General features: G+C 64.3%; 51 protein-coding genes (1 of these 51 only partly in view). 38 read left to right on the forward strand and 13 right to left on the reverse strand.

Annotation, left to right across the window (positions count from 1 at the left end; translation table 11 throughout):
• Window positions 1-78: 78 nt before the first annotated feature.
• Entirely contained in the window at window positions 79-1,449 is a 1,371-nt protein-coding gene (locus N5C28_RS14885) for a multicopper oxidase family protein (protein WP_279823443.1), read from the forward strand.
• Between the two features lie 152 nt (window positions 1,450-1,601).
• Window positions 1,602-2,084 carry a tRNA adenosine(34) deaminase TadA gene (tadA, locus tag N5C28_RS14890; RefSeq protein ID WP_279823444.1) on the forward strand — a complete coding sequence of 161 codons (483 nt, stop codon included), beginning with the start codon at window positions 1,602-1,604 and terminating at the stop codon, window positions 2,082-2,084.
• A 9-nt stretch (window positions 2,085-2,093) separates the two neighbouring features.
• Here tadA and mltF read toward each other — a convergent pair whose 3' ends face one another.
• Window positions 2,094-3,554, reverse strand: a complete 1,461-nt coding sequence (mltF, locus tag N5C28_RS14895) for a membrane-bound lytic murein transglycosylase MltF (protein WP_279823445.1) — start codon at window positions 3,552-3,554, stop codon at window positions 2,094-2,096.
• A 166-nt stretch (window positions 3,555-3,720) separates the two neighbouring features.
• Here mltF and purL point away from each other — a divergent pair, with 166 nt between their 5' ends.
• The 3 genes from purL (at window position 3,721) to N5C28_RS14910 (ending at window position 8,376) form a co-directional block, all read left to right on the forward strand.
• Window positions 3,721-7,617: a phosphoribosylformylglycinamidine synthase gene (purL, locus tag N5C28_RS14900; RefSeq protein WP_279823447.1), complete on the forward strand. Its 3,897-nt coding sequence runs from the start codon at window positions 3,721-3,723 to the stop codon at window positions 7,615-7,617.
• A gap of 19 nt (window positions 7,618-7,636) precedes the next feature.
• Window positions 7,637-7,909, forward strand: a complete 273-nt coding sequence (locus tag N5C28_RS14905; protein WP_279823448.1) for a CDGSH iron-sulfur domain-containing protein — start codon at window positions 7,637-7,639, stop codon at window positions 7,907-7,909.
• Between the two features lie 149 nt (window positions 7,910-8,058).
• On the forward strand, window positions 8,059-8,376 hold the full coding sequence (locus N5C28_RS14910; protein ID WP_279823450.1) for a YqfO family protein: 318 nt from the start codon (window positions 8,059-8,061) through the stop codon (window positions 8,374-8,376).
• A 65-nt stretch (window positions 8,377-8,441) separates the two neighbouring features.
• Here the strand turns inward: N5C28_RS14910 and N5C28_RS14915 are convergent, their stop codons facing one another.
• Both N5C28_RS14915 and N5C28_RS14920 read right to left on the reverse strand, forming a co-directional pair.
• On the reverse strand, window positions 8,442-8,945 hold the full coding sequence (locus tag N5C28_RS14915) for a L,D-transpeptidase family protein (RefSeq protein WP_279823451.1): 504 nt from the start codon (window positions 8,943-8,945) through the stop codon (window positions 8,442-8,444).
• 19 nt (window positions 8,946-8,964) lie between these two features.
• Window positions 8,965-9,522, reverse strand: coding sequence for an NUDIX hydrolase (locus N5C28_RS14920; protein ID WP_279823452.1), 558 nt, complete (start codon window positions 9,520-9,522; stop codon window positions 8,965-8,967).
• A 159-nt stretch (window positions 9,523-9,681) separates the two neighbouring features.
• Here N5C28_RS14920 and N5C28_RS14925 point away from each other — a divergent pair, with 159 nt between their 5' ends.
• The 5 genes from N5C28_RS14925 to N5C28_RS14945 are packed head-to-tail and all read left to right on the forward strand — an operon-like array spanning window position 9,682 to window position 13,002.
• Window positions 9,682-10,284, forward strand: coding sequence for a CoA pyrophosphatase (locus N5C28_RS14925; RefSeq protein WP_279823453.1), 603 nt, complete (start codon window positions 9,682-9,684; stop codon window positions 10,282-10,284).
• Window positions 10,285-10,330: 46 nt separating this feature from the next.
• Window positions 10,331-10,858 carry a gamma carbonic anhydrase family protein gene (locus tag N5C28_RS14930; protein ID WP_279823454.1) on the forward strand — a complete coding sequence of 176 codons (528 nt, stop codon included), beginning with the start codon at window positions 10,331-10,333 and terminating at the stop codon, window positions 10,856-10,858.
• Window positions 10,855-11,043 carry a DUF1289 domain-containing protein gene (locus N5C28_RS14935; protein WP_279823455.1) on the forward strand — a complete coding sequence of 63 codons (189 nt, stop codon included), beginning with the start codon at window positions 10,855-10,857 and terminating at the stop codon, window positions 11,041-11,043. The genes N5C28_RS14930 and N5C28_RS14935 overlap by 4 nt, the downstream gene beginning before the upstream one ends.
• 49 nt (window positions 11,044-11,092) lie before the next feature.
• On the forward strand, window positions 11,093-12,274 hold the full coding sequence (gene purT / locus N5C28_RS14940) for a formate-dependent phosphoribosylglycinamide formyltransferase (protein WP_279823456.1): 1,182 nt from the start codon (window positions 11,093-11,095) through the stop codon (window positions 12,272-12,274).
• Window positions 12,274-13,002: an SGNH/GDSL hydrolase family protein gene (locus N5C28_RS14945; protein WP_279823458.1), complete on the forward strand. Its 729-nt coding sequence runs from the start codon at window positions 12,274-12,276 to the stop codon at window positions 13,000-13,002. The genes purT and N5C28_RS14945 overlap by 1 nt, the downstream gene beginning before the upstream one ends.
• Before the next feature lie 42 nt (window positions 13,003-13,044).
• Here N5C28_RS14945 and ccsA read toward each other — a convergent pair whose 3' ends face one another.
• Window positions 13,045-13,845: a cytochrome c biogenesis protein CcsA gene (ccsA, locus tag N5C28_RS14950; RefSeq protein ID WP_279823459.1), complete on the reverse strand. Its 801-nt coding sequence runs from the start codon at window positions 13,843-13,845 to the stop codon at window positions 13,045-13,047.
• Between the two features lie 198 nt (window positions 13,846-14,043).
• Here ccsA and ffh point away from each other — a divergent pair, with 198 nt between their 5' ends.
• From ffh to thrC, 10 genes are all read left to right on the forward strand, one after another.
• Window positions 14,044-15,423: a signal recognition particle protein gene (gene ffh, locus N5C28_RS14955; protein ID WP_279823462.1), complete on the forward strand. Its 1,380-nt coding sequence runs from the start codon at window positions 14,044-14,046 to the stop codon at window positions 15,421-15,423.
• A gap of 184 nt (window positions 15,424-15,607) precedes the next feature.
• A complete protein-coding gene (rpsP, locus tag N5C28_RS14960; RefSeq protein WP_009403592.1) occupies window positions 15,608-15,859 on the forward strand; it encodes a 30S ribosomal protein S16 in 252 nt (83 codons plus the stop codon).
• A 17-nt stretch (window positions 15,860-15,876) separates the two neighbouring features.
• Entirely contained in the window at window positions 15,877-16,404 is a 528-nt protein-coding gene (rimM, locus tag N5C28_RS14965; protein ID WP_279823741.1) for a ribosome maturation factor RimM, read from the forward strand.
• A gap of 5 nt (window positions 16,405-16,409) precedes the next feature.
• Window positions 16,410-17,162, forward strand: coding sequence for a tRNA (guanosine(37)-N1)-methyltransferase TrmD (gene trmD, locus N5C28_RS14970; protein WP_279823463.1), 753 nt, complete (start codon window positions 16,410-16,412; stop codon window positions 17,160-17,162).
• Window positions 17,163-17,203: 41 nt separating this feature from the next.
• Entirely contained in the window at window positions 17,204-17,554 is a 351-nt protein-coding gene (gene rplS, locus N5C28_RS14975; protein WP_279823465.1) for a 50S ribosomal protein L19, read from the forward strand.
• Window positions 17,555-17,695: 141 nt separating this feature from the next.
• Window positions 17,696-18,115, forward strand: coding sequence for an acyl-CoA thioesterase (locus tag N5C28_RS14980; protein WP_279823466.1), 420 nt, complete (start codon window positions 17,696-17,698; stop codon window positions 18,113-18,115).
• Between the two features lie 96 nt (window positions 18,116-18,211).
• The gene (xerD, locus tag N5C28_RS14985) at window positions 18,212-19,108 is read left to right on the forward strand and encodes a site-specific tyrosine recombinase XerD (protein WP_279823467.1); all 897 of its coding nucleotides are present in this window, start codon (window positions 18,212-18,214) and stop codon (window positions 19,106-19,108) included.
• A gap of 126 nt (window positions 19,109-19,234) precedes the next feature.
• A complete protein-coding gene (locus N5C28_RS14990; protein ID WP_279823468.1) occupies window positions 19,235-19,960 on the forward strand; it encodes a thioredoxin fold domain-containing protein in 726 nt (241 codons plus the stop codon).
• A 113-nt stretch (window positions 19,961-20,073) separates the two neighbouring features.
• A complete protein-coding gene (locus N5C28_RS14995) occupies window positions 20,074-21,378 on the forward strand; it encodes a homoserine dehydrogenase (RefSeq protein ID WP_279823469.1) in 1,305 nt (434 codons plus the stop codon).
• Window positions 21,379-21,388: 10 nt separating this feature from the next.
• On the forward strand, window positions 21,389-22,798 hold the full coding sequence (thrC, locus tag N5C28_RS15000) for a threonine synthase (RefSeq protein ID WP_279823470.1): 1,410 nt from the start codon (window positions 21,389-21,391) through the stop codon (window positions 22,796-22,798).
• Window positions 22,799-22,875: 77 nt separating this feature from the next.
• Here the strand turns inward: thrC and N5C28_RS15005 are convergent, their stop codons facing one another.
• Both N5C28_RS15005 and N5C28_RS15010 read right to left on the reverse strand, forming a co-directional pair.
• Complete coding sequence (locus N5C28_RS15005) at window positions 22,876-23,589, reverse strand: endonuclease I family protein (RefSeq protein ID WP_279823471.1); 714 nt, start codon at window positions 23,587-23,589, stop codon at window positions 22,876-22,878.
• 72 nt (window positions 23,590-23,661) lie between these two features.
• Window positions 23,662-24,861 (reverse strand): CaiB/BaiF CoA-transferase family protein, encoded by a 1,200-nt coding sequence (locus N5C28_RS15010; RefSeq protein ID WP_279823472.1) that lies wholly within the window; start codon window positions 24,859-24,861, stop codon window positions 23,662-23,664.
• A gap of 336 nt (window positions 24,862-25,197) precedes the next feature.
• Here N5C28_RS15010 and N5C28_RS15015 point away from each other — a divergent pair, with 336 nt between their 5' ends.
• From N5C28_RS15015 to N5C28_RS15055, 9 genes are all read left to right on the forward strand, one after another.
• Window positions 25,198-25,818, forward strand: a complete 621-nt coding sequence (locus N5C28_RS15015; RefSeq protein ID WP_279823473.1) for a YjfI family protein — start codon at window positions 25,198-25,200, stop codon at window positions 25,816-25,818.
• A gap of 14 nt (window positions 25,819-25,832) precedes the next feature.
• Complete coding sequence (locus tag N5C28_RS15020) at window positions 25,833-26,528, forward strand: PspA/IM30 family protein (protein ID WP_279823474.1); 696 nt, start codon at window positions 25,833-25,835, stop codon at window positions 26,526-26,528.
• A gap of 98 nt (window positions 26,529-26,626) precedes the next feature.
• Window positions 26,627-27,268, forward strand: coding sequence for a hypothetical protein (locus tag N5C28_RS15025; protein WP_279823476.1), 642 nt, complete (start codon window positions 26,627-26,629; stop codon window positions 27,266-27,268).
• Window positions 27,269-27,411: 143 nt separating this feature from the next.
• Entirely contained in the window at window positions 27,412-29,460 is a 2,049-nt protein-coding gene (locus N5C28_RS15030) for a flotillin family protein (protein ID WP_279823477.1), read from the forward strand.
• A gap of 55 nt (window positions 29,461-29,515) precedes the next feature.
• Window positions 29,516-29,845: a DUF4156 domain-containing protein gene (locus tag N5C28_RS15035; protein WP_279823478.1), complete on the forward strand. Its 330-nt coding sequence runs from the start codon at window positions 29,516-29,518 to the stop codon at window positions 29,843-29,845.
• A gap of 171 nt (window positions 29,846-30,016) precedes the next feature.
• Entirely contained in the window at window positions 30,017-30,256 is a 240-nt protein-coding gene (locus N5C28_RS15040) for a hypothetical protein (protein ID WP_279823479.1), read from the forward strand.
• A gap of 106 nt (window positions 30,257-30,362) precedes the next feature.
• Window positions 30,363-35,606: a DNA repair ATPase gene (locus N5C28_RS15045; RefSeq protein WP_279823481.1), complete on the forward strand. Its 5,244-nt coding sequence runs from the start codon at window positions 30,363-30,365 to the stop codon at window positions 35,604-35,606.
• A gap of 44 nt (window positions 35,607-35,650) precedes the next feature.
• A complete protein-coding gene (locus N5C28_RS15050; RefSeq protein WP_279823744.1) occupies window positions 35,651-36,145 on the forward strand; it encodes a rhomboid family intramembrane serine protease in 495 nt (164 codons plus the stop codon).
• Between the two features lie 15 nt (window positions 36,146-36,160).
• Window positions 36,161-36,841, forward strand: a complete 681-nt coding sequence (locus N5C28_RS15055) for a phospholipase D-like domain-containing protein (protein WP_279823482.1) — start codon at window positions 36,161-36,163, stop codon at window positions 36,839-36,841.
• A gap of 78 nt (window positions 36,842-36,919) precedes the next feature.
• On the opposite strand, the gene N5C28_RS15060 is transcribed toward N5C28_RS15055, so the two are convergent.
• Both N5C28_RS15060 and N5C28_RS15065 read right to left on the reverse strand, forming a co-directional pair.
• Entirely contained in the window at window positions 36,920-38,659 is a 1,740-nt protein-coding gene (locus N5C28_RS15060) for a hypothetical protein (protein WP_279823483.1), read from the reverse strand.
• 162 nt (window positions 38,660-38,821) lie between these two features.
• Window positions 38,822-40,546, reverse strand: a complete 1,725-nt coding sequence (locus N5C28_RS15065; protein ID WP_279823484.1) for a hypothetical protein — start codon at window positions 40,544-40,546, stop codon at window positions 38,822-38,824.
• A gap of 192 nt (window positions 40,547-40,738) precedes the next feature.
• Between N5C28_RS15065 and N5C28_RS15070 the strand changes: the two genes are divergently transcribed.
• The 3 genes from N5C28_RS15070 to N5C28_RS15080 all read left to right on the forward strand — a co-directional run bounded on the left by N5C28_RS15070 (window position 40,739) and on the right by N5C28_RS15080 (window position 43,993).
• A complete protein-coding gene (locus tag N5C28_RS15070) occupies window positions 40,739-41,278 on the forward strand; it encodes a YaeQ family protein (RefSeq protein ID WP_279823485.1) in 540 nt (179 codons plus the stop codon).
• A 104-nt stretch (window positions 41,279-41,382) separates the two neighbouring features.
• Window positions 41,383-43,095 carry a single-stranded-DNA-specific exonuclease RecJ gene (gene recJ, locus N5C28_RS15075; protein WP_279823486.1) on the forward strand — a complete coding sequence of 571 codons (1,713 nt, stop codon included), beginning with the start codon at window positions 41,383-41,385 and terminating at the stop codon, window positions 43,093-43,095.
• Between the two features lie 154 nt (window positions 43,096-43,249).
• Window positions 43,250-43,993 carry a tellurite resistance TerB family protein gene (locus N5C28_RS15080; protein ID WP_279823488.1) on the forward strand — a complete coding sequence of 248 codons (744 nt, stop codon included), beginning with the start codon at window positions 43,250-43,252 and terminating at the stop codon, window positions 43,991-43,993.
• 55 nt (window positions 43,994-44,048) lie between these two features.
• Here N5C28_RS15080 and N5C28_RS15085 read toward each other — a convergent pair whose 3' ends face one another.
• The 4 genes from N5C28_RS15085 to N5C28_RS15100 all read right to left on the reverse strand — a co-directional run bounded on the left by N5C28_RS15085 (window position 44,049) and on the right by N5C28_RS15100 (window position 48,225).
• Complete coding sequence (locus tag N5C28_RS15085) at window positions 44,049-44,696, reverse strand: alpha/beta hydrolase (protein ID WP_279823489.1); 648 nt, start codon at window positions 44,694-44,696, stop codon at window positions 44,049-44,051.
• A gap of 415 nt (window positions 44,697-45,111) precedes the next feature.
• Complete coding sequence (locus tag N5C28_RS15090; RefSeq protein ID WP_279823491.1) at window positions 45,112-45,876, reverse strand: hypothetical protein; 765 nt, start codon at window positions 45,874-45,876, stop codon at window positions 45,112-45,114.
• A gap of 51 nt (window positions 45,877-45,927) precedes the next feature.
• A complete protein-coding gene (locus tag N5C28_RS15095) occupies window positions 45,928-47,217 on the reverse strand; it encodes an MFS transporter (protein ID WP_279823494.1) in 1,290 nt (429 codons plus the stop codon).
• A gap of 36 nt (window positions 47,218-47,253) precedes the next feature.
• Window positions 47,254-48,225 carry a transporter gene (locus N5C28_RS15100; RefSeq protein ID WP_279823496.1) on the reverse strand — a complete coding sequence of 324 codons (972 nt, stop codon included), beginning with the start codon at window positions 48,223-48,225 and terminating at the stop codon, window positions 47,254-47,256.
• 842 nt (window positions 48,226-49,067) lie between these two features.
• Here N5C28_RS15100 and N5C28_RS15105 point away from each other — a divergent pair.
• The gene (locus N5C28_RS15105) at window positions 49,068-50,729 is read left to right on the forward strand and encodes a GMC family oxidoreductase N-terminal domain-containing protein (protein ID WP_279823497.1); all 1,662 of its coding nucleotides are present in this window, start codon (window positions 49,068-49,070) and stop codon (window positions 50,727-50,729) included.
• Here the strand turns inward: N5C28_RS15105 and N5C28_RS15110 are convergent.
• Complete coding sequence (locus N5C28_RS15110; protein WP_279823498.1) at window positions 50,722-52,383, reverse strand: GGDEF domain-containing protein; 1,662 nt, start codon at window positions 52,381-52,383, stop codon at window positions 50,722-50,724. The two genes, N5C28_RS15105 and N5C28_RS15110, sit on opposite strands and share 8 nt — an antisense overlap.
• Window positions 52,384-52,552: 169 nt before the next feature.
• On the opposite strand from N5C28_RS15110, the gene prfB reads away from it, so the two are divergent.
• From prfB to N5C28_RS15135, 5 genes are all read left to right on the forward strand, one after another.
• Window positions 52,553-53,648 (forward strand): peptide chain release factor 2 gene (prfB, locus tag N5C28_RS15115; RefSeq protein WP_279823499.1). Its coding sequence is split into 2 segments (ribosomal slippage): window positions 52,553-52,624 and window positions 52,626-53,648, totalling 1,095 coding nucleotides; the frame shifts between segments, so codons are not numbered across the junction.
• A 74-nt stretch (window positions 53,649-53,722) separates the two neighbouring features.
• The gene (lysS, locus tag N5C28_RS15120) at window positions 53,723-55,225 is read left to right on the forward strand and encodes a lysine--tRNA ligase (protein ID WP_279823501.1); all 1,503 of its coding nucleotides are present in this window, start codon (window positions 53,723-53,725) and stop codon (window positions 55,223-55,225) included.
• Window positions 55,226-55,326: 101 nt separating this feature from the next.
• Window positions 55,327-56,040, forward strand: coding sequence for a TetR family transcriptional regulator (locus tag N5C28_RS15125; RefSeq protein WP_279823503.1), 714 nt, complete (start codon window positions 55,327-55,329; stop codon window positions 56,038-56,040).
• Window positions 56,041-56,162: 122 nt separating this feature from the next.
• On the forward strand, window positions 56,163-56,714 hold the full coding sequence (locus N5C28_RS15130) for a hypothetical protein (RefSeq protein ID WP_279823504.1): 552 nt from the start codon (window positions 56,163-56,165) through the stop codon (window positions 56,712-56,714).
• 28 nt (window positions 56,715-56,742) lie between these two features.
• Window positions 56,743-56,745, forward strand: partial view of a flavohemoglobin expression-modulating QEGLA motif protein gene (locus N5C28_RS15135; RefSeq protein WP_279823505.1) — the start only. Its footprint extends 1,293 nt past the window's final position; 3 of the gene's 1,296 nt are visible here — the first part of the coding sequence; it begins with the start codon at window positions 56,743-56,745; the stop codon falls past the right edge of the window.

A 56,745-nucleotide genomic window follows, 5' to 3' on the forward strand; every position in this document is an offset into this window, starting at 1 on the left:
GCCTTATCGTTTCGCAATTGCGGGTGTATCGTATTCGCCTTTTTGGGGGCTGCGGCCCGCAGTCGTGAGAGGTGGTGCATGTCCTTTACCCGTCGACAAGTGCTGGTCGGTCTGGCCGGCTTGGGTGTGGTCGGGTTGGGCGCAGGCGGCGCGCGCTATTGGCTGGGGCGGCCGGAGAATGTGGCCACCCACGACTATGAGCTGATCGCTGCGCCACTGGACATGGAGCTGGTGCCCGGGCACGTGACGCCGGCCTGGGCCTATGGCGGTCAGGCGCCGGGTGTCGAGCTGCGCTGCCGTCAGGGCGAACGCCTGCGGGTGCGCTTCATCAACAAGCTGGAGGTGCAGACCACCATCCACTGGCATGGCATCCGCCTGCCGCTGGAAATGGACGGCGTGCCCTATGTGTCCCAGGCACCGGTGCTGCCCGGTGAATACTTCGATTACAACTTCATCTGCCACGATGCCGGCAGCTTCTGGTACCACCCGCACACCGCCAGCGCCGAACAGCTGGGGCGCGGGCTGGTCGGTCCGCTGATCGTCGAGGAGCGCGAGCCTACGGGCTTTCTGCATGAGCGCACGCTCAGCCTGAAGACCTGGCACATCGACGAGCAAGGGGCCTTCACCGACTTCCTAGTGCCGCGCCAGGCCGCGCGGGAAGGTACGCGCGGTCGGCTGAGCACCATCAATGGTGCTCCCAACCCGGTGCTGGAACTGCCGGCCGGGCAGGTGGTGCGCCTGCGTCTGATCAACGTCGACAACACCATCACCTACCGCCTCAACCTGCCGGGTGGCGATGCCCGCCTTTATGCGCTGGATGGCAACCCGGTCGAGCCGCGGCCCTTGGGCAAGGAATACTGGCTGGGGCCCGGCATGCGCATCGACCTGGCCCTGCGGGTGCCGGCCGAGGGGCAGGAACTGCCGCTGCGCAACGGCCCGCTGCGCCTGGCGACGTTCAAGAGCGTGGCCAGTGCGGCGCCCGCCGGTGACTGGCCGCCGGCCTTGCCGGCCAACCCGATCGCCGAGCCTGACCTTGAGCGCGCCGAAACCCTGCGCTTCAACTTCGAGTGGGCGGCGATGCTGTCCGGTGATGTGGAGCGGGGCGGCAGCTACAAGTACTGGCAGATCAACGGCCAGGCCTGGGACATCAACGACAAGACCTGCGCGGACCGTCCCATCGCCACCCTGAAGAAGGACGGTCATTACATCTTCGTGCTGCGCAACATGGCCCAGTACCAGCACCCGATTCACCTGCACGGCATGACCTTCAAGGTGCTGAGCTCGGACCGGCGCAGGATCATCCCGTACTTCACCGACACCTACCTGCTGGGCAAGAACGAGACCGCTCGCATCGCCTTCGTCGCCGATAATCCGGGTGTGTGGATGTTCCACTGCCACGTGATCGATCACATGGAAACCGGCCTGATGGCCGCCATCGAGGTCGTCTAGCGCGAAGGGCTGTCGGCGGCTCGATCCAGCCGTCACAATAGGCGGCCTGTGCGCGGTGTGCCGTGCCTCCTGAATCGTGCTTTCCATTCGCCCGAATCCGCCCCGTAACCGGGGTGTGGATAATCGGACGCAGTAACGCCCTGGATGAGTCAATGAGAAAACCGCAGATCGTCGATCGCAGCCTGGATCAGCACTTCATGCGCGAAGCCCTGGCCCTGGCCGCCGAAGGCGCCGCGCTGGGCGAGGTGCCGGTGGGGGCCGTGCTGGTGCACGACGGTGTGATCGTCGGCCGTGGCTTCAATTGCCCGATTTCCACCCACGACCCCAGCGCCCATGCGGAAATGGTCGCCATTCGCGCGGCGGCCCAGGCGCTGGAGAACTATCGCCTGCCCGGCAGCACGCTGTACGTGACCCTGGAGCCCTGCAGCATGTGTTCGGGGTTGATCGTGCATTCGCGCATCCAGCGCGTGGTGTACGGCGCCACCGAGCCCAAGGCCGGGGTGGCGGTGAGCCAGGGGAATTTCTTCAGCCAGGGCTTTCTCAATCACCGGGTGCTGATCGAGGGCGGGGTGCTGGGCGAGGAGTGTGGGGCAGTGCTGAGCGCGTTCTTCAAGGCGCGGCGCGAGAGCCGCTAGGCGCTTCGACTAGAGCGGTGGCGTGTCTTTCTGGGGTGGGCTCTTGTTGACCCCGGGGGTATGCAGGCCGCTTTCCGCCACCTGGCTGCCTTCCAGCTGCGGCTGCGTCACCCAGGTCAGGATGTCGTAGTAGCGACGAATGTTTCGTACGAAGTGCACCGGCTCGCCGCCACGGGCGTAGCCGTAGCGGGTCTTGCTGTACCACTGCTTCTGCGACAGGCGCGGCAGAATCTTCTGCACGTCCAGCCACTTGTCGGGGTTCAGGCCTTCGGCCTCGGTCAGCTTGCGGGCGTCTTCCAGGTGACCGCCACCGACGTTGTAGGCCGCCAGGGCGAACCAGGTACGGTCCGGTTCCTGAATGCTTTCCGGCAGCTGTTCCTTGACGTGCACGATGTACTTGGCGCCGCCCTCGATGCTCTGCTTGGGGTCGAGGCGGTTTGAGACGCCCATGGCCTGGGCCGTGCGCAGGGTCAGCATCATCAGGCCGCGGACCCCGGTCTTGGAGGTGGCGGTCGGCTGCCACAGTGACTCCTGATACCCCATGGCCGCCAGCAGGCGCCAGTCCAGGCCCTGTTCCTGGGCCGCCTGACGGAAATGTTTCTCGTAGCGGGGCAGGCGCTGCTGCAGGTGCTTGGCGAAGGTGTAGGCGCCCACGTAGCCCAGTACGTCGACATGGCCGTAGTAGCGGTCCTTCAGGCGCTTCAGGCTGCCGTTCTCGTCGGCGCGCTTGAGGAAGGCGTTGACCTCGTCCAGCAAGCTGGTGTCTTCGCCAGCCGCCACGGCCCAGGCCAGGCTGCGCGAGTCGCCGAGGTCGAAGGCGACGCGTACGTTGGGGAAGTACACTTGGTTCATCGCCAGCTCGTTGGAGTCGACCAGGGTCAGGTCGATCTGGCCTTCGTCGACCATGCGCAGCAGGTCGACCACTTCGACGGCGGACGACTCTTCGTACTCGAGGTCGGGGAATTCCTGTTTCAGCAGGGCCAGCTGTTCGGCGTGGCTGCTGCCCTTGAGCACCAGGATGCGTTTGCCGAGCAGGTCGTCCGGGCGGGTCGGGCGGCGCTGCCCGTTGCGGTAGATGACCTGGGGGGTGACATCCAGATACGGCAGCGAAAAGCGCGCGATCTGCTGCCGGCCGTCGCTTTCCACCAGACCGGCGGCAGCCAGCACGGGGCCGCCCGGACGGCCAAGGCTGGAAAACAGGTCGTCGAGGTTGTCGGCGGTCTCGATTTCCAGCTTCAGGTCCATGTCGTCGGCGAAGCGCTTCACCAGCTCGTATTCGAAGCCGGTTTCGCCGTTACGATCCTGGAAGTAGGTGGCTGGGCTATTGCGGGTGACCACGCGCAGCACACCCTCCGCCTGTACGCGCTCGAGTGTGCTGGGTTCTTCAGCACAGCCGCCGAGCAGCAGGAGGATTCCGATCGCTGACAGCCAGCTGGCGTAGCGCGTGCGGAACGCGGATTGGGCAAACATCCGCGCAGTATACGCAAAGCTTTCAGTGCGCCATATCTCGACAGCATTGCGCTTCTCTGATAGCACGCTGCGTCGCACTCGTGCTCCGCTACGGGTGCCCCGGCGAGCCGCTTTAGGCTAGAATGCACGGCCTCAAAGTACACCCCCTTCCCAGAGGCTGTCTCCGATGTTGATCCTGCGCGGCGCTCCCGCCCTTTCTGCTTTCCGCCACGGTAAATTGCTCGAGCAAGTGACCAGCAAAGTCCCCGCTGTGACTGGGCTGTATGCCGAGTTCGCGCATTTTGCCGATGTCACCGGCGTGCTCTCCGCCGACGAGGAGCAGGTATTGGCCCGTCTGTTGAAGTACGGCCCGAGCGTCCCGGTGCAGGAGCCGACCGGCCGTCTGTTCCTGACCATCCCGCGTTTCGGCACCATTTCGCCGTGGTCGAGCAAGGCCAGTGACATCGCCCGCAACTGCGGCCTGGCCAAGATCCAGCGGATCGAACGCGGGATTGCCTACTACGTGACCGGCGAGCTGAGCCAGGCTGATGCGCAGCAGGTTGCAGCCCTGCTGCACGACCGCATGACCCAGACGGTCCTGGAAAGCCTGGAAGAGGCGGCCGGCCTGTTCAGTCATGCCTCGCCCAAGCCGCTGACCTCCATCGACGTCCTCGGCGGCGGCCGCGCGGCGCTGGAAACCGCCAACGTCGAGCTGGGCCTGGCCCTGGCCGAAGACGAGATCGATTACCTGGTCGCGGCGTTCCAGGGGCTCAAGCGCAACCCGCACGACATCGAGCTGATGATGTTCGCCCAGGCCAACTCCGAGCACTGCCGTCACAAGATCTTCAACGCCAGTTGGGACATCGACGGCGAAAGCCAGGAAAAAAGCCTGTTCGGCATGATCAAGAACACCTACCAGATGCACAACGAAGGTGTGCTGTCCGCGTACAAGGACAACGCCTCGGTGATCGTTGGTAGCGTGGCCGGTCGGTTCTTCCCGAACCCTGAAACGCGCCAGTATGGTGCAGTGCAGGAGCCGGTTCACATCCTGATGAAGGTCGAGACCCACAACCACCCGACCGCCATTTCGCCGTTCTCCGGTGCGTCCACCGGTTCCGGTGGCGAGATTCGCGACGAAGGCGCCACCGGCCGCGGTGCCAAGCCGAAGGCCGGCCTGACCGGTTTCACCGTGTCCAACCTGCAGATCCCGGGCTTCGAACAGCCGTGGGAAAAGCCGTACGGCAAGCCGGACCGCATCGTCACCCCGTTGAGCATCATGATCGACGGCCCCCTGGGCGGCGCGGCGTTCAACAACGAGTTCGGTCGTCCGGCGCTGACCGGTTACTTCCGGACCTTCGAGCAGTCGATCGCCACCCCGCATGGCGAAGAAGTGCGCGGCTACCACAAGCCGATCATGCTCGCCGGCGGCATGGGCAACATCCGTGAAGACCACGTGCAGAAGGGCGAAATCACTGTCGGCGCCAAGCTGATCGTGCTCGGCGGTCCCGCCATGCTGATCGGCCTGGGCGGTGGCGCTGCGTCGTCGGTCGCCACCGGTGCCAGCTCGGCTGACCTGGACTTCGCCTCCGTGCAGCGCGAAAACCCTGAAATGGAGCGCCGTTGCCAGGAGGTCATCGACCGCTGCTGGCAGCTGGGCGACAAGAACCCGATCGCCTTCATCCACGACGTGGGTGCTGGCGGCATCTCCAACGCCTTCCCGGAGCTGGTCAACGACGGTGGCCGCGGTGGTCGCTTCGAACTGCGCAACGTGCCGAACGACGAGCCGGGCATGGCCCCGCACGAAATCTGGAGCAACGAGTCCCAGGAACGTTACGTGCTGGCCGTCAGCGCCGCCGACTTCGAGCGTTTCCAGGCCATCTGCGAGCGCGAGCGCTGCCCGTTCGCGGTGGTCGGCGAAGCCACCGAAGAGCCGCAGCTGACCGTAACCGACAGTCATTTCGGCAACACCCCGGTGGACATGCCGCTGGAAGTGCTGCTCGGCAAGCCACCGCGCATGCACCGTTCAGTCACCCGCGAAGCCGAGCTGGGCGATGACTTCGACCCGAGCGCGCTGAACCTGGACGAGTCGGTCGAGCGCGTGCTGCGTCACCCGGCCGTGGCCAGCAAGAGCTTCCTGATCACCATTGGCGACCGCACCATCACCGGCCTCGTGGCCCGCGACCAGATGGTCGGCCCCTGGCAGGTTCCGGTGGCCGACGTGGCCGTCACTGCCACCAGCTTCGACGTCTACACCGGCGAAGCCATGGCCATGGGCGAGCGCACGCCGCTGGCGCTGCTGGATGCCCCGGCCTCCGGCCGCATGGCGATTGGCGAGACCCTGACCAACCTGGCGGCCTCGTCCATCGCGAAGATTTCCGACATCAAGCTGTCGGCCAACTGGATGTCCGCTGCCGGTCACCCGGGTGAAGACGCGCGTCTGTACGACGCGGTCAAGGCGGTCGGCATGCAGCTCTGCCCGGAGCTGGGCCTGACCATCCCGGTCGGCAAGGACTCCATGTCGATGAAGACCAAGTGGAGCGAGGAGGGCACCGAGAAGAGCGTGACCTCGCCGATGTCGCTGATCGTGACCGGCTTCGCCCCCGTGACCGACGTTCGCAAGACCCTGACCCCGCAACTGCGCATGGACAAGGGCGAGACCGACCTGATCCTGATCGACCTGGGCCGTGGCCAGAACCGCATGGGCGCCTCGATCCTGGCCCAGGTGTATGGTCAGATCGGTCGCCAGGCGCCGGACGTCGACGACGCCGAAGACCTCAAGGCCTTCTTCGCCGTGATCCAGGGCCTCAATGCCGACGGTCACCTGCTGGCGTACCACGACCGTTCCGACGGCGGCCTGCTGACCACCGTGCTGGAAATGGCCTTTGCTGGTCATTGCGGCCTGAACCTGTTCCTCGATGCCCTGGCCGACAACCGCGACGAGCTGGCGGCCGTGCTGTTCAACGAAGAGCTGGGCGCGGTGATCCAGGTTCGCCAGGACGCCACCCCGGATATCCTGGCCCAGTTCAGTGCTGCCGGCCTGGATGATTGCGTCGCGGTCATCGGCCAGCCGGTCAACAACGGCGAAGTCGCCATCAGCTTCAACGGCCAGCCGGTGTTCGGCGGCCAGCGCCGCATGCTGCAGCGTCAGTGGGCCGAGACCAGCTACCAGATCCAGCGCCTGCGCGATAACGCCCAGTGTGCCGATCAGGAGTTCGACGCCCTGCTGGAAGAAGACAACCCGGGCCTGAGCGTCAAGCTCGGCTTCGACGTCAACGACGACGTCGCCGCGCCGTATATCAAGAAGGGCGTGCGTCCGCAGATTGCCGTGCTGCGCGAGCAGGGCGTCAACGGCCAGGTCGAGATGGCCGCCGCCTTCGACCGTGCCGGCTTCGATGCCATCGACGTGCACATGAGCGACATCCTCAGTGGCCGTGTCAGCCTGGACGTGTTCAAGGGCCTGGTGGCGTGCGGTGGCTTCTCCTACGGCGACGTGCTCGGCGCCGGTGAGGGCTGGGCCAAGTCGATCCTCTTCAACGCCCGTGCCCGTGACGGCTTCCAGGCCTTCTTCGAGCGCAAGGACAGCTTCGCCCTGGGTGTGTGCAACGGTTGCCAGATGATGTCCAACCTGCACGAGCTGATCCCGGGCAGCGAGTTCTGGCCGCACTTCGTGCGCAACCGCTCCGAGCAGTTCGAAGCGCGGGTGGCCATGGTGCAGGTGCAGGAATCGGCGTCGATCTTCCTGCGTGGCATGGCCGGTTCGCGCATGCCGATCGCCATCGCCCACGGCGAAGGCCATGCCGAGTTCGAAAGCGAGGAAGCGCTGCTGGAAGCGGATCTGTCCGGTTGCGTGTCGATGCGTTTCGTCGATAACCACGGCAAGGTCACCGAAACCTACCCGGCCAACCCCAACGGCTCGCCGCGCGGGATTACCGGCCTCACCAGCCGTGACGGTCGCGTGACCATCATGATGCCGCACCCGGAGCGCGTGTTCCGCGCCGTGCAGAACTCCTGGAAGCCGGATGACTGGCAGGAAGATGCAGGCTGGATGCGTATGTTCCGTAACGCCCGCGTGTGGGTGGACTGAGTGCACGGGGTGCTGACTCATGGTCGATGAGTCAGCGCCACGTCTCCCCGAGGTTCGCCAGGTTCACCCTGGCGAGACCTTGCTGCTGTGCCGCTGCGGGCGGTCTCCCGCGCTTCCCGATTGCTCTGGCGCCCCTTGCACCGACGGTGTACGGGTCGAGATCACCCGCGAGCAACGCCTGCTGCTGTGCCGTTGCGGCGCATCACGCCAACTTCCCTACTGCGATGGCAGCCACAGTCCGCCCGCGCCTGGCCTGTCGGCCAAGTGGCGGCGATTCTGGCACGGCCAGTAAGGCACCCCCTCCCTGGAACGCTTGGACGAATCATGAGTCGAATCAACGGCCTGTGATGGATTTCATGCGTCTTTGATGCGGCAAAGTGCCATTATTCTGTGGCATGATATTTCGGTCGTGATGAGGCGGTACCGCCTGCGGAGTGCTCGATGTACAAACTGTGTTTCTACGTCCCGGAAACTCATCTGGACGCTGTGAAGAAAGCGGTATTTGCCGCGGGTGGCGGGCGCGTCGGTGCCTATGACAGCTGCTGCTGGCAGACCCTAGGCCAGGGCCAGTTCCGCCCGTTGGAAGGCAGTCAGCCCTATCTGGGCCAGGTCGGCAGCGTGGAGCACGTGGCGGAGTGGAAGGTCGAGCTGGTGGTCGCCGATGAGCTCATCCACGATGCGGTCAAGGGCTTGAAGAAAAGCCACCCCTACGAGACCCCGGCCTTCGAAGTCTGGCGCCTGTCGGACATGCAGTTCTGAGCGAGTCGTGTCGCGGAATGAAAAAAGGCGCCGTTCGGGCGCCTTTTTTGTGACTGCTGGAAGGGTCAGGGACGAATTTCGATCAGCGTGCCGTCCTTGACCAGGGTCCAGATTTCGCGCATGTCGCTGTTCTTCATGGCGATGCAGCCCTCGGTCCAGTCCAGGGTATGGAAGAACCACTCCGGGTATTCCTCGTCCAGCGGGGTGCCGTGGATCATGATCATGCTGCCGGCGGACACGCCTTTCTCCCGTGCCTTGGCCACGTCCCGGGCGTTGGGGTAGGAGATGTGCAGGGACAGGTTGAACTTGTCGCTGGTCTTGCGCCAGTCGATCCAGTAGAAGCCTTCCGGCGTGCGCAGGTCGCCTTCCTGCTGCTTGGCCCCGGTGGGCTGCTTGCCCAGGGAAATGCGGTAGGTCTTGAGTGGCTCGCCACGGCTGATCAGCTGCAGTTTGCGTTCGGATTTCACCACCAGCACCTTGTCGACGGGGCGGCCGTCGAGGGTCGTGGTGGTCGTGGCCTGGGCAGAGGCCACAAGCGTCAGGCAGAGCAGGGCGAACAACCAACGCATTGGAACGGTATCCCGAAGATCAGTCGAATTTCTTGACGTGTGCGAGCAAGGCTGCGAGAGGTTCATTGCGGACCGGGTACGCATGCTGCTGCCGGTCGGCGAAGTAGCATTCTAAGGTACGGCCTATGGTCGGGAAAGCCAGCTCGGACCAAGGGATGTCGTGTTCGTGAAACAGTCGGACCTCCAGGCTCTCGTCGCCGGCGGCGAAGTCCAGGTCCACCAGTTCGGCGCGGAACATCATGTACACCTGGTTGATGTGCGGCAGGTCGAACAGGGTGTACAGCGCCAGGTTGCGCACCCGGGCGCAGGCTTCTTCGACGGTTTCCCGGGCGGCGGCCTGTTCGACGGTCTCGCCGTTCTCCATGAAGCCGGCCGGCAAGGTCCAGTAGCCGCGGCGCGGCTCGATGGCGCGGCGGCACAGCAGCACCTGCTCGCCCCAGACCGGCAGGCAGCCGGCGACGATGCGCGGGTTCTCGTAATGGATGGTGTGGCAATGCCCGCACACGTGGCGCAGGCGGTTGTCACCCTCCGGGATGCGCTGGGCGACCGGGTTGCCGCAGCTGCTGCAGAACTTCATGCCGAAATCCTCTGGAATACCGGCCTATCTTGCGTGTGGCGCGGCCTGGCGGCAAGCCGCTGACAGTGCAATCGATGGCGCCGTATGGCCGGGTGGGGGTTGGGAGCCGGCGGCTTTCGTGCCATCATCCCGGTCAGAACAAAAGACCGAGAACGCCCCATGCTCGATGAGCTACTGCACCGCGTGCGTGGCTACAGCCCTCGCCTCCTGGAGACGGACCGCAACTTCCCCGAAGCTGCGGTGCTGGTGCCGCTCACCCGCAGCGATGAACCTGAGGTGGTGCTGACCCTGCGTGCCAGTGGCTTGTCTACCCACGGGGGCGAGGTGGCGTTCCCGGGCGGGCGACGTGACCCGGAGGACCCGGACCTGATCCGCACCGCGCTGCGCGAGGCGGAGGAGGAGATCGGCCTGCCACCGGGGCTGGTCGAGGTGATCGGTCCGCTCAGCACCCTGGTGTCGCGTCATGGTATCCAGGTCACGCCCTATGTCGGCGTGGTGCCGGATTTCGTCGATTACCAGGCCAACGACGCCGAGATCGCCTCGGTATTTTCCGTGCCGCTGGCGTTCTTCCGTGAAGACCCTCGGGAGATGACCCACCGCATCGATTACCTGGGGCAGAGCTGGTACGTGCCGAGCTATCGCTACGGCGAATACAAGATCTGGGGGTTGACCGCGATCATGCTGGTCGAGCTGGTCAACCTGGTGTACGACGCCGGGATCGCCCTGCATCAGCCGCCCGAGCACTTCGTTCCCCTTACCTGAGCCGCTACTAGAGCGGACGCCTAGCCGCCGAAACGAGGAAGCCCCCATGAAGTACCGCCTGGGACCATCGCAGGTCGACGCGCATCCGGACAGCTGGACCGCCCCCACCGCCACGCTGGTCGGCAAGGTCAAGCTGGAGCCGGGGGCGAGTGTCTGGTTCGGCGCGGTGCTGCGCGGTGACAACGAGCTGATTCATATCGGCGAGAACAGCAACGTCCAGGACGGCACGGTGATGCACACCGACATGGGCTATCCGCTGAACATCGGCAAGGGCGTCACCATTGGCCATAACGCCATGTTGCATGGCTGCACGGTGGGCGACTACAGCCTGATCGGCATCAACGCCGTGGTCCTCAACGGCGCCAAGATCGGCAAGTACTGCATCATCGGCGCCAACGCGCTGATCGCCGAAGGCAAGGAAATCCCCGATGGCTCACTGGTCGTGGGCTCGCCGGGCAAGGTGGTGCGCGAGCTGACCGAGCCGCAGAAGAAAATGCTGGAAGCCAGCGCCGCACACTATGTGCACAACGCCCAGCGCTATGCGCGGGACCTGCACGAGCAAGACGATCAATGACTGACGAACGCCCCGTCGCCTCGCCCTGCGTGCATGTCTGCGCGCTGGACGAGGAAGATATCTGCATCGGTTGCCAGCGCAACGTTGCCGAAATTACACGCTGGAGCCTCATGGACAATGCCGAGCGCCGCCAGGTGCTGCAGCGTTGCCATCAGCGTGCCGAAGCCAAGGGCGTGCTGCTGTAGGCGCACGCCCCCGACCATTCATAGCCACCGTTATTCCAAGGAAATCCCTATGCCCCGTATCGGAACCCCGCTGTCGCCGAGCGCGACCCGTGTCTTGCTTTGTGGCTCTGGCGAGCTCGGCAAGGAAGTGGTGATCGAACTGCAGCGCCTCGGTGTCGAGGTGATCGCGGTGGATCGCTACGCCAATGCCCCGGCCATGCAGGTTGCCCATCGCAGTCACGTGGTCAACATGCTCGACGGTGCCGCCCTGCGTGCCGTGATCGAACTGGAGAAGCCGCACTACATCGTGCCGGAGATCGAGGCGATCGCCACCGCGACCCTGGTAGAGCTGGAAAACGAAGGCTACACCGTGATCCCCAGCGCCCGCGCTGCGCAGCTGACCATGAATCGCGAAGGCATTCGTCGCCTGGCGGCCGAGGAGCTGGGCCTGCCGACCTCGCCGTACCAGTTCGCCGACTCCTTCGAGGAGTGCCAGGCCGCCGTCGAGAAAATCGGTTTCCCGTGCCTGATCAAGCCGATCATGAGCTCCTCGGGCAAGGGCCAGTCGCTGCTCAAAGGCATCGATGACCTGCAGGCCGCGTGGGATTACGCCCAGGCTGGTGGCCGTGCCGGCAAGGGCCGGGTGATCGTCGAGGGCTTCGTCGACTTCGACTACGAAATTGCGCTGCTCACCGTGCGTCATGCCGGTGGCACCACCTTCTGTGCGCCAGTGGGGCACCGTCAGGTCAAGGGCGACTACCAGGAATCCTGGCAGCCGCAGCCCATGAGCCCGAAAGCCCAGGCTGAAGCCGAGCGCATCGCCCTGGCCGTCACCGGCTCCCTGGGTGGCCGCGGCTTGTTTGGCGTCGAGCTGTTCGTCAAAGGCGACCAGGTGTGGTTCTGCGAAATCTCGCCGCGCCCGCACGACACCGGCCTGGTGACCCTGATTTCCCAGGACCTGTCCGAGTTCGCCCTGCATGCCCGCGCCATTCTCGGTCTGCCGATTCCGGTGATTCGCCAGAACGGCCCGTCCGCCTCGGCGGTGGTGCTGGTCGAGGGCGAGTCGCAGCAGGTCAGCTTCGGCAACCTGGGCGCTGCCCTGGCTGAGCCGGACACTGCGCTGCGTCTGTTTGGCAAGCCGGAAGTCAGTGGTCAGCGCCGCATGGGCGTCGCCCTGGCCCGTGACGAATCGCTGGAAGCGGCCCGCGCCAAGGCGACCCGTGCAGCGAAGGCGGTCAACGTCGAGTTGTGATGCGCGGGCGGGCCATTGCCTGGTGGCTGGCGGCACTGTTCGTGCTGCCGCTGGCCATGCCGCTGGCGCTGCAGACAAAGCGCCGTGCCCTGAGGCTGGCACCGGCCGCCGGCCCGATCCAGGGCGTGGCGGGTAGCGAGTGGCGCGGCGAGCCGTTGCGTTTGCTGCTGGTGGGGGAGTCCACCGTGGCTGGTGTCGGCGTCAGTTGCCAGCAGCAGGCGCTGGCCGGCTGCCTGGCGCAGGAGCTGGCGGCTCGCTGTCGTCGCCCGGTGCACTGGCGCGCCTGCGGCGAAAACGGCATCACCGCTGTCGAGGCCTGCGAGCGGCTATTGCCGCAAGGGCTGGCCGAACCTGCCGATCTGGTGCTACTGGTCTTCGGCGTCAATGACACCACGCACCTGACGCCTCTGGCCCGCTGGGAAGCCTCGTTGACCTGTCTGGTCGATCGCTTTTCTGCCGAGGGTGCCCAGGTGATGCTGAGCGCGGTTCCGCCCCTGCAGCACTTTTCTGCGTTGCCGTGGCTGTTGCGGGGCGTGTTGGGTGCGCGTGCGGCGCTGCTGGATGAGTGTGTGCGGCGCGTGGCCGAGCCGCGTGGCGCGACCCATTGCCCGATGGCGCTGATGTTCTCGCCGGACTTTCTCGCGGTGGACGGTTATCACCCGTCTGCACTCGGCTACCGCCTCTGGGCGCAAGGCCTGGCCGAAACGATCATGCCGTCTGCCGGCTGAGCGCGCTGCACGGGGCGGCGGTCAGCCGCAACAAGCATCTGATTAAACGTGCAGGATGAATTCGCGGACCAACTTGCTGCCGAAGTACGCCAGCATCAGCAGGCAGAAGCCTGCCAGCGTCCAGCGGATGGCTTTGTGGCCGCGCCAGCCCAGTTGATGGCGGCCCCACAGGAGCACGGCGAACACCACCCAGGCGAAGCAGGAAAGGATGGTCTTGTGGGCCAGGTGCTGGGCGAACAGGTCGTCGATGAACAGCGCGCCCGACAGCAGCGACAGCGACAGCATCAGCCAGCCGCCCCAGAGGAAACCGAACAGCAGGCTTTCCATGGTCTGCAGGGGCGGGAAGTGCCGGATCAGGCCCGATGGATGCTTGTGCTTGAGCTGATGGTCCTGCAGCAACAGCAGCAGCGACTGGAATACCGCAATGGTCAGCAGGCCGTAGGCGAGCACGGAGAGCAGGATGTGCGCCAGTATACCCGGGCCTTCGTTGATCGGTTGCAGGGTGCCGCTGGGGGCGAATTGCGCCAGCAGCACGGTCAACGCGCCGAGCGGGAACAGCAACAACAGCAGGTTTTCCACCGGAATGCGCAGCGACGCCAGCAGGGTCAGCAGGATCACGGCGTAGGCGATCAGGCTGGAGGCATTGAAGAAGTCCAGTGCCAGGCCGGCGGTGTTGTACATCTGCAGGAACAGGCTGCCGCCGTGGAAGAACAGCGCGAGCACGCCGAACAGGGCCAGCAGGCGCTTGTCGGGTGCGCTGCGGCTGGTCAGGCGCAGGCCTTGGTACGTGGCGGCGCCGGCGTAGAGGCAGGCGGCGGCGAGGGTGGGCAGCAGAGGGTGCATAAGTCCTTGGTGGGCAAGCCCGAAAGGCGCTGAGTGTGGCATATACGACTGCTGCACGAAAGACTGTGCTGCGTGCGCCATTCGACGCTCCTGAGGGCTCGCCGATAAAGTTCCCTCAACACCCGGCGACTCTTGGTTATAATCCGCGACTTGCTGCAAGCCCACCCCTCGGCTCCATGGGGCCTGAAAGGAACGTGCATGTTCGAAAATCTAACGGATCGTCTGTCGCAGACCCTGCGTAATGTCACCGGCAAGGCCAAGCTGACGGAAGACAACATCAAAGACACGCTGCGCGAAGTGCGCATGGCCCTGCTCGAGGCGGACGTCGCGCTGCCGGTGGTCAAGGACTTCGTCAACAAGGTCAAGGACCGTGCGGTCGGCACCGAGGTGTCGAAGAGCCTGACCCCGGGCCAGGCGTTCGTGAAGATCGTCCGTGCCGAACTCGAAGCCCTGATGGGCGAAGCCAACGAAGACCTCGCGCTCGCTGTCGCGCCGCCTGCCGTGGTGCTGATGGCCGGCCTGCAGGGTGCGGGCAAGACCACCACCGCCGGCAAGCTCGCGCGCTTCCTCAAGGAGCGCAAGAAGAAGACCGTGATGGTCGTCTCCGCTGACGTTTACCGCCCGGCAGCGATCAAGCAGCTGGAAACCCTGGCCACCGACATCGGCGTGACGTTCTTCCCGTCCGATATCAGTCAGAAGCCGGTGGCGATCGCCGAGGCGGCGATCAAGGAAGCCAAGCTCAAGTTCATCGATGTGGTGATCCTCGATACCGCCGGTCGCCTGGCGGTCGATGCCGAGATGATGGCCGAGATCCAGGCCCTGCACGCTGCGGTCAAGCCGGTCGAGACGCTGTTCGTGGTCGATGCCATGACCGGCCAGGACGCGGCCAACACCGCCAAGGCCTTCGCCGACGCGCTGCCGCTGACCGGTGTGGTCCTGACCAAGGTCGACGGCGATGCCCGGGGCGGTGCGGCACTTTCCGTGCGCCACATCACCGGCAAGCCGATCAAGTTCATCGGTATGGGCGAGAAGAGCGAAGCGCTGGAGCCGTTCCACCCGGACCGCATCGCCTCGCGCATTCTCGGCATGGGTGACGTGCTCAGCCTGATCGAGCAGGCCGAGCAGACCCTCGACCGGGAAAAGGCCGAGAAACTCACCAAGAAGCTGAAGAAGGGCAAGGGTTTCGACCTGGAAGACTTCCGCGACCAGCTGCAGCAGATGAAGAACATGGGTGGCCTGGGCGGCCTGATGGACAAGCTGCCGCAGATGGGCGGGGTCAACCTCGCGCAGATGGGCAACGCCCAGGGCGCCGCCGAGAAGCAGTTCAAGCAGATGGAAGCCATCATCAATTCGATGACCCCTGCAGAGCGTCGCGACCCGGACATGATCAGTGGCTCGCGCAAGCGCCGTATCGCGCTGGGTTCGGGGACTCAGGTCCAGGACATCGGTCGCCTGATCAAGCAGCACAAACAGATGCAGAAGATGATGAAGAAATTCACCGCCAAGGGCGGCATGGCCAAGATGATGCGCGGCATGGGCGGTATGTTGCCCGGCGGCGGGGGCATGCCGAAGTTCTGACCCGGGCGTTGAGCCGTGACGGTGCCCGGCTGCCGTCACGGTGTGTCTCGAATGACCCGCCGATGGGTGGGTGAAAAAGAGATTTGCAAAAAGCTGGATAATCCTTAGAATATGCGGCCTTTCGGGCCTAGTGCCCTATGCTTGCATTTCAGTTTTGCAGCACCGACTACAGGAACGAAGTTCAATGGTAACCATCCGTCTTGCTCGTGGCGGCTCCAAAAAGCGCCCCTTCTACCACCTGACCGTGACCAACAGCCGCAATGCGCGCGACGGTCGCTTCGTAGAGCGTATCGGCTTCTTCAACCCGATCGCTTCGGGCGCTGAAGTGAAGCTGTCTGTGAATCAAGAGCGTGCTACCTACTGGCTGAGCCAGGGTGCACAGCCGTCTGAGCGCGTTGCTCAGCTGCTCAAGGAAGCTGCCAAGGCTGCTGCCTAAGCACTTCTATGAGCACGATGCCGGCCCCAGCCGAGGATCTTATCGTTCTCGGCAAGATTGTTTCGGTGCATGGCATACGAGGTGAGGTAAAGGTGTACTCCTTTACGGACCCTGTGGATAACGTGCTCGATTACCGCCGTTGGACGCTCAAGCGTGACAACGAGGTAAAGCAGGTCGAAGTAACCAGTGGCCGCCTGCAAGGCAAGGTCCTGGTGGCGAAGTTGAAGGGCCTCGATGACCGCGAAGTGGCACGTACCTTTGCGGGCTTTGAAATTTGTGTGCCCCGTGGCGAGCTGCCGGAACTGAGCGATGGCGAGTTCTACTGGTATCAGTTGGAAGGTCTCAAGGTCATTGACCAGGCAGGGCAGTTGCTCGGCAAGGTCGACCATCTGTTCGAGACCGGTGCCAACGATGTAATGGTGGTCAAACCCTGCGCCGACAGCCTGGATGATCGTGAGCGCCTGCTGCCCTATACGGAGCAGTGCGTGTTGTCGATCGACCTGAGTGCTGGCGAGATGCGGGTCGACTGGGATGCGGACTTCTAAGCGACATGGCTAGCCTGCGCGTCGAGGTCATCACGCTGTTCCCGGAAATGTTTGCCGCCATCAGCGAATACGGCATTACCAGTCGCGCGGTGAAGCAGGGGTTGATGCAACTGACCTGCTGGAATCCGCGGAGCTACACCACGGATCGTCATCACACCGTTGATGACCGGCCCTTTGGTGGTGGCCCTGGCATGGTGATGAAGATCAAGCCGCTGGAAGATGCTTTGCTCGATGCGAAGCAGGCTGCCGGTGGTGAGGCCAAGGTGATCTACCTGTCGCCTCAGGGTCGCCAGCTGACTCAGTCAGCAGTACGCGAACTGGCGAACGAGGAGCGATTGATCCTCATCGCGGGTCGCTACGAAGGCATCGATGAGCGCTTTATCGAAGCGCATGTCGATGAAGAATGGTCGATCGGGGATTACGTCCTGTCTGGCGGTGAGCTGCCAGCCATGGTGCTGATCGATGCGGTAACGCGCCTTTTGCCTGGTGCATTGGGTCATGCAGACTCGGCCGAGGAGGACTCCTTTACGGATGGCCTGCTCGACTGCCCGCACTACACCCGTCCGGAGGTGTATGCGGATAAACGTGTTCCTGACGTGTTGCTTAGTGGCAACCACGAACACATCCGGCGCTGGCGTTTGCAGCAGTCCCTTGGTCGGACCTGGGAACGCCGTGTCGATCTTCTGGATAGCCGCTCGCTTTCTGGGGAAGAGAAGAAGCTGCTGGAGGAATACATCCGCCAGCGGGACGATAGTTAACGTATCGATGACCGGCCAGAGGCCTGTCTTAGGAGCGCAGCATGACCAACAAGATTATTCAGCAGATCGAAGCTGAGCAGATGAGCAAAGAGATCCCGACTTTCGCACCGGGCGACACCGTTGTCGTTCAGGTTAAAGTGAAAGAAGGTGATCGTCAGCGTCTGCAGGCGTTCGAAGGCGTTGTTATCGCCAAGCGTAACCGTGGTCTGAACAGTGCCTTCACTGTTCGCAAGATCTCCAACGGTGTTGGCGTTGAGCGTACTTTCCAGACCTACAGCCCGCTGGTCGACAGCCTGGCTGTCAAGCGTCGCGGTGACGTTCGCAAGGCCAAGCTGTACTACCTCCGCGACCTGTCCGGCAAGGCAGCTCGCATCAAGGAGAAGCTGGTCTAAGACCGGTTTCCCTTCCCAAAAAAGCAGCCTTCGGGCTGCTTTTTTCGTTTATGGGCTCGGCTGCAGGCCTTATCGGTTGCCTGATCCGCTGCGCCTTTCCGCATTCACGGCGCCGTACGGCGCGCTATCGATCGATTGGCCATGACCCCGAGAGAGCAGGAAATCCAGCGCCGCACGGCATTGTCGGAAACCCGTGTCACCAAGGCGGTATTCCCGCCGACCACCAACCACCACAACACCCTGTTCGGTGGTACTGCACTGGCCTGGATGGACGAAGTGTCGTTCATCGCCGCGACGCGCTTCTGCCGGTTGTCGCTGGTCACGGTGTCCTCCGATCGCATCGACTTCAACCACGCGATTCCTGCCGGTTCCATCGTCGAGCTGGTCGGGCGGGTGATCAAGGTGGGCAATACCAGCCTGAAGGTCGAAGTCGAGGTGTTCGTCGAAAGCATGTACAGCGACGGCCGGGAGCGCGCCATCAATGGGGTGTTCAGTTTCGTGGCCATCGACGAAGACAAGAAGCCGATTCCGGTGCTGCCCGGGTTCCCGGCAGACGCCTGATCGCGAGCGGCTGGCGGCCCGCGCCCGTGCTGTGGAACACTACTCGTGGCGCCTGCGAGGCGCCGCTGTCCCTGTCTCCTGCATAAGTAGCTGCCGATGCCCACTCTGGAACACCCGCTGATCGACAGGTTTCTCGAGGCGATCTGGTTCGAAAAAGGCCTGTCGGCTCACACCCGTTCGGCGTATCGCAGCGACCTCGGGCATTTCAACGTATGGTTGTCCGAACGGGGTCTGCAGCTGGAAAGCGTCGGCCGTGATGCGATTCTCGATCACCTCGCCTGGCGCCTGAATGAAGGCTACAAGGTGCGCTCCACGGCGCGTTTCATTTCCGGGTTGCGCGGGTTCTACCGCTTCCTGTTGCGCGAAGGTGTGATCGACCTCGATCCGACCCTGCAGGTCGACCTGCCGCAGTTGGGGCGCCCGTTGCCCAAGTCGCTGTCTGAGGCGGACGTCGAGGCGCTGTTGGCGGCCCCCGAACTGGACGACCCCATCGGCCTGCGCGACCGCGCCATGCTTGAAGTGCTCTATGCGTGCGGCCTGCGGGTCAGCGAGCTGATCGCCCTGACCCTGGAGCAGGTAAATCTGCGCCAGGGCGTGTTGCGCGTGTTCGGCAAGGGCAGCAAGGAACGTCTGGTGCCGCTGGGGGAGGAGGCGATCGTCTGGATCGAGCGCTACATGCGCGAGGCCCGGCCGTTTCTGCTCGACGGCAAGCCCAGTGACGTGATGTTTCCCAGCCTGCGCGGCGAGCAGATGACCCGCCAGACCTTCTGGCACCGGATCAAGCACCAGGCGAAAGTCGCCGGTATCGCCAAGAACCTGTCGCCGCATACCCTGCGCCATGCCTTCGCCACGCACCTGCTCAATCATGGCGCCGACCTGCGGGTGGTGCAGATGCTGCTCGGTCACAGCGACCTGTCCACCACCCAGATCTACACCCATATCGCCCGGGCTCGGTTGCAGGAGCTGCATGCTACCCATCACCCGCGGGGCTGAGGCCGGTGGCGCTGTGATCCATTGGTGATCCTGAGACATCCGTTCAGCCTGCTGCGGTCGGCCTTGGCGGGCTTCTATGGTAGGCTTCGCCATCATCCGTGAGTCCGTCGTTCGACAGGAGTATCCATGCGCGTGACCCGCCTTTTTGCAGCCGTGGCCCTTGGCCTGGCCAGCAGCCTCAGCCTGGCAGCCGATCCGGACCAGGCTATTCGCAACAGCCTGCAATCGATCCAGCCGGACCTGCCCATCGAGGCCATCGCCGAGAGCCCGATGCCGGGTGTCTACCAGGTGCAACTCAAGGGCGGCCGCCAGCTGTACGCCAGCGGTGACGGCCAGTTCCTGATGCAGGGTTACCTCTTTCAGTTCAAGGACGGCAAGGCCATCAACCTGACCGAGAAGGAAGAAGTCCTGGGCGTGGCCAAGGAAATCAACGCCATTCCGGCAAAGGAAATGGTGGTGTTCGCTCCGGAGAAGCCGAAGACCCATATCACCGTGTTCACCGATACCGACTGCGGCTACTGCCAGAAGCTGCACAGCGAAGTGCCGGAGCTCAACCGTCTGGGCGTCGAAGTCCGTTACGTGGCGTTCCCGCGTCAGGGCCTGAACAGCCCGGCCGCCCAGGAGCTGGTCAACGTCTGGTGCGCCAAGGACCAGAAAGAAGCGATGAACCGCGCCAAGAGCCGCCGCTCGCTGGATGACGTGCATTGCGACAACCCGGTCGCCAAGCAGTACGAGCTGGGCCAGATGATCGGCGTCAACGGCACGCCTGCCGTGATCCTCGCCAATGGCAAGATGATTCCGGGCTACCAGCCGGCGCCGCAACTGGCCAAACTGGCGCTCGAAGCCCAGTAATCAGCGCCTTCGCGCTGATTGACTAATAAACAGCCGCTTCGTAAGGTGCGGCTCTTTTTCTGCGGCCGGAGCATGCTCCGGCCGTTTTACGCAGTGCAGATGGGGAGTTCAGAGTGAAACCGGTCAAAGTAGGCATCTGTGGGCTGGGTACCGTCGGTGGCGGTACGTTCAACGTGCTCAAGCGCAACGCCGAGGAAATCGCGCGTCGTGCCGGGCGTGGCATCGAGGTGGCGCACATTGCGCTGCGTTCGCCGAACCCACAGTGTGATATTACCGGTACCCCCATTACCAACGATGTCTTCGAGCTGGTCGACAACCCCGAGATCGAGATCGTTATCGAGCTGATCGGTGGCTACACCCTGGCCCGTGAACTGGTGCTGCGCGCGATCGACAACGGCAAGCACGTGGTCACCGCGAACAAGGCGCTGATCGCCGTGCACGGCAACGAAATCTTCGCCAAGGCCCGTGAGAAGGGCGTGATCGTCGCCTTCGAAGCGGCGGTGGCGGGTGGCATTCCGGTGATCAAGGCCATCCGCGAAGGCCTGGCGGCCAACCGCATCAACTGGCTGGCCGGCATCATCAACGGCACTGGCAACTTCATTCTCAGCGAAATGCGCGAAAAGGGCCGGACCTTCCCTGATGTGCTGGCTGAGGCCCAGGCGCTGGGTTACGCCGAAGCCGATCCGACCTTCGACGTCGAAGGCATCGATGCTGCCCACAAGCTGACCATCCTGGCCTCCATCGCCTTCGGTATCCCGCTGCAGTTCGACAAGGCCTACACCGAGGGCATTACCCAGCTCACCACGGCGGACGTCAACTACGCCGAGGCCCTGGGCTATCGCATCAAGCACCTGGGTGTGGCGCGCCGTACCGACAGCGGTATCGAGCTGCGCGTGCACCCGACGCTGATCCCGGCCGACCGCCTGATCGCCAACGTCAACGGTGTGATGAACGCCGTCATGGTCAATGGCGACGCTGCCGGCAGCACCCTGTTCTACGGCGCGGGCGCCGGCATGGAGCCGACCGCTTCCTCGGTGGTGGCTGATCTGGTTGACGTGGTCCGTGCGCTGACCACCGACCCGACCAACCGCGTGCCGCACCTGGCCTTCCAGCCGGACTCGCTGTCCGATCACCCGATCCTGCCGATCACCGCCTGCGAAAGCGCCTATTACCTGCGTATCCAGGCCAAGGACCGCCCGGGCGTGCTGGCCCAGGTGGCGAGCATCCTGTCGGAGCGCGGCATCAATATCGAATCGATCATGCAAAAGGAAGTCGAAGAACACGACGGCCTGGTCCCGATGATCCTGGTCACCCACCGCGTTGCCGAGCAGCGCATGAACGATGCCATCGCGGCGCTCGAAGCGCTGGATGATGTGGCGGGCCGTGTCGTCCGTATCCGCGTCGAACAACTGGTTTAAGGGGTAAGTCATGCGTTACATCAGTACCCGCGGCCAGGCACCGGCCCTCAACTTCGAAGACGTGCTGCTGGCTGGCCTGGCCAGTGATGGCGGCCTGTACGTGCCGGAAAACCTGCCACGCTTCACCCAGGAGGAAATCGCGTCCTGGGCCGGCCTGCCGTACCACGAGCTGGCTTTCCGGGTGATGCGCCCGTTCGTCGCCGGCAGCATCCCGGACGCCGACTTCAAGAGGATTCTCGAAGAAACCTACGGTGTCTTCGCCCACAGCGCCGTGGCGCCGCTGCGCCAGCTGGACAGCAATGAGTGGGTGCTTGAGCTGTTCCACGGCCCGACCCTGGCCTTCAAGGATTTCGCCCTGCAGCTGCTCGGCCGCCTGCTCGACTACGTGCTGGCCAAGCGCAACGAGCGCGTGGTGATCATGGGCGCCACCTCCGGTGACACCGGTTCGGCGGCCATCGAAGGCTGCAAGGCCTGCGAGAACGTCGACATCTTCATCATGCACCCGCACAACCGGGTGTCCGAGGTGCAGCGTCGACAGATGACCACCATCCTTGGCGACAACATCCACAACATCGCCATCGAGGGTAACTTTGATGACTGCCAGGAGATGGTCAAGGACAGCTTCGCCGACCAGGGCTTCCTCAAGGGCACTCGCCTGGTGGCGGTCAACTCGATCAACTGGGCGCGGATCATGGCCCAGATCGTCTACTACTTCCACGCGGCCCTGCAGCTGGGCGGCCCGGCGCGCTCCGTCGCGTTCTCGGTGCCGACCGGCAACTTCGGCGACATCTTCGCCGGCTACCTGGCGCGCAACATGGGCCTGCCGATCAGCCAGTTGATCGTCGCCACCAATCGCAACGACATCCTGCACCGCTTCATGAGCGGCAATCAGTACGTGAAGGACACCCTGCACCCGACGCTGTCGCCGTCGATGGACATCATGGTGTCCTCCAACTTCGAACGCCTGCTGTTCGACCTGCACGGTCGCAACGGCGCGGCGATCGCCGAACTGATGGCCAACTTCAAGAAGGGCGGCGGTTTCAGCGTCGAAGACGATCGCTGGACCGAGGCGCGCAAGCTGTTCGATTCCCTGTCGGTCAGCGATGCCGAAACCTGCGAAACCATCGCCGAGGTCTACAAGGCCTGTGGCGAGCTGCTGGACCCGCATACCGCGATTGGCGTGCGCGCGGCGCGCGAATGCCGCCGCAGCCTGGCGGTGCCGATGGTGACCCTGGGCACCGCGCACCCGGTCAAGTTCCCGGAGGCCGTGGTGACCGCCGGTATTGGCCAGGCGCCGGTGTTGCCTGCGCACCTGACGGACCTGTTCACCCGTGAAGAGCGTTGCACGGTGCTGGCCAATGACCTGAAGACCGTCCAGGACTTCGTCAGCCAGCACGGTAACCGCGGCAAGCCGCTTTAAGCATCGCCGCAGGACAAAAAAAGGCCGGTCACCGCAAGGGACCGGCCTTTTTCATGGGCGGTTGGAAGGCTGCGCGCTCAGTGGGCCAGTGCCAGCACGGCCGAGCAGGCGCGTTTGTCGTAGCTGCCCACATAAGGGTTGCTCCAGCCCATGACGCAGCTGAGCATCTGGTTGCGCTGGCGCTCCCAGGCCTTGGGCGGATAGGTCTTGTGCCACACGCCATACAGCTGGCGATCCTTCTTCGACAGGCGCAGGCGGTAGCGGTCGCTCATGTACAGGTAGGTGCGGGCGATCATGCCGCGCACTTCCTTGCGCGGCATGGCGACCCGGGCCTTGAAGTCCACCACCATCGGGCAGGCGCCGTACTGGCCGGGTTTCTGCGGGCTCCAGCCGTAAGGGAAGTTGCTGCGGTCGCCGTTGAGTTCGCCGATGGCCGGCACCAGGTTATGCAGGTCTGCCTCGGCGCGCTGGTAGGTGGCGTCATGCTGTGCGCATTCCTTGCGGCCGCCGCGTTGCCAGCACTGGTGTTGATGGCCGATGACCCAGGCCGGCACGATGTGCTCCCACTCGATGCGAGCGGCGCGCTGGGCGTTCTTGCGCGGGACATAGCCGCAGCTGCGCAGGTCGACCCGATTGCCCTGGAATTTGCAGCCGCAGTAGAACTCCACCGACTGCCGGGCGTAGAGCTTCCAGCCGATCTTCTTGGCTTCGCTGAAGGTGCGCGGGGCCTGGGCGAGGGCGGGGTGGTGGAGGGCGAGGAGCAGAAGGGCGGTCAGGCAACGCAGAAGCATGCGGCATTATCCAAAAAAACGCCGCATGATACCGGCCTTGAGCGGCTTGCCAAGGCTAGCCAGATGATGGCGTCAGACCGCGCCGTCACTCCGTAGCGCTGCGATCTGTTCGGCGCTGTAACCCAGCTCCTGAAGAATTGCCTGGGTGTGTTCACCCAGTTCGGGGCCAACCCAGTGAGTGGCGCCCGGGGTATCGGAGAGCTTCGGGACGATGCCGGGCATCTTGAACGGCTTGCCGTCCGGCAGTCGGGCGCTGAGGAACATTTCCCGGGCCAGGTACTGCGGGTCGTTGAACATGTCCTCAGCGCTGTAGATGCGGCTGGCGGGCACCTCGGCGCGGTTCAGGCAGTCCAGCACCTGCTCCAGCGACAGCGAGCCCACCCAGCGATCGATCACCCCATACAGCTCGTCGCGGCGGGCATCGCGGCCGTCGTTGCTGGCCAGGCTCGGGTCGTCGGCCAGGTCCTGGCGGTCGATGGCCTGCATGAAGCGCTTGAAGATCGCATCACCGTTGGCGCCGATCTGCACGTGGCGGCCATCGGCGCTGGTGTGGATCGACGAGGGCGTGATGCCGGGCATGATGTTGCCGGTGCGCTCGCGAATGAAACCGAAGACATCGAACTCCGGCACCATGCTTTCCATCATGGCGAAGATCGCTTCATACAACGCCACGTCCACCACCTGGCCCTGGCCGCCGTTGACTTCGCGGTGACGCAGGGCCATCAGGGCGCCGATCACGCCCCACAGGGCGGCGATCGAATCGCCGATGGAAATGCCGGTGCGCACCGGTGGCCGATCCTCGAAGCCGGTGATGTAGCGCAGCCCGCCCATGGATTCGCCCACGGCGCCGAAGCCGGGCTGATCCTTCATGGGGCCGGTCTGGCCGAAGCCGGAGAGGCGCACCATCACCAGCTTGGGGTTCAGGGCGTGCAGCACGTCCCAGCCCAGACCGAGTTTTTCCAGCACGCCAGGGCGGAAGTTCTCGATCAGGATGTCGGCGTCGCTCAGCAGGTCCTTCAGCACCTGGCGGCCCTGCTCGTGCTTGAGGTTGAGCGTGAGCGAGCGTTTGTTGCGCGCCTGCACGAACCACCACAGCGAGGTGCCTTCGTAGAGCTTGCGCCATTTGCGCAGCGGATCGCCGCCATTAGGCGATTCCACCTTGATCACCTCGGCGCCGAATTCGGCGCAGATGCGCGCTGCGAAGGGGCCGGCGATCAGGGTGCCGAGTTCGACGACCTTCAGGCCGGCCAGGGGCGTATTGGGAAGATTCATGCGTATTCCGGCAGGTGATGACTGGCCAAGCCTATTGCATTGCCTGCCAGGCCGCCATGCCTCGTCGAGCTGGTGGATTCTCCCGGGTGCGATGGGGTTGGCGCTTTTTGTGGTGCGCCCTGGTCGGTTGTGGGGTTTAATCCGGGTTGGCGAATGGATGCGCTTGGTCAGATCTCCGGACGGACTCTCCCTCCTGCCCTTTCCTCGAATGCCTCTCTCGTCATCAGCCGATTTTTCGCGCTGCGGATATCGCCTGGGCGGCTGTTTTTCCGTGTTGCCATATTCATCACATGTAATGTGTTGCGCGATCACATGTAAGGGTCTAGTCTTCGGCACATGGACAATAAATCATCAGCCCATTACCAGCGTCTTTACCGCCAGCGCCTGCGCGAGCAGGGGTTGGTGAAGAAGGAAGTCTGGATCTTGCCCGAGCACGCGTCGCTGCTTGCCGCGTTCGAGCGCAAATTGCGCCAGCCTCAGTCGATGCTGGCTTCGATGGAGAAGGAGGAAGGTATGAGCATGCCGCAGGTTTGGACCGCCCAGTCGCTGAGTGAAGCGCTGGCGGCGACGGAACTGTTCCAGAGCGGGCAGGCCGGCATCGAACTGATTCAGGGCGCTGACGCCAGCTTGCACGTGACCATGGTCGAGTACGGCGACCTGCCGTTGTTCGTCGCGGTGTTCGGCGAGCAGATCGTCGTCGAGGCGCTGCTCTGGCCGGCCAGCGATGTGCGCGACCAGACAGCCTTCAACGAGGAAGTGCTGCGTACCCACAAGCTGTTCCCGCTGTCGTCCATCGGCCTGGAAAGGGCGGCCGACGGGCGCGACTGCTACATCATGTACGGCGCGTTGAGTTCGTCCTCGACCCTGTCCGACGTGGTGTTCGAGATCGAGCTGCTGGCGGACAACGTGATCAAGGCCACCGAAGCCTATGAAGGCTTTCTGCAGGCTGGCGCCTGAGAGGAGATGAAGCGATGAATGTCTGGAGCAAAATGCTGACGGCACTGCGTGGCGGTGCCAACGAAATGGGCGAGGCCGTGGTGGACAGCCAGGCCCTGCGTATCCTCGATCAGGAAATCCGCGATGCGGATATCGAGCTGCGCAAGTCCAAGGAAGCCCTGGCCGAAATCATGGCCAGGCATAAACTGGCCAGCGACAAGGTGAGCAAGAGCGCGGCGAGCGTCGCCGAGTACGAGCAGTACGCGCTCAAGGCCCTGGAGGCCGGCAACGAGACCCTGGCCAAGGAAGTGGCCGAGAAGATCGCCAACCTGGAAGTCGAGCAGGCCAGCGAGCGCGAGCAGGCTGACGGTTTCGCCGCCAGCGTGGCGCAGCTGCGCAAGGCCGTGACCCAGGCCGAGGGCAACATCAAGCGCCTCAAACAGCAGGTGGACACGGTCAAGGCCACCGAGAGCGTGCAGAAGGCGCAGATGGCCGTGGCCCAGCGCTACGGCGGCTCCCAGGCCAAGCTGCAGACTGCGGTGGAATCCCTGGAGCGCATCAAGCAGAAGCAGGCCGAACGCGCTGCCAAGATGGAAGCCTCAGCCGAGCTCGCCGCCACCAGCGCGCCGGACGATTCGCTGGAGGCCAAGCTGCGCGCGGCCGGTATCAAGGCCGACAACGCCAGCGCCGACAGCGTGCTGGCGCGACTCAAGGACAAAGCCAAGCCCTGAGCGATCGTTCGCTTGGGCGTGAGCCGGTTCTGACGGCGTCATGAGCGGGAAGGTGCGAGCCATCGCACCTTCCGAATGGATTCAGGAAAAGGAAAGCCATGGAACTCTTCCTCCAGACCGCATTGTCGTTCCCCACGGCGATCTACAGCTTCCTGCTGTGCGTGGCGGTCATCTACTGGCTGGTGGTCGCGGCCGGGCTGCTGGATATCGACCTGCTCGATATCGAAGCCGATTCCGTGATGGAAGGGACCGGGCAGACCGAAGGCCTGGCCGGCCTGCTGTACAAATTCAAGCTCGACGGCGTGCCCGTCACCCTCGTGCTCACCCTGCTGTTCTTCGTCGGCTGGTTTGCCTGCTACTTCATCGAACTCTGGTTGCTGCGTCATCTGCCGCTGGGATTGCTGCGCTATCCCCTGGGGCTGGTGGTGATGGCCGGTGTCCTGGTGCTGGCCATTCCCGCGTGCGCGGTGGTCTGCCGACCGTTGCGACCGCTGTTTCGCAAGGTCGAGGCGGTCAGCAGCAAGTCGGTGCTGGGGCAGGTGGCGGTGGTGCGCAGCAGCAAGGTCACGCTCACGCACGGTGAGGCGGTACTGGAAGACGGTGGCGCCGGCCTCATCCTGCGGGTGCGGGCCGACGAGGCGTTGGGCTTCACGCGCGGCGACCGGGTCGTGCTGTTGGAGTACCTGACGGCCGAGCACGCCTATCGCGTGATTACCGAAGCGGAATTCCGGGGCGTCTGAGGGCCGTTCAGGCACACAGGCGGCCACACAGGGGTACAGGCAGTGAGCGAGCACCCGGCCTGCGTTCGGCGCAGCGAGGTGCCGCAGGTCGTAGGCAGGTCCTCGGGCCGGCTCGCAAAATTAGCAAAGGAGAGTAAGCAGTAATGGAAAACGTCATCCCCTTCATCGTCGGCGCAGGTCTGGTCGTCCTCTTCGTGATCGCCCTGATCGCGTTGTTCAAGGCCTTCTACATCAAGGTCCCGCAGGGCACTGCGCTGATCGTCAACGACATGAGCTCGACGCCCAAGGTGCACTTCACCGGCTCGTTGGTCTACCCGGTGATCCACCTCAAGGAGTTCATGAAGATCTCCCTGATCACCCTGGAAGTCGACCGCCGTGCCAAGGACGGTCTGATCTGCCGCGACAACATGCGCGCCGACATCACCGTGGCCTTCTACCTGCGCGTCAACGAGACCCAGGAAGACGTGCTCAAGGTGGCCAAGGCCATCGGCGTGGAGCGTGCCTCCGACCGCGCCGCGGTGAACGAGCTGTTCAACGCCAAGTTCTCCGAAGCCCTGAAGACCGTCGGCAAGCAGTTCGACTTCGTCGAGCTGTTCGAGAATCGCCAGGACTTCCGCGACCGCATCGTCGAAGTGATCGGCAATGACCTCAACGGTTACGTGCTGGAAGACGTGGCGATCGACTACCTGGAGCAGACCTCCAAGTCCTCCCTGGACCCGAGCAACATCCTCGACGCCGAAGGTATCCGCAAGATCACCGAGCTGACCGCCGCGCAGAACGTCATCACCAATGACCTGGAGCGCAACGAAGAGCTGGCGATCAAGAAAAAGAACGTCGAAACCCGCGAAGCGACCCTGGCCCTCGAGCGCCAGCAGGCCGATGCCGAAGCGCGCCAGAAGCGCGAGATCGAGACCATCCGTGCCCGCGAGGAAGCGGAAACCCTGAAGGTCCGCGAGGAAGAACGCCTCAAGGCCGAGCAGGCCCGCATCCAGACCCAGCAGGAGCTGGACATCCGCGCCGAGAACCACCAGCGCGAAGTGGAGGTGGCCCAGCAGAACCGCCAGCGTGCCGTGGTCATCGAGGTGGAGAAAGTCACCCGCGCCAAGGACCTGGAAGTGGTCTCCCGCGAGCGCGAGGTCGAGCTGCAGCGCATCGAGAAGGAAAAGGCGCTGGAAGAAGAGCGCAAGAACATCGCCGCCGTGGTGCGCGAGCGCGTGGCGGTCGAGAAGACCGTGGCCCAGGAAGAAGAGCGCATCAAGGAAGTGCGTGAAGTGTCCGAGGCCGAGCGCCTGAAGCAGGTCGCCGTGCTCAATGCCCAGGCCGAAGCCGAGCAGGAGCTGGTGCGCCAGGTCAAGCAGGCCGAAGCCGACGAGACCCGTTCCAAGCACAAGGCCATCGAGATCAACACCCTGGCCCAGGCCGAGCTGGAATCGGCGGCCAAGAGCGCCGAAGCCAAGAAGAAACTGGCCGAAGGTATCGAGGCCGAGCGCGCCGCGCCTGGCCTGGCCGATGCGCGTGTGCGTGAAGTTACCGCCGCGGCGAAAGAGAAGGAAGGCCTGGCCGAGGCCCGCGTACAGGCCGAGCGTCTGATCGCCGAAGCCAAGGGCGAGCAGGAGAAAGGGCTGGCCCAGGCGCGTGTCATCGAAGCGCAGGCGGCCGCCAAGGAGAAGGACGGCCTGGCCGAGGCCAAGGTGCTGGAAGAGAAACTCGGCGCCCAGGCACGTGGTGAAGAGCAGCTCGGCACTGCCAAGGCCAAGGCAACCCAGGACCTGGGCATGGCCGAGGCACAGGTGCTGCTGGAGCGTCTGAACGCCGAAGCGGAAGGCCTGGGCAAGAAGTTCGGCGCGCTGGACTCGCTCAGCGACAACGCCCGGGCCCACGAAGAATTCCGCATGCAGCTGGAGAAGAGCTTCGAAGAGGCCATGGCTGCCATCGCCGCCAACAAGGACATCGCCAAGGATCAGGCCGAGGTGCTGGCCACCGCGCTGGCCAAGGCGAAGATCGAGATCGTCGGCGGCGAGGGCGACTTCTTCAACTCCTTCGCCAAGTCGCTCTCTGTGGGCAAGGCCATCGAAGGCGTGGTAGGCAAGAGCCCGGTCGTGCAGGACGTGCTGGCGCGCCTGCTCAACGGCAAGGGCGCTGCGCCGGTGGCGAGCCCGGTCAGCAATGGCCAGGGCACGGCTGAACTCTGATAAACCCTGCCGTGCCGGGAACGGCACGGTTTTCATAAGCAAAGAGGAGTGAAAGATGAAACATCTCGGAAACGTATCGCTGCTGTTGGTGGGCGCCCTGTTGTTGCAAGGTTGCGCCGGTACTGCGCTGAGCACCGAAGGGCAGGGCGTGCGCATCATCTCTGCCGACGAGGCGAAGAAGTGCAAGTTCGTCGACACCGTCAGCAGCAACAACCAGCACACCCTGGTCGGTGAGCCGGAAGAAGACGCACGCAATCAGGCCCGCAACCGCGTTGCCAGCCTGGGTGGCAACGCCCTGCACATCAAGTCCACCAACAACCAGATCGCGCCGTCGGGTGTCGGTTCGATCTTCACGTTGAACGGTGAAGCCTACTCCTGCCGTTAATCCCGGCTCGGTAGTACAGGCGCCGCACGGGTCATCAGTGCGGCGCCAGGTGGGCACCTGCCCGAGCGCGCCCGGCGCCTGAACCCGGGACCCATTTTGCACGAGAACGCCGAAGCCTTCGGACGCTCGTCGCCCATGAACGCTGCTTCTTCAACACATAGGGAATGTTGTATGTCAGAGCCAAGAGACTACCTGGAGATGTCCTTCCGTTCGATCCAGTGCTTCAGCAACGACGGCCGCCTGGACGTGCAGGAGCTGGGCGCGCTGCTGAGCATCGCCGAGCGCGACGGGGTGATCGACGACAACGAGATTCGCGTGCTGAAGAAGATCATCGCGCACATCAAGCCCGAAGAACTCGACCCCGCGATGCGCGACAAGGTCGCCGAGATCGCACAGAAAATCGGCGCCTGATCCGCGCCGAGACCGTTTCCAGCCCAGGGCCCGTGCCGCTGGGCGATGGTCCCCCGGGCGTCGGGGGTACCTTGCTTGCAGACACCGCAGATTCAGGAAGACCACGATGTCGGATGCCGTAGCCCAACCACAGGATGTATTGGACAAAGCCGTCGCCGAAGGCGGCGCCTATGAGGTGCTGCACCGGCGCCTGCAGGAGCAGGGCCAGCGCCTGCGCCAGCTGACCGAAACGCTCAATGGCCAGCGCCTGGCCGAATTCGGCAGCAGCCACATGGAGGCCATCGGCCGGGTCCGCATCCGCACCGAGAACAACTGCATCGCCCGCGACATCGTCCAGGTCGGCGAGTGCCTGCTGTTCGGCTACAACGTGTTCATCGGCCTGAAGAAGGAAACCCACGTCGCCGACGTGTTCTCCCTCTACCGCCTGGTGGAAGGCAGCGATGGCTACGAGGCAGAGCCCGTGCCGCTGGAGGGCAGCTTCCTGGCCCAGGCCAGCTTCGTCGCCGACTTCAACGAGCTGTACACCTACTACAAGAACACCCGCCTGTTGCAGCTGGCCATCCGCGACGGCAAGTTGCTGGCGAGCTTCCAGATCGGCGAACGGATCAGCGACATCCGCGTGTTCCGCTGGTCGATCTCCACCGACGGCAAGGACGTCCGCTACATCGACAACCGGGGCGAGCGCGATATCGCGCTGCCGGCGCCGTTCGACTTCGAGTGGCAGAAGACGTCCCGCGAGATGGTGGTCATGGGCCGCCATCCGCACATGAACATCCTCGACACCGTCTTCGTCGAAACCATCGGCGGCGACCTGACCATCAAGGTCGAGAACAACACCCAGGACGGCCTGGGCATCTACCGCGAAGCCGTGGTGGACAAGACCCAGTCCCTGGACGACGCGCAGATCGAATACGCCCGCCTGGGCAGCCTGATCCTGCTGAAGATCCTGCCGTACCGCGAAGAGCAGTGGCGCTACCTGGTGTTCAACAGCCTGACCCGCCAGGTGGAGCGCATCGACGCCATCGGCCTGGCCTGCGTGCAGTTGCCGGAAGACCACGGCATCATCTTCCCCGGCGGCTACTACCTGCAGAACGGCGAGCACAAGACCTTCGAGCAATCGATGGTCGGCATGCGCTTCAAGCGCTCGGTGCGCTCGCCCAATGGCGAAGACGTGCAGTACATCTTCTACCACCCGGAAGAAGGCCGTGCGGCGCTGTTCACCTACAACATGATCAACCGCCAGCTGCACAACCCGATCTTCGGCCACGGCTACGCACGCCTGGAAGACGGGCGCATGGTGATCTTCTCCGCCGAGGGCAGCGAGCCGACCCGCATCCACCCGATGCAGATCTGGCAGACGCCATTCGAGAGCGAAGACTACGCCGCCCGCCAGCCAGCGCGCAGCGGTTTCTTCGGGCGGATCGGCAACGCCGAGTTGGTGCGCGGGGTGTCCGACCTGCTCAACCTCAGCCGCGAGATCGACAGCCGCGAAGTGTCGGTGGCGCGCTACACCCAGCTGTGCCAGAACACCCGCCGCCTGTTCGACATCTACCACTGGCTGGGCGACGCCCAGTGTGCCGAGCTGGCGCCGCTGCTGCGCGAGGTGGCGTCCACTGGCGAGCTGGTGCTCGACGAGTTCGAGAAGGTCGAGAGCATCCGCCAGCAGTCGGCCCGGGCCATGGCCGAGGCGGAAACCCGGCAGAAGAGCCTGCTGTCCGGCCTGCTGGTCGACAGCTGGGACGAAGTGCAGCATTTCGTCGAGGCGCTCAATGCCATCACCGCCCAGCGCGGCCAGTTGCTGACCATCCGCGATTACCGCTACATCGACGTGGCGCGCATTGACGCCATGGAAGCCGAGCTGCTCGAAGCGCAGGAACGTGCCGCCACCGCCACCTCTGCGTTCCTCGCCAGCGATGCGGCGCTGCAGCCCTACGTGCTGCGCCTGGCCGAGCTGGATGCCCTGGCGCAGAAAGCCGAGAGCGTCACCCAGCTGAATGAGCCGCTGGCCGAGATGCAGGTGATGGCCGGCAACCTGGACATGCTGTCGAGCCTGATGGCGTCGCTGAAGATCGACGACGCCACCCAGCGCACGCGCATCGTCGAGTCGATTTCCGAGGTCTACGCCCGTCTCAACCAGGCCAAGGCCCGCGCCGAGCAGCGCCGCAAGGGGCTGGGTTCGGCCGAGACCGTGGCGCAGTTCGGCGCCCAGTTCAAATTGTTCAGCCAGGGCATCACCAACGCCCTGGCGCTGGCCCAGGACCCGGAGAAGTGCGACGAGCAGCTGTCGCGCCTGCTGGTGCAACTGGAGGAACTGGAAAGCCAGTTCGGCGACCACGAACAGTTCCTCAGCGACATCCTCGGCAAGCGCGAAGAGCTGCTGGAAACCTTCGAGGCGCACAAGCAGAGCCTGCTCGACGAGCGCCAGCGTCGCGCCCAGGGCGTGCTCGATGCCGCCCAGCGCATCCTCGACAGCCTGGGTCGGCGCACCGCGCGCCTGACCCAGATGGACGAACTCAACGCCTTCTTCGCCGCCGACCCGCTGATCCTCAAGCTGCGCGAAATGGCCGAGCGCCTGCGCGAACTGAAGGACAGCGTCAAGGCCGACGACGTCGAGGCGCGCCTGAAGGCGGCCCGGGACCAGGCGGTGCGTGCCCTGCGCGACAAGAGCGAGCTGTTCGAAGAGGGCGGCAACGTCATCAAGCTCGGCCCGCGCCACCGCTTCAGCGTCAACACCCAGGAACTCGACCTGACCCTGATGCCGCGCGGCGATGCGCTGCATTTGCACCTGACCGGCACCGATTTCCTCGAACCGTTGCGCGACGAAACCCTGGAGAGCCTGCGCGATTACTGGCAGGTGTCGCTGGAGTCCGAGTCGCCGACCCTCTACCGGGCCGAGTACCTGGCCGGCCTGGTGCTGGACGCCGCGCTCGCCGGCCGTGACGGGCTCGACCTGGATCAGCTCAAGACCCACCTGGTGCAGCCGGACACCCTGACCCGGTTGATCCGCGACTTCGCCGCGCCGCGCTACAAGGATGCCTACGAAAAGGGTATCCACGACCACGATGCGGCCCTGATCCTCAGCCAGTTGCTGCCGCTGCGCGAAAGCGCCGGCCTGCTGCGCTATGCGCCCACCGCCCGCGGGTTCGCCGCGCTGTTCTGGAACCGCTGGGGCGAGGACATCGAGGCCGAGCTGTGGCCCGAGCAGGCCCGCAGCAGCCTGCACCTGCGCCAGCTGTTCGGCAGCGGCGAGGGTGTGCAGCGCCTGCAGCGCGAAATCGCCACGGCGATGGAGCGCTTCCTGGTCCTGAACCCGCTGCCGGTCACCGCCGCGCAGCGGGAGGCCGCCTCGGCCTACCTGGTGGAAGAGCTGGCGGCCAAGCCCATCGCCTTCACCTTCAGCAAATACGCCCGGCAATTGCTCGAGGGGCTGCAGCAGCGCCTGCAGGCTAGCCACGTGTGGGACGACTACCGCGAGGCACTGGACAACCTGCGCGGTCGCCCGGTGCAGCGCTGGTCGCTGGTGCAGACCTGGCTCGATGGTCTGTGTGCCCAGGACGAAGCGTTGGCGGAACTGGCCGAATACATTCCCGAGGCCGTGGCCATCAGCCTGCTGGACGAGGAGTTCCCGCGCCGCTTCACCGAGGTCGACCTGCGCTTCACGGTCAGCGGCCTGCTCGGCGATCACCCGCGCCTGCAGGACGGAACGCTGGTGCTGGCCATCGACGATTACTTCGCGCGCCTGGCCCAGCACCGTGGCGAGTTCGTGCCGCAGTTGCAGCGCTACCAGGCCCTGCGCCAGGAGGTGATCAACCGCGAACGTCAGGCCCTGCGCCTGTCCGAGTTCAAGCCGCGGCCGCTGTCGTCCTTCGTGCGCAACAAGCTGATCAACGACGTCTACCTGGGCTTCATCGGCGACAACCTGGCCAAGCAGATGGGCACCGCCGGCGAGAACAAGCGCACCGACCTGATGGGCCTGCTGATGCTCATCTCGCCGCCCGGCTACGGCAAGACCACGCTGATGGAGTACGTGGCGCACCGTCTGGGGCTGATCTTCATGAAGGTCAATGGCCCGGCCCTGGGGCACGAAGTGCGTTCCATCGACCCGGCCCAGGCGCCGGACGCCACCTCGCGCCAGGAGCTGGAAAAGCTCAACCTGGCGCTGGAGATGGGCAACAACGTGATGCTGTACGTCGACGACATTCAGCACACCCATCCCGAATTCCTGCAGAAATTCATCTCGCTGTGCGACGGCACCCGTCGCATCGAGGGCGTGTGGAAGGGCAAGACCAAGACCTACGACATGCGCGGCAAGAAGTTCTGCGTGGTGATGAGCGGCAACCCGTACACCGAGTCCGGCGATGTGTTCAAGATCCCCGACATGCTCGCCAACCGGGCTGACATCTATAACCTCGGCGACACCCTGGGCGGCATGCAGGAGGCGTTCGGTCTGAGCTACATCGAAAACAGCCTGACTTCCAACCCGGTGCTGGCGCCGCTTGCCACCCGCGACATGGCCGACGTCTACCGCTTCGTGGCCAAGGCAGAGGGCAAGCCGTTCTCCGCCAACGAGCTGTCGCACACCTACAGCGCTGCCGAGATCAACGAGATCACCTCGACCCTGCAACGCCTGATGCAGGTGCGTGACGTGGTCGGCCGGGTCAACCAGCAGTACATCGTCAGCGCTGCCCAGGCCGATACCTACCGCACCGAACCGCCGTTCAAGCTGCAGGGCAGCTACCGCAACATGAACAAGATGGCAGAGAAGATCAGCTCGGTGATGAACGACACCGAACTGCTGCAGCTGATCGCCGACCACTACCAGGGCGAGTCGCAGTTGCTGACCACCGGTGCCGAGGAGAACCTGCTCAAGCTCGCCGAGTTGCGCGGCAACCAGACGCCCGAGCAGGCCGAGCGCTGGGCGCAGATCAAGCGCGACTTCATGCGCAACAAGGCCATGGGCGGCAGCGACAGCGATGTCGGTGGCCGGGTGGTGGCGCAACTCAACGACCTGGTGGAGGGCGTGCGCAACCTGGCGGCTGGCAAGCCGGCAGGCGAGGCACCGGTCATTCCGTGGGAGCAACTGCTGGCCGGCCTGGACAACCTTAGCAAGCTGCGTCCGCAGGTGGAGGTGGTCACACCGCCGCAACCGGGTACCCAGAAGCTGCTGGAGACCCTGGCTGATAGCCTGCAGAACAGCTTCCTGCCGCTGATCAAGGTGATGGACAAGAAGATCGATATCGACCTCGGCACCCACAATCGCATGGGCGAGATTTCCGGCCAGTTGCGCGAGCTGAGCGAGCAACTGGGCCAGAAGCATCGCAGCACCGACGCGGACGACGAGGCGCCGTGAGATCGCTGGCCGATCTGCGCCTGCTGCTGGCCCTGGCCGGCAGCATGCTGCTGGTGCAGCTCGGCAACAGCGTCAGCGGTGGCGCGCTCAACGTCTGGGGGTTGGTGCCGCGCCATGTCGAAGCGTTGCCCGGCATCCTCTTCGCACCCTGGCTGCACGGCAGCTGGGCGCACCTGCTGAGCAACCTCAGCGGCCTGCTGATCCTCGGTACCCTGGTGCTGCTGCGTTCGCGGCGCGACTTCCTGGCGGCCAGTGCCTTCATCATCCTGGTCAGCGGACTGCTGGTCTGGCTGTTCGGCCGCATCGGCCTGCACATCGGTGCCAGTGGCTGGCTGTTCGGCTTCTGGGGCCTGTTGCTGGCGCGGGCCTGGTTCGAGCGCAGCCTGCTCGACCTGCTGCTGGCCGCGCTAGTGTTCCTGCTCTATGGCGGCTGGCTGTTCGGCCTGCTGCCGCGTGACGGGGTGTCCTTCGAATACCACCTGGCCGGAGCCCTGAGCGGCGTGCTGTACGCCGCGCTCTGGCGCAAGAAACGAACCTGACGAAAAGGAATTTGCATGGATTTCAACCGCCTTGACCAACACCTGCGCGACAGCCTCGCTGACCTGCGTCTGAGCAACGAGGAGCGCGACGAGCTGCGCGAACTGGGCAACGACCTCGGGCCGGACCAGGTGCGCTACATGCGCAACCGGGCGTTCGCCCTGGTGCGCGAGCTGGTTCAGAACCCCGAGGATGCGCTACCGGCCCTGAAATGGCTGGAACAGGTGATCAAGACCCTGGAGGTGCGCTGCTCGCCGATCCGCGGGCAGGCCAGCGCCCACTTCAGCCCGGGCGAAAGCTGCCGCCAGCGCATTCGCGACCTGTGCCGCCAGGCCCGGGAATCGGTGGATGTCTGCGTCTACACCATCTCCGACGACCAGCTCAGCGACGAGCTGATTGCCGTGCACCGCCGCGGGATCGCCGTGCGCATCATCAGCGACAGCGAAAAGCGCTTCGACGTCGGCAGCGACATCCAGCACCTGATCGACTCGGGCGTGCCGCTGCGCATCGACAACAGCCCCTTCCACATGCACCACAAGTTCGCCCTGTTCGACGGCCGCCTGCTGCTCAACGGCAGCTTCAACTGGACGCGCAGCGCCAGCACTAGCAACGAGGAAAACCTCCTAGTGACCGACGATCCGTACCTGGTGGCCGAGTACCGCCGCGAGTTCGACAAGCTGTGGACGCGGTACGCCTGACGTCGAGCGAACGCCAGGCGTCGGGGGAGGGCAGGGCCGTCACGGTTGCCTGTGACGGCGGGTGGGCCTGATCGCCTGTCACACCTGGGGCGCGAGCTGCGCGTCGTAACGCCAGGTGGCGTCTTCTTCCAGGCGTTCGAACAGGCGCTGCTCCAGCCGTTGCTGGCGCGGGACGTCCTGATCCTTCAGGTCATGCACGCGCCGGTAGAGCTGGTTGAGTGAAGATTCCGGGTCCAGGCCTACCAAGGTGCTGAAATCCAGCTGTTCGATGGCGTCCTCCAGGCGACCGGCCGCGATGACGGCGTCCAGCAGGCCGTGCCTGAGCCAGCGGCTGGCTTTGCCCTGGTCGATCAGGCGTTTGGCCTCATCCAGCTCACCGAGCTTGATCAGCGCGGTGGCGATTTCGTCGTTGTGGTACTCGAGCATGTCTTTATCCAGCGCCCAATCGTCCTCCATCTGCTGGCGGGCGTCCTGCAGGCACTGCATGGCCTGCTCATGCTCGCCCAGGGTGTGCAGCAGTTCGCTGTGATGAATGCGCTGCGTCAGGGCGTCGTCGGGCTCCATCCGGGCGATCAGTTGCGTGATGTCCTCCAGGCAGCGGCGGATCGTCCAGCTGTCACGCTGATTGGCTGAGCGTCTGGCCTGGGCCTGGAGCTGGAACCTCAGGTTGAGCAGGCGCATGAAGGGCTCGTCAGGTTGGCCGGCGTGGTCGCTGATCAGGCGCTCGGATTGCCGGATCAGCTCGCTGGCCCAGTAGGACTGTGTCTCGTCGTGGCGTTCGGCCAGGGACAGCAGCAGCCAGTTGAGGCTGGACGGTTCCAGGCGTTGTGCCTCGGCATCCAGCAGTCGCTGGGCCTGTCGGCTGTCGTTGCGCTGGATGTGCCAGTCCACGTACTGCTCCAGCAGGATCGAGTGGACGCTACCCTGGGAGCTGCTCAACAGCTGCTGTGCCAGGTCGTGGCGCTGATCCTGCAACAGCTGCTTCAGGTACGCCTCATAGTCGAGCAGCTCGGTGCTGGGCGACTCCAGCGGTGCGAGCAGTTTCAGGGCATCGGTGTACTGGCCGCCCTGCATGAGCAGTTCCACGACGATTCGCGTGTGCTCTTCACCGAGCGCGGCCAGGGCAATCAGGTCCGGGTAATGGTGCAGCGCCGCCAGGGTTTCCATGAGGGGGCGCCACTCGATGGCCGGCGTTTCGCTGTCCAGCGCCTCTCTGACGAGGCTGATGCTGCTCTGTGCTTCCTCCGCCAGGCCGCAGGCCTGTTGCAGGCGGGCTAGGGTCAGCCGATCCAGGTCGCTGAGCGAGTCATCCTCGGCCAGGCCGTGCAGTTCGTGGCGTGCACCGTCCGGGTTGCCGGCCGCCAGGGCCAGGGCGCCGCGCAACAGGGGCGAACGCGGCGGCTCGCCGCCAATCCGGGTTTGCAGCGCCAGGGCCTTGTCGGCCTGGCCACGGTCCACCAGCTCCTGCAGCAACTGCTCCAGGGCATGGCTGCGGTAGGGCTCGTCGAGACGCTGCAACAACGCCAGGGCGTCCTCCTCGCGGCCGGGTTGCAGCAGCGCGGTTCCCAGCGATGCGTGGGCAATCTGCCAGGCATCGCCCGACAAACGGCCAGCCAGTTGCAGGGCCAATGCGGGGGCACCGTCGCGCAACGTGGCGATGCGATTGATCTGATTGACCCCTTTGAGCGTCAGGTGGGCGTTGGTACCCGCGAATGGGTAGCGGATTTCGCCAGAGGTGCCGGCACTGCCGGAGGCGAACTTGAACACGACAAAGGCGATGATCGCGGCGATGGCCACGGAAACGACGATGAACTCCATGTGGGCTTCCTTTCTGTTTCGCTGTCCATGAGGGGCCCGTTTCCATGATGGAGCCCCGTGCCGCGGTGTTATACGGCGTGCGCCGCGGGCTGGCAAACGCCGGCTGCCGTGTTTGCCAACCCGATCGTGGGTCGGCCTTCCGGGCGCGCTTGTAACCGGTGATCAAGCAGCGGCGAGCTGGGGCTGCACCTGGCCCCAGCGTCGCCAGGTGTTGTCATCGTTCAGGCAGTCCAGCAACTGCTGTTGCAGGCGCTGGTAGCGTCGTGGATCGGTTTCCTTGAGCGCACCGATGCTGTGATGCAGGCGCTGCAGGTTGGAGGTGCCGCAGGAACCGATCAGCGTGTGCAGGTCGATGAGCTCAAAGGCGTCTTCCAGGCGCCCGGCATCGATGTAGGCTGTCAGCAGCGTTTCGTTCAAGTGTTCCTCGGCGAGCCCCTGGTCCGCCAGTTCCCTGGCTTGCTCCAGCTCGCCGAACTGAATCAGTGTGGTGGCAAGTTCGTTGTAGTGATACGGCGTGTCCTCGAGATCGTTTTGCTCGTTCAGTTGTTGGCGTACGTGAGCCAACAGCGTTCTTGCCGCCTGTGACTCCCCCAGCTCTTCCAGCAGCAGGCTGTGCGCGATGCGCTCGGGAACACGGTCTTCGGGATCCCGTTCGGCAAGCAGGCGTTCGACCTCTTCCAGGAATTGGCGGACCGACCAACTGTCGCGTTGATTGGGTGGGCGCTTGGCCTGTTCGCGCAGCAGGTGCTGCACGTGGAACAGGCGCATGGAGGGCCATGGCGCGTTGCCTTTTTCACCCGCGAGCAGGCGTTCGGCGTGGCGCGTCAGGCTGGACGCCCAGGAGGGGTGCTTGTCTCGGTGCAGCTCGGCCATCGTCAGCAGGAGCCATTGCCGGCTCACGGGCTCCGCGCCCTGGGCCCGGTCCAGTAGCTGCTGGGCCTGGTGGGTATCGCCACGCTGTGCATGCCAGTCGGCATAGCACTTCAACAGCTCCACATCGCCTTCGAGCGTTCCAACCATCAGCAGCCTATCCATCAGCTCGGGCCGCTGGGCAGCAATGAAGTGGTCGAACAGTTCCTGACGATCAATCCGGTAGGATTTCGAGCGGTCTGCGTCTGCCAGTACGTTCAGCGCGTCGTCATATCGGCCGTGGGCCGCGAGCAGCTTGACGATAGTGAACGTGGGCAGATCGCTGCACTGAGCAAGCTCGAGCAGGCGTGGATAGTGCTGCAAATCGGCCAGCGTTTGCAGGAGGGGGTTCCAGTTGAAATCGAGCGTGGCTTCACGGCGGAGCAGGGCTTCGGCCCTGGCCAGGGTCGCCTCGGCCAGTTCTGGCTGGTCGCAGCCCTGTTGCAGACGGGCCAGCGCCAGAAAGGGTTGTTCGCCACGCTCTTCATTCAGCACAAGGGTATTCAGTGCCTGGCGGGCGTCCTCGATTTTTCCGTCGGCCAGCAGCAGCGTACTGCGCAGTAGCGGTGAACCCATGCGCGTCACGTTGAAGCGCTTCTGCAGCGCGAGTGCCCGATCAGTCTGCCCGGCGCCCACCAACGCCTGCAGCAGCAGCTCCAGCGCATCATCGCGATGGGGCGCGTCGAGGTGCGAGAGCCGCTCGAGGGCTTCTTCTTCCCGATCGAGCAGCAAGAGCGACGGACACAACGAGACGTGGGCAAGTTGCCACGCGTCGCCCCAGAGGGGGGCTGCCAGCTGCAGCCCCAGATCGGGCGCACTGGTTCGCAGCGCGTAAATGCGGTTGATCAGAGTCGCCTCGTCGGGCGTCAGGCTGACCTTCCCGTCTTCCCTCACGATCCGTGGCTCTTCATCCGCGCTGGAAACCGCCCGGATGAGGAAGTAAGCGATAACAGCGAGGATTCCGACGACCAGCTCCATGATGATTTCCTTTTCGATACATCCGTCCGTGAAGGCTCGCCCTGCTCGAGCGGGCCCGTGGCGGTTTATACGGATCGCCGAATGTGCTGGCAACCGCCGGGTCGGCCATTTGCCAACCCGATCTTAGGTCGGCACCCCGAGGGCGATTCGCGATAGACTTGCCCCCTCATTCGACCAGCCAAGAGCTCCTCCATGGCCCTGCCTTCCACGACTTACAAGATCGAGATGAACCTCACCGACATGGACCGCAGCGTCTATGAGAACCTGCGCTTCACCGTGGCCAGGCACCCGTCGGAAACCGAGGAGCGTCTGGCCGCCCGTCTGATCGCCTACGCCCTGTTCTACCACGAGCACCTGGCTTTCGGCCGGGGCCTGTCCGATGTGGACGAGCCGGCACTGTGGGAGAAGAGCCTGGACGACCGCGTGCTGCACTGGATCGAAGTCGGCCAGCCGGACAGCGACCGCATCACCTGGTGCTCGCGTCGTACCGAGAAGTTCAGCCTGGTGGCCTACGGCAACCTGCGCGTGTGGCAGACCAAGGCCCTCGACCCGGTTCGCAGCCTGAAGAACATCAACGTGGTCGCCCTGGGTCAGGAGGCGCTGGCGGAGCTGGCGCTGGACATGCCGCGTTCCCTGAGCTGGAGCGTGATGATCAGCGACGGCGAACTGTTCGTCACCGACGAGCGCGGCCAGCACGAACTGCCCATCGAGTGGCTGGCTGGCCAGCGCTAATGACCGAGTAGGGTGGATGCCGCATTTCGCATCCACTGGCTTTCTGGTGGAACACGCGTCGCGCTGTTCCACTCTACGTGCTCCATGAAACAGACAAGGCTTCCATGCGTATCGAACCCCGCCCGCTTCCTGCCCAATTGCCCGACCTGGGGAACCTGCCACCGCTGTTGACCCGCTTGTACGCGGCACGCGGCGTGCGCTCGCCGGACGAGCTGGACAAGGGGCTGGCGCGGCTGATTCCGTACCAGCAGCTGAAAGGCATCGAGGCGGCGGTCGAGCTGCTGGTGCAGGGGCTGCAGCAGCGTCAGCGGATGCTGATCGTCGGCGACTTCGATGCCGATGGCGCCACCGCCAGCACGGTCGGGGTGCTGGGGCTGCGCATGCTCGGTGCCGCCCACGTCGAGTATTTGGTGCCCAACCGTTTCGAGTACGGCTACGGCCTGACCCCGGAAATCGTCGCCGTGGCCCTGGAGCGCCAGCCGGAGCTGTTGATCACCGTGGACAACGGCATCTCCAGCGTGGACGGCGTGGCTGCGGCCAAGGCCGCCGGGCTCAAGGTGCTGGTGACCGATCACCATTTGCCGGGGCCGGAGCTGCCCAGCGCGGACGCCATCGTCAACCCCAACCAGCCCGGGTGCGCGTTCCCGAGCAAGGCCATGGCCGGGGTGGGGGTGATGTTCTACGTGTTGCTGGCGCTGCGCGCCCGCCTGCGCCAGATCGGCTGGTTCGGGGCCGAGCGCGCCGAGCCGAACCTGGGCGAACTGCTGGACCTGGTGGCCCTGGGCAGCGTGGCCGACGTGGTGCCGCTGGACGCCAACAACCGCATCCTGGTGCACCAGGGCCTGGCGCGGATTCGCGCCGGCAAGGCGCGCCCGGGTCTGCGGGCGATTCTCGAAGTCGCCGGGCGCGATCCTGGCCGCATCACCTCCACCGACCTGGGCTTCATTCTCGGGCCGCGCCTCAACGCCGCCGGCCGCCTGGACGACATGGCCCTGGGCATCGAATGCCTGCTCTGCGACGACGAGGCCCTGGCCCGTGACATGGCCGTGCAACTCGACCAGCTCAACCAGGACCGCAAGGCGATCGAGCAGGGCATGCAGCGCGAGGCCCTGGCCCAGCTCAAGGACCTGCCGCTGGAAGACATGCCCTTCGGCCTGTGCCTGTTCGAGGCGGACTGGCACCAGGGCGTGATCGGCATCCTCGCCTCGCGCCTGAAGGAGCGTTACCACCGGCCGACCATCGCCTTTGCCGATGCCGGGGAGGGCGTCCTCAAGGGCTCGGCCCGCTCGGTGCCGGGCTTCCACATCCGCGATGCGCTGGACGCGGTGGCGGCCAAGCACCCCGGGCTGATCAGCAAGTTCGGCGGGCATGCCATGGCCGCCGGCCTGTCGCTGCCCCAGGAGCATTTCGGTGCGTTCGCCGTGGCCTTCGATGCCGAGGTGCGGCGCCAGCTGTGCGAGGACGACCTGACCGGCCGCCTGCTGTCGGACGGCAGCCTGTCCGTCGAGGAGTTCCACCTGGAGCTGGCCCGGGCGCTGCGTCATGCCGGCCCCTGGGGCCAGCACTTCCCCGAGCCGCTGTTCCACGGCGTGTTCCAGATCGTCAACCAGCGCATCGTCGGCGAGCGCCATCTCAAGCTGGTGCTCAAGACCGAGTGCGGCAGCGTGCAACTCGACGGCATCGCCTTCAACATCGACCGCGACGTCTGGCCCAACCCGACCCTGCGCTGGGCCGAGGTGGCCTACCGGCTCGATCTCAACGAGTTTCGTGGCAACGAGAGCGTGCAGTTGATGGTGGCGCATATCGCGCCACGCTGATTCTCTGCCCGCTGCATCGCGCCCGCCGGCCCCTTGGCGCGGCGCGGGCTACACTCGGACTGGCAACATTTCGACGCACACTCACCACCCATGCCCGAATTTTCGGTGCATGCTCCCGGTCGAATTTTCACCTATTGCCGTCAGGAGACTGCCGATGAATACCCGAGGCTTACTCGATCAATTGCTCAAGTCCGGCCAGGACCTGCTGCAGCAGAAAACCGCTGGCAAATCGTCGGGCGGTGGTCTTGGCGATGTGCTGGGCGGCGCCCTGGGTGGTCGTGGCGGTTCCTCTTCCGGTTCCGGCAACCTTGGCAGCCTGCTGTCCGGTGCTGGCGGCGGTGCGCTGGCAGCCGGGGCGATGGGCTTGCTGCTGGGCAACAAGAAAGCCCGCAAGTTCGGTGGCAAGGCGCTGACCTATGGCGGCCTGGCCGCGCTGGGTGTGATCGCCTACAAGGCCTACGGCAACTGGCAGGCGCAACAGGCCCAGGCGCCCCAGGGCGAGCCGCAGACCCTGGATCGCCTGCCGGCGCCCCAGGTCGAGCAGCACAGCCAGGCCATCCTCAAGGCCCTGGTCGCTGCCGCCAAGGCCGACGGTCACGTCGACGCTCGTGAGCGCCAACTGATCGAAGGCGAGCTGGCCAAGCTGACCCAGGATGTCGACCTCAAGCGCTGGCTTGAAGCCGAGCTGAACAAGCCCCTGGACCCGGCAGACGTGGCGCGTGCCGCCAGCACCCCGGAAATGGCCGCCGAGATGTACATCGCCAGCGTGCTGATGGTCGATGAAGAGCACTTCATGGAGCGCGCCTACCTGGAAGAGCTGGCCCGTCAGCTCAAGCTGGACCCGGCCCTGAAGAGCGAGCTCGAAGCCCAGGTGCGGGTCGAGCTGAACGCCGTCTGATCGAACTAGCAGGGCCGCTATCGATTTCGAACGCGGCCCTGCTGATAGTCGCTATTTACCGATGTCCCTGAGTTGCAATGCTGCGTTGTACAGGGGCGTTCCCGTTTTCCCAGTTCCAGTACGACGTCGAAGTGGTTTTTTTGCGGCGCCTCGAGGAAGCGGCCGGGCAACCCCCTTTCGCACCAAGCCGCCAGGTAGTTTGGCTCTGGCGAACAAATTCTGCCGATTCAAGCGCCCCGTAACTAACCACAAGTTCGCCAGCGCTTCGTGGCAAGTGGAGCAAAGGGCTATTGCGCCGGACTGCTTCAGTATCCAGTTTCATCCAGGTGTTGATGTAGGTCTGCAGTAATGGGTGCAGATCGAAAAGCCCGCTGAACAACAGAGCACCGCGCAGCACATTATCCGGCACGTCGTAATCGGCTCTCCAGTTGTCGGCCAGCAACATGCCGGCCAAGTGTCCTCCTGCTGAACTCCCGCTGACGAACAGGCGCCGGGGATCACCACCGAATGTGGCAACGTTGCTGTGTATCCAGGCCAGGGCACCGCGGCACTGATCGACGAAGTGATCAAGGGTTACCGCAGGGGCCAGGTCGTATTCAAGTACAACCACACAGGCTCCCGCCGCTGTAAGCGCCGGCGCCATGAAGGCCGAGTCGGCCTTGGATAGGGCCCGCCAGTAACCGCCATGAATGAACAGCAACACCGGAGCGTTCCGGCGACTGGCCGGAAAAATGTCCAATCGCTCGGCACTGCCTGGACCATAGGCCACATCCTTGAAACCGTGCAGGCTGGCATGGGCCTGGTCGCTCAGGGTGCGATACAGGCGTGGATACTGATCAAAGTCTGCGACGCTGGTACGAGCAGTCGTACTGCTGGTTGTAATAGGACATCAGAGCGCCGGATTCGCTGAGAACCGTCATCTCAGTCTCCTGTTGGAAGCGTAATTGTGTAGTCGAAAGGCTGTCCGTGTGGCTGCAGGGCCTCATGGCCTGTATTGAGCACGTCAGCGCTGTCTCCCGACGTAGGTCGGTATCGTCGGTTTGTGTAGGTTTGCACTGTTCATACTTCGATAGCGCCACGCAAAGGAACCCGGCGGAGCCTGGTTCCTTTGCGTCGGTTCAATCGAAACGGCCATCCAGCAGCAGGTGTCGCGATATCCGCTTGGCGTCTATTTCGACTTCGATATCCACGACTGGCGGCGAGACGGCATGCAACCCAAGATCACTCGTCAACAGGCCACGTGGCGCTATCAGTGCTTCCAAGGCATGGTGCAGGTCGTGCCGGCTGTAGAGGTTCATGTTTCGCACATCAGCCCAGGTGACACCCATGATCCGTAGCCTGTCCTCCAGGTCGCCAAGCGCAAAACTCAGTTTCTCCAGCAGCGCATCCGGCGAGGTGTCGCCGAGGCGAACGATGTTGTCGCGGTAGTTGGGACGGTCCGGGCATTCGGCGGCGCCGGAGGTAACGAAGTCTGCCACACGCCGCTCCAGACCATCCGGTACGGTGTAGCAGAAGGCGTACAAGCTGGGTTCGGTGGGCGGGTTGTACTGAGGAATCAGGTTGCAGCGCGCGACCGGATTGAGTTCACCCTGGGTCAATCCCCACGTTTTCAAGGGGATGACGTAGGCGAGGTTGAACGCCTTGAACTGCTCTTCCGTCATTGCGGCGGGTGACCGCAGTTCACAGGCACACAGCGCCAGCATCGGCCGTCCCAGCCTCCCGAGATATGCCTCCATGAAGGCAAAGCCTTCAGCCAGCGGAAGAGGCTGGGTCAGCCTCACCCGTTCGATGGCGTATCCGGGTTCGGCGATGACCGCCGACGAATACTTGAATTCTCCCGGAATGAAGCGATAGCCGCCCGCCAAGGATAAAAGCTGGGTCATGTTGTAACTCCTTATCTAGGCCCCACGGATGTGTGGGGCAGTCACGGCCCCTCAGGGAGCCTCCAATCCTGTGGTGGACCGGTAATCGTGCTCGCTGCGCCGCAACAGCACCCAGCCACACAGGAATACCACTACCTGCATGCCGATCAGCAGGCTGAAGCCCGAGTAGAAGCCCGTCACCTCGTTTTCCTGACCGCTGGATACCAGGGTGATCACCCAGCCCATCAGCATCGGCATGAATCCGGAAACCACCGAACCCACCCCATTGACCACGCCGTAGGCGCTGGCGGTATGTTCCGCGCGCGAGAGGTACTGCACACTGCCGGGGATGGCTGCGCCTTGGGTGGCCCAGGAGAAGTTCGCCGCCATCAGGTAGTAGATGGCCTGATAGCCATCGCTGGCATTGATGGCGAGCAGCACGAACAGTGCGACCGCCGAACTGGCCGTCATGAATAGCAGGGGCACCTGGCGACGTTGCAGGTGGTCTATCAGCACTCCGCCACACAGGGTACCGGCCACCATGGCATAGAGGGGCAGCGATACCAGCCAGCCAAGCTCCGAGAGTGCAATACCCCGGGCCTCCTTGAGATAGGTGGGCAGCCAGTTGCTGCTGCCCCACATGTAGGAAAGAAAGGCGCAGGACAACACGGTCAGCACCATCAGGTGGCGGGTATGCATCGCCCCGGTGAACAGGTTGCGCGTATGCCTCAGCACCGCGGTAGGCGACACCTTGCTCACTGTCATGGAATCGTAGGACGCCGGCATGCGAATGAAGGCCAGCACCAGCGGCAGCCCCAGGAGGATGTTCATCACTCCGAGGAACTGGAAGGAAAACACCCAGCCGTAGCTCAGCAGCAGGAAGCCCATCAGGGGGTAGCCCAGCGCCAGGCCGAGTCCGGCGCCCATGTAGATCAACGCGTTCGGTTTGCCGTTTGCGTCTGCCTCGAAGTAGGCCTTCACGTAGGAGCCGGCCAGGGCGAACAACGGCCCTTCCGCCAGGCCCAGCAGCACTCGGGAGAAAAGCAGCAGGCCGAAGCTGCTCATCAAGGGGGAGACGAAGGTGATCAGGCCCCAGAAGCAGAGGCCGTAGATAAGGCTGCGGCGCACACCGAACAACGCCACGCAGAAGGGGGTCAGTACCAAGGAGGAAATGCCGTAGCCGACCATGAAACCGGTGGCCAGCATGCCTTGGTGGGTACGGTCTTCCCCTGCCAGGCCGATGTGCTGCAGAAAGTCTGAATCGGTGATCAACACCGCGATGTTGATACGGTCTATGTAGGCAATGATGATAATGATCAGAAGGCTGATCACGCCGCACCAGCGTGCCGAGCGAAGTTCCATGGGTCGTTTCCTGTTGGCGTGGGGTGAGCCCCGGTTTCAGAACACACGCATGTAGCGCAGTACCAGTTGTGAGCCGGCCGCGCGATTGCGGGCCATGCTCTCGGCGTAGAGGTTGGCGACGAGGCGATTGGGGCCGCTGCGCCATTGCACGCCCGGCCCCAGACCGAGGATGCGTTCCTTCGAGTCCACCTGGGGCTCACCGTTGATGCGGTCATTCGTTATTTGCTGCAGGTGGTAGAGGCCGATGCCCAAGCGCCATTGCGCATTCAGCGCATAGGAAGCGCTCAGGTTGGAGTGCAGCGCCTGGCCGGGCTGGACCGTGCGGACTGTTTCGCGGTGGAGGGTGTGCAGGCGAGTTTCCGGATCATCGCTGCGACCGTTCCAGAGATACATCAGGCGGCCGCTCAGCTCCCAGCGGTCGCTCGTGCGCAGGGTGAAGGCGTAGTAGGGGTTGAGGCTGTAGTAGTCGGTACCCAGGTTGAGCGAGGCATCTCGGTCGTAATCCCCCCAGGGGACGAGTGCGACCAGTGACAGGCGAGAGGCGAACGGTCGGTCGAACAGGCGCCGGTTCAGCCATTGCAGATAGACACCCAGAACGGGGTTGCCCATTCCACGCTTGTGAAGCCGGGCAGGCCCTATTTCCATGTCCATGTCTATCAGCGGTAACAGTACATCGCCGCCGAGGTTGCCACCAAGGAACATATGCGGACTGGTGTACAGGTAGTGCAGTCGGGATACCCACAGGGCTCTGTGATGCTTCAGGTCGCGACGATCACCCTCTGCATCGTAGAGGCGTGAGGCCTCGGTGTAGCTGGTCGTCCATTGGAAGGCGTGGCCAATACCGCCAGCACCGTCCTCGAAACTGGTGCCGCCCAGGTTGATGCCGGGCAATGTCAGGTCGGTTGCCCGGGCTGGCCAGCAGGCCAGTGTCACCAGCAGCAGAAGGAAGCAACGGACAAGAGCAAGGCCACCGACTGCGAATGTCGGGGCAACGAACAGTTGCATCATGGTGATGTCATCCGCACGGCCCGAATGACCGAACCACCTTGATGAGAGGCTGCTGGTCGACTCTCTGCTGGCAGTCGAACGATTGCGAGTAAAGAGTTGGGCACTATTTTTTGTAGTTATTAAGTCGGTTCGGAAAAGCCAGTTTCATGAGTCCGCCCCGCGGCCTGTTTAGATAATTTCTGGGGCTCGAGTGCTGGCATTTTCAGAGCATTTCTTAACGGTGTTTTCCAGGCGCTTCGCCGTTACTGTCCGATATGAGGATGAACGAGGAAGCCCTGCAACTCCGTTTTTGCACTAACCATGCCACGCAAATTATTTTATTTAAGTAATTGAAATTAAAGGATTTTATATATGAAACCCGGTGTGTTCGGACCACCCATGAAACAGGGCTTGACGTGGTAACAGAATGAGTTGGCTGGCGTGTGAGAAATTCTCACGGTAACGCTTGCCAGGGGGCCGATCATTCAGGCCGATTGGGCCGGCAGGCGCGTGGTGGCTGAGTCGCCTCAATCCCGTGTTGCAGTTGTCACCGATGCCGAAAGTTGCCAGTTCGACCAACGTTCGGCGCCTTCATGGGGTGGGCAAGACAGGTAGCGTCATACGCTGCACGGCATCAGGCAGTCATGGCTTGGGTCCGATGCCTGATCTTCGGCCAAGCCTGTTCGCTTGGTATTTGACGCTTGGCCTGAAGAGGGCGGTAGTGCGGGCCGCAGGCGCTTCCAGCGGATACATCAACCATGTCGCATCATTCAGAGGTTGAATCGCATCTGGAGGTCTTTTGTCGCTGGCCGAGGGCAGCTAGTCTCAATGCATCCGATCTGTCGGTCATTGCGAGGACGCCGATGGCACCGTTGCTCCTGGACAGTTACGACTATGTGATCGTGGGGGCCGGCCCGGCCGGTTGCCTGCTCGCCAACCGGCTTTCCGCCGACCCCGGGGTACGGGTGCTGTTGCTCGAAGCGGGCGGCAGCGACTGGCATCCCTGGATTCATGTGCCTGTGGGCTATCTGTATTGCATCGGTAACCCGCGCACCGACTGGTGCTACGACACCGTGGCCGAGCCCGGCCTCAACGGGCGTGCGTTGCGGTATCCGCGGGGGCGGGTGCTGGGGGGCAGTTCCTCCATCAACGGCATGATCTACATGCGTGGCCAGGCGGCCGACTACGACGCCTGGGCGGCCGCGGGCAATCCGGGCTGGGCCTGGAAGGACGTGCTGCCGCTGTTCAAACGCACGGAACATCACTTCGCCGGGGAGTCGGTAGTGCACGGAGCGGCCGGCGAATGGCGGGTCGAGCGTCAGCGCCTGTCCTGGGACCTGCTCGAAGCCTTCCGCCAGGCCGCGGCGCAGAGCGGCATTCCCAGCGTCGAGGACTTCAACGGCGGCGACAACGAAGGGTGCAGCTACTTCCAGGTCAACCAGCGGCGGGGCGTACGCTGGAATGCCTCCAAGGCCTTTCTTCGCGGTATCCGCCAACGGCCCAACCTGCGCGTGCTGACCGGTGCCGAGGTGCAGCGGGTGGTGCTGGCCGACGGCCGTGCCAGCGCGGTACAGGTGCGCTGGCAGGGCACGGAACGGCAGATCGCGACGCAGCGTGAAATCATTCTCTGCGCCGGCGCCATCGGCACGCCGACGCTGTTGCAGCGTTCGGGCATCGGCCCTCGGGCCTTGCTGCAGCGCCTGGGTATCGGCGTGCAGCATGAGCTGGCCGGCGTGGGCGGCAACCTGCAGGACCACTTGCAGTTGCGCCTGGTCTACCGGGTCAGCGGGGTGAAGACCCTCAACCAGGTTGCCGGCAGCCTGTGGGGCAAGCTGGGCATGGGCCTGGAGTACCTGTTCAATCGCAGCGGGCCGCTGGCCATGGCGCCGAGCCAGTTGGGCGCGTTCGCCCGCTCCAGCTCCGAGCAGCCGACGCCCAACCTGCAGTACCACGTGCAGCCCCTGTCGCTGGAGCGGTTCGGCGAGCCTTTGCACGGCTTCCCGGCGTTCACCGCGTCGGTGTGCAACCTGCGCCCGCACAGTCGCGGCCGGGTGGAGATTCGCTCTCTCGGGGTCAACGACACGCCATTGATCCAGCCCAACTACCTGAGCGACGAGCGCGACCTGGACGTGGCGGCCGATGCCATCCGCTTGACCCGGCGCATCGTCGCGGCGCCCGCCCTGTCGGCGTACCGGCCGGAAGAATACAAGCCGGGCCCGGACTACCAGGAGGCCGAGGGATTGCGAGAGGCGGCGCGGGACATCGGCACGACGATCTTCCACCCGGTCGGCACCTGCAAGATGGGCAGCGGGGCGGAGGCGGTGGTCGACGCGCAACTGCGCGTACACGGCATCCCGGGGTTGCGGATCGCCGATGCGTCGATCATGCCGCGCATCGTCTCTGGCAACACCTGCTCACCGGTGGTGATGATCGCCGAGAAGGCGGCGCAGCTGATCCTCAACGGGGCGGCCCCGGTAGCGGTGGTGTCGCCCGTTGCCGCGCGGGAGGCCGAGCCGGTCAGATAACGCCGTGCTCGGTGTCCGGGGTGCTGTCGCGGACGCGCCGGGGGTGGAATTCCACGCGGTTCCTGCCGGCATGCTTGGCGCGGTACAGCGCCTGGTCGGCCAGTTCCAGCACCTCGCTGAGGTTGCTGCTGTCCAGCGGCCACAAGGCGCCGCCGATGCTGCAGCCGACCTGGGCGGTCTGCCCGTTGAGGTCGACGGGTGAACTCAGGGCCTTGAGGGCGCGTTCGGCGATCAGCCCCGCCTGCTGCTGGGCGTCGCTGCTCGGGACCTGCAGCACCATCAGGAATTCGTCCCCGCCGAGGCGGGCCACCAGGTCGCCCTCGCGCAGGCAGGCGCGCAGGCGAACGGCCATTTCCCGCAGCAACTGGTCGCCGGCGGTGTGGCCGTGCTGGTCGTTGATCGGCTTGAAACCGTCGAGGTCGAGGTAGAGCAGGGCCAGGCAGTTCTGCGCTGCCTGGGCACGCTGCTGCGCGCGGGGCAGGTATTTTTCCAGGGCCACGCGGTTCGGCAGGCCGGTCAGCGGGTCATGGTGGGCGAGGTTCTCCATGGCGCCCAGGGCGGTCTGCTGGTGGGTCAGGCTTTCCACCAGGTGGCGGATCGACTGGCTCAGCAGCTCGACCTCGTGGGTGCCTTTGATGTCCGGGATCACCGCGATTTCCCCCGCGCTCAGGCGGTCGGCCGCCACGGCGATCTGCCGCAGCGGGCGCGTGAAGTAGCCGGCCAGCAGCCAGCCGACGAAGGCGAACAGCAGGGCCAAGGCGCTGCCCCACAGCAGGATAGTCGCCATCAGCTCGTGGGCCGGGGCGTAGGCTTCCTCCACCGATTGCCGGGCGACCACGGTCCAGCCCAGGCCGGCGTAGTCCTCGTGCCCCTGGCTGTTGGCGAAACCGGTCAGGTAGGTCTTGCCGTCGGGCCATTCCTCCACCGTCCAGGCGTGGTCCGACGGCGCCAGGGCTTCCAGGTGCAGGCGCTGGCCGATCATTTCCTTGGGCGCCAGCAGCACGGTGCGGTCCTGGCTGATTACGAAGAACTCGACGTTGCGCCGCTTCTGCATCGGTTCGAGGATCGACAGGCGCACCTCGTCGGCCCAGGTCCAGGACAGGTGGCTGGCCAGCACGCCGCTCAGGCTGCCGTCGGCGGCGAACACCGGCAGGCTGATGTCGACGAACTTCATGGCTTCCCCGGTCGGGTTGGGCAGCAGCTTGGCCAGCAGCACCGCTTCGTGCACGTCGCCGACGAACAGGCCTTTCTTGCCTTCCAGGTAGACCGGGCGCTGGGCGATGCTGGCGCCTTCCAGCACGCCATCGCTGGAAGCCAGCACGGTGCCTGCCGGGTCGGTGAAGCCGACCCAGGCGATGCTCGGGAATTCGGTCTGCAGGCGGTCGAGCAGGACCCGGATCTCGACGATGTCGTCCGGCTCGCTCAGGGCACGCAGCTTGCCGATCACCTGGAGCATGCCGGCGCGGCTTTCCATGTCGCGGTCCAGACGGTCGATCATCATGTACGACAGCTCCGCCAGGTCCCGCCCCACTTCCTCGCGAATGCGCTGGCTCGAATCCAGGCCGATCAGGGTGCCGAGCAGCCAGCTGAGACCGCCGACCAGCAGGGCGATCAGAATGGCGAAACGGCTGCGCAAGCTGTGCGATAGGCGCATGGCACGAAGGCTCCTGTGGGCGATCCTTGCTGGACGTGTGCCGCTGAGTATAGTGCGCCGCCGGTCCGTGTGACTGTGAATCGGCGCCGCTTGCGGGCTGCAAGGCGCGCAACGAGTGAGGTATACTCGCCGGCTTTTCCGAACGTTTTACCTGCGAGTGTCGCCAGCCATGGAAATCAATCCGATCCTGAACACCATCAAGGACCTCACCGAGCGTTCCCAGTCCATTCGGGGGTATCTTTGACTACGATCACAAGCATGATCGTCTCGTCGAAGTAAACCGCGAACTGGAAGACGCCGCCGTCTGGAACAAGCCCGAGTACGCTCAGGCGCTGGGCCGCGAGCGCGCGATGCTGGCACAGGTCGTCGAGACCCTGGACAAGCTGTCCGGCGGTCTGGCCGATTGCCGCGACCTGCTGGACATGGCCGTCGAAGAGAACGATGAAAGTGCCGTGGCTGACGTGGTCACCGAGCTGCAGGGCCTGGAAGATGCCCTGGCGACGCTCGAGTTCCGCCGCATGTTCAGTGGCGAGATGGACCCGAACAACGCCTACCTGGACATCCAGGCCGGTTCCGGTGGCACCGAAGCCCAGGACTGGGCCAACATCCTGCTGCGCATGTACCTGCGCTGGGCCGACAAGCGTGGCTTCGATGCCACCATCATCGAACTGTCCGAAGGTGAAGTCGCCGGCATCAAGGGTGCCACCGTGCACATCAAGGGCGAGTACGCCTTCGGCTGGCTGCGCACCGAGATCGGCGTGCACCGCCTGGTGCGCAAGAGCCCGTTCGACTCCGGTGCCCGTCGCCACACCTCGTTCTCGGCCGTGTTCGTCTCGCCGGAGATCGATGACAAGGTCGAGATCGACATCAACCCGTCCGACCTGCGCATCGACACCTACCGCTCCTCGGGCGCCGGTGGTCAGCACGTCAACACCACCGACTCGGCGGTCCGTATCACCCACGTACCGACCAACACCGTGGTGGCGTGCCAGAACGAACGCTCCCAGCACGCCAACAAGGACACCGCCATGAAAATGCTGCGGGCCAAGTTGTACGAGCTGGAGATGCAGAAGCGCAACGCCGCGTCCCAGGCGCTGGAAGACAGCAAGTCCGACATCGGCTGGGGCCACCAGATCCGCTCCTACGTGCTCGATGACTCGCGCATCAAGGACCTGCGTACCGGCGTCGAGCGCAGCGACTGCCAGAAGGTCCTCGACGGCGACCTCGACGAGTACCTGGAAGCGAGCCTCAAGAAGGGCCTGTAAGCCACGTCAGCAAGAGCCGGTGCGCCGGCTCTCGATCATTCATACCGCACCACCCGCCAGGCAGACCGAAGACCATGAGCGACCAACAACTCGACCAACATGAACTGCAACAGGAAGAAAACAAGCTGATTGCCCAGCGCAAGGAAAAGCTTGCTGCCGTGCGCGAGCAGGGCAATGCCTTCCCGAACGATTTCCGCCGTGACAGCTACTGCGCGGACCTGCAGAAACAGTACGTCGACAAGACCAAGGAAGAGCTGGAAGCCGCCGCCATCCCGGTCCGGGTTGCCGGTCGCATCATGCTCAACCGGGGTTCGTTCATGGTGATCCAGGACATGACCGGTCGCATCCAGGTCTACGTCAACCGCAAGACCCTGCCGGAAGAGACCCTGGCCCAGGTCAAGACCTGGGACATGGGCGACATCATCGCCGCCGAAGGCACCCTGGCCCGTTCCGGCAAGGGCGACCTGTACGTCGAGATGACCAACGTGCGCCTGCTGACCAAGTCGCTGCGCCCGCTGCCGGACAAGCACCACGGCCTGACCGACACCGAGCAGCGCTACCGCCAGCGCTACGTCGACCTGATCGTCAACGAAGAAACCCGCCACACCTTCCGCGTTCGTTCGCAGGTGATCGCGCACATCCGCAAGTTCCTCGCCGAGCGTGATTTCCTCGAAGTGGAAACGCCGATGCTGCAGACCATCCCCGGCGGTGCGGCGGCCAAGCCGTTCGAAACCCATCACAACGCCCTGGACATGGCCATGTTCCTGCGCATCGCGCCGGAGCTGTACCTCAAGCGGCTTGTTGTTGGCGGGTTTGAAAAGGTATTCGAGATCAACCGCAACTTCCGTAACGAAGGCGTTTCGACCCGGCACAACCCCGAGTTCACCATGCTCGAGTTCTACCAGGCCTACGCCGACTACGAAGACAACATGGACCTGACCGAGGAACTGTTCCGCGAGCTGGCGCAGCTGGTCCTGGGCAGTACCGACGTGCCATACGGCGACAAGGTGTTCCACTTCGGCGAGCCGTTCGCGCGCCTGTCGGTCTTCGACTCGATCCTCAAGTACAACCCGGACATCACCGCCGACGACCTCAACGATGTCGAGAAGGCCCGTGCCATCGCCAAGAAGGCTGGCGCCAAGCTGCTCGGCCATGAAGGCCTGGGCAAGCTGCAGGTGATGATTTTCGAAGAACTGGTCGAGCACAAGCTGGAGCAGCCGCACTTCATTACCGAGTACCCGTTCGAGGTGTCGCCGCTGGCGCGCCGCAACGACAACAACCCCAACGTCACCGACCGCTTCGAGCTGTTCATCGGCGGCCGCGAGATCGCCAACGCCTACTCCGAGCTCAATGACGCCGAAGACCAGGCCGAGCGTTTCCTGGCCCAGGTGGCCGAGAAGGACGCGGGCGACGACGAGGCCATGCACTTCGACGCCGACTTCGTTCGTGCCCTGGAGTACGGCATGCCGCCAACCGCCGGTGAGGGCATCGGCATCGACCGCCTGGTGATGCTGCTGACCAATTCGCCGTCGATTCGCGACGTGATTCTGTTCCCGCACATGCGCCCTCAAGCCTGACGTTGAAAAAAGCCGCCTCCGGGCGGCTTTTTGTTGTGCGGTATTGGACTTATCCTGTCTGTGGATGCCGTTGTCCGATTGCGTCAGAGGACTGTCTTGCCGTGACTCGTACTCAAGCCAAAGAAAGCGCCACCACCGTTGCCAACGCCGTTGCCGAGAGCGTTCAGTACCAGGGCCGCAAGGCCAGCCGCCAGGGCAGCGAGCAACGCCGCCAGGCCATCCTCGATGCCGCCATGCGCATCATCGTCCGTGACGGGGTGCGTGCCGTGCGCCACCGAGCGGTCGCCGCCGAGGCCGAAGTGCCGCTGTCGGCCACCACCTATTACTTCAAAGACATCAACGACCTGATCACCGACACCTTCGCCCGTTTCGTCGAGCGCAGTGCGGCGCACATGGCGGACTTCTGGAGCAGCACCCAGGGCCTGCTCCAGGAACAGGTCAGCCGCCTGGATGGCAGCACCGAGTCGCGCCGCCGGCTGGCCGACGAGATCGCCCGGGTGGCGGTGGAGTACGTTCGCCACCAGTTGCTGACCCGTCGCGAGCACCTGCTGGCCGAGCAGGCCTTCCAGCAGGAGGCGCTGCTCAACCCGCGTCTGCACGAGTTGGTGAAGGCGCACCGGCAGATTCTGCAGCAGGGTGTGACGCAGTTCTTCGAAGTGCTGGGTTCGCAGGAGCCCGAGCAGGATGCCAAGCTATTGACGGCTATTATCCTGCGGATGGAGTATCAGGGCCTGCTCGACGGCGTCGAACACCTGGACAACGAAGGCATGCTGGCCATTCTTAGACGCTACATGCACATGGTGCTGGGGCTTTGACCGGCCACCGTGTCGCACGCTCGATCGATCGCAATACAGGGGCATCCGCCAGGCCTTGGGGCCGGGCGTGATGCAGGCTGTGGGTAAATGGATATCCGGACCGCTGCACTAAGGAGCAAACGATGAACGCCTGGCGTGTATTGGTCGCCGTGTCATTCCTGTTGTTGAGTGGTTGCCTGGTCACGTTCAAGGATCCGATCCCCGCCAATGAGGCGGCCCCCATACCGCTGCTGGGCGAATGGGCGCGCAAGAACGAATGGGGCGAGCAGCAGTACCTGGAAATCATCCGGGCCGGCTCCAACGTCTACAAGGCCAAGACCTATGAAGACAGCCCGGAGAACCTGGAAGGCCTCACCGAATACAGCTTCACCGTCTCCCACCATGGGCGGCGTTGGTACCTGTCGGCGGGCCTGCCGAAGAGCCTGGGGGCGAACTTCGCCATCGCCGGTTTCGAGCTGACCACCGACAACGAGCTGGTCATCTACAACCTCGACGTCGACCGGGTCCTGCAGGAGCTGGAACAGGGGCAACTGGAAGGGGCGGTGGTCGACACCCCCCATGGCGACGGTGCGCTGATCACCAGCCCGCTGGACAAGGTCTTCGCCTACCTGGATGACCAGGCCAATTCCGACGTCTTCATCGAGGTGGCGCGTTATCAGCGGGTCGGGCCGTGAGCGCCCTGACCGCAACATCGAGGGTGTGATG

Source organism: Pseudomonas sp. GD03944 (assembly GCF_029839275.1).
Lineage (GTDB): Bacteria > Pseudomonadota > Gammaproteobacteria > Pseudomonadales > Pseudomonadaceae > Aquipseudomonas.

Excerpts from the sequence above, each read along its gene's own strand:
- N5C28_RS14885 (WP_279823443.1), top strand. The coding sequence starts at position 79 with ATGTCCTTTACCCGTCGACAAGTGCTGGTCGGTCTGGCCGGCTTGGGT.
- tadA (WP_279823444.1), top strand. The coding sequence starts at position 1,602 with ATGAGAAAACCGCAGATCGTCGATCGCAGCCTGGATCAGCACTTCATG.
- mltF (WP_279823445.1), bottom strand. The coding sequence starts at position 3,554 with ATGTTTGCCCAATCCGCGTTCCGCACGCGCTACGCCAGCTGGCTGTCA.
- purL (WP_279823447.1), top strand. The coding sequence starts at position 3,721 with ATGTTGATCCTGCGCGGCGCTCCCGCCCTTTCTGCTTTCCGCCACGGT.
- N5C28_RS14905 (WP_279823448.1), top strand. The coding sequence starts at position 7,637 with ATGGTCGATGAGTCAGCGCCACGTCTCCCCGAGGTTCGCCAGGTTCAC.
- N5C28_RS14910 (WP_279823450.1), top strand. The coding sequence starts at position 8,059 with ATGTACAAACTGTGTTTCTACGTCCCGGAAACTCATCTGGACGCTGTG.
- N5C28_RS14915 (WP_279823451.1), bottom strand. The coding sequence starts at position 8,945 with ATGCGTTGGTTGTTCGCCCTGCTCTGCCTGACGCTTGTGGCCTCTGCC.
- N5C28_RS14920 (WP_279823452.1), bottom strand. The coding sequence starts at position 9,522 with ATGAAGTTCTGCAGCAGCTGCGGCAACCCGGTCGCCCAGCGCATCCCG.
- N5C28_RS14925 (WP_279823453.1), top strand. The coding sequence starts at position 9,682 with ATGCTCGATGAGCTACTGCACCGCGTGCGTGGCTACAGCCCTCGCCTC.
- N5C28_RS14930 (WP_279823454.1), top strand. The coding sequence starts at position 10,331 with ATGAAGTACCGCCTGGGACCATCGCAGGTCGACGCGCATCCGGACAGC.
- N5C28_RS14935 (WP_279823455.1), top strand. The coding sequence starts at position 10,855 with ATGACTGACGAACGCCCCGTCGCCTCGCCCTGCGTGCATGTCTGCGCG.
- purT (WP_279823456.1), top strand. The coding sequence starts at position 11,093 with ATGCCCCGTATCGGAACCCCGCTGTCGCCGAGCGCGACCCGTGTCTTG.
- N5C28_RS14945 (WP_279823458.1), top strand. The coding sequence starts at position 12,274 with ATGCGCGGGCGGGCCATTGCCTGGTGGCTGGCGGCACTGTTCGTGCTG.
- ccsA (WP_279823459.1), bottom strand. The coding sequence starts at position 13,845 with ATGCACCCTCTGCTGCCCACCCTCGCCGCCGCCTGCCTCTACGCCGGC.
- ffh (WP_279823462.1), top strand. The coding sequence starts at position 14,044 with ATGTTCGAAAATCTAACGGATCGTCTGTCGCAGACCCTGCGTAATGTC.
- rpsP (WP_009403592.1), top strand. The coding sequence starts at position 15,608 with ATGGTAACCATCCGTCTTGCTCGTGGCGGCTCCAAAAAGCGCCCCTTC.
- rimM (WP_279823741.1), top strand. The coding sequence starts at position 15,877 with ATGCCGGCCCCAGCCGAGGATCTTATCGTTCTCGGCAAGATTGTTTCG.
- trmD (WP_279823463.1), top strand. The coding sequence starts at position 16,410 with ATGGCTAGCCTGCGCGTCGAGGTCATCACGCTGTTCCCGGAAATGTTT.
- rplS (WP_279823465.1), top strand. The coding sequence starts at position 17,204 with ATGACCAACAAGATTATTCAGCAGATCGAAGCTGAGCAGATGAGCAAA.
- N5C28_RS14980 (WP_279823466.1), top strand. The coding sequence starts at position 17,696 with ATGACCCCGAGAGAGCAGGAAATCCAGCGCCGCACGGCATTGTCGGAA.
- xerD (WP_279823467.1), top strand. The coding sequence starts at position 18,212 with ATGCCCACTCTGGAACACCCGCTGATCGACAGGTTTCTCGAGGCGATC.
- N5C28_RS14990 (WP_279823468.1), top strand. The coding sequence starts at position 19,235 with ATGCGCGTGACCCGCCTTTTTGCAGCCGTGGCCCTTGGCCTGGCCAGC.
- thrC (WP_279823470.1), top strand. The coding sequence starts at position 21,389 with ATGCGTTACATCAGTACCCGCGGCCAGGCACCGGCCCTCAACTTCGAA.
- N5C28_RS15005 (WP_279823471.1), bottom strand. The coding sequence starts at position 23,589 with ATGCTTCTGCGTTGCCTGACCGCCCTTCTGCTCCTCGCCCTCCACCAC.
- N5C28_RS15010 (WP_279823472.1), bottom strand. The coding sequence starts at position 24,861 with ATGAATCTTCCCAATACGCCCCTGGCCGGCCTGAAGGTCGTCGAACTC.
- N5C28_RS15015 (WP_279823473.1), top strand. The coding sequence starts at position 25,198 with ATGGACAATAAATCATCAGCCCATTACCAGCGTCTTTACCGCCAGCGC.
- N5C28_RS15020 (WP_279823474.1), top strand. The coding sequence starts at position 25,833 with ATGAATGTCTGGAGCAAAATGCTGACGGCACTGCGTGGCGGTGCCAAC.
- N5C28_RS15025 (WP_279823476.1), top strand. The coding sequence starts at position 26,627 with ATGGAACTCTTCCTCCAGACCGCATTGTCGTTCCCCACGGCGATCTAC.
- N5C28_RS15030 (WP_279823477.1), top strand. The coding sequence starts at position 27,412 with ATGGAAAACGTCATCCCCTTCATCGTCGGCGCAGGTCTGGTCGTCCTC.
- N5C28_RS15035 (WP_279823478.1), top strand. The coding sequence starts at position 29,516 with ATGAAACATCTCGGAAACGTATCGCTGCTGTTGGTGGGCGCCCTGTTG.
- N5C28_RS15040 (WP_279823479.1), top strand. The coding sequence starts at position 30,017 with ATGTCAGAGCCAAGAGACTACCTGGAGATGTCCTTCCGTTCGATCCAG.
- N5C28_RS15045 (WP_279823481.1), top strand. The coding sequence starts at position 30,363 with ATGTCGGATGCCGTAGCCCAACCACAGGATGTATTGGACAAAGCCGTC.
- N5C28_RS15050 (WP_279823744.1), top strand. The coding sequence starts at position 35,651 with ATGCTGCTGGTGCAGCTCGGCAACAGCGTCAGCGGTGGCGCGCTCAAC.
- N5C28_RS15055 (WP_279823482.1), top strand. The coding sequence starts at position 36,161 with ATGGATTTCAACCGCCTTGACCAACACCTGCGCGACAGCCTCGCTGAC.
- N5C28_RS15060 (WP_279823483.1), bottom strand. The coding sequence starts at position 38,659 with ATGGAGTTCATCGTCGTTTCCGTGGCCATCGCCGCGATCATCGCCTTT.
- N5C28_RS15065 (WP_279823484.1), bottom strand. The coding sequence starts at position 40,546 with ATGGAGCTGGTCGTCGGAATCCTCGCTGTTATCGCTTACTTCCTCATC.
- N5C28_RS15070 (WP_279823485.1), top strand. The coding sequence starts at position 40,739 with ATGGCCCTGCCTTCCACGACTTACAAGATCGAGATGAACCTCACCGAC.
- recJ (WP_279823486.1), top strand. The coding sequence starts at position 41,383 with ATGCGTATCGAACCCCGCCCGCTTCCTGCCCAATTGCCCGACCTGGGG.
- N5C28_RS15080 (WP_279823488.1), top strand. The coding sequence starts at position 43,250 with ATGAATACCCGAGGCTTACTCGATCAATTGCTCAAGTCCGGCCAGGAC.
- N5C28_RS15090 (WP_279823491.1), bottom strand. The coding sequence starts at position 45,876 with ATGACCCAGCTTTTATCCTTGGCGGGCGGCTATCGCTTCATTCCGGGA.
- N5C28_RS15095 (WP_279823494.1), bottom strand. The coding sequence starts at position 47,217 with ATGGAACTTCGCTCGGCACGCTGGTGCGGCGTGATCAGCCTTCTGATC.
- N5C28_RS15100 (WP_279823496.1), bottom strand. The coding sequence starts at position 48,225 with ATGATGCAACTGTTCGTTGCCCCGACATTCGCAGTCGGTGGCCTTGCT.
- N5C28_RS15105 (WP_279823497.1), top strand. The coding sequence starts at position 49,068 with ATGGCACCGTTGCTCCTGGACAGTTACGACTATGTGATCGTGGGGGCC.
- N5C28_RS15110 (WP_279823498.1), bottom strand. The coding sequence starts at position 52,383 with ATGCGCCTATCGCACAGCTTGCGCAGCCGTTTCGCCATTCTGATCGCC.
- lysS (WP_279823501.1), top strand. The coding sequence starts at position 53,723 with ATGAGCGACCAACAACTCGACCAACATGAACTGCAACAGGAAGAAAAC.
- N5C28_RS15130 (WP_279823504.1), top strand. The coding sequence starts at position 56,163 with ATGAACGCCTGGCGTGTATTGGTCGCCGTGTCATTCCTGTTGTTGAGT.